General features: G+C 70.5%; 62 protein-coding genes and 1 tRNA gene (1 of these 63 cut by a window edge). 43 read left to right on the top strand and 20 right to left on the bottom strand.

Annotation, left to right across the window (positions count from 1 at the left end; genetic code table 11):
* Together ACLBXP_RS19145 and ACLBXP_RS19140 are read right to left on the bottom strand one after the other, a co-directional pair.
* Window positions 1-33, bottom strand: partial view of a BrnA antitoxin family protein gene (locus tag ACLBXP_RS19145; RefSeq protein WP_447669349.1) — the 5' portion only. 297 nt of this gene lie to the left of the window's left edge; 33 of the gene's 330 nt are visible here — the first part of the coding sequence; the start codon lies at window positions 31-33; its stop codon lies off the left edge, out of view.
* Window positions 20-295 carry a BrnT family toxin gene (locus tag ACLBXP_RS19140; protein WP_447669348.1) on the bottom strand — a complete coding sequence of 92 codons (276 nt, stop codon included), beginning with the start codon at window positions 293-295 and terminating at the stop codon, window positions 20-22. Before ACLBXP_RS19140 ends, ACLBXP_RS19145 begins: the two co-directional genes overlap by 14 nt.
* Before the next feature lie 70 nt (window positions 296-365).
* Between ACLBXP_RS19140 and ACLBXP_RS19135 the strand changes: the two genes are divergently transcribed.
* The 15 genes from ACLBXP_RS19135 (at window position 366) to ACLBXP_RS19065 (ending at window position 13,426) form a co-directional block, all read left to right on the top strand.
* Window positions 366-842 (top strand): DNA circularization N-terminal domain-containing protein, encoded by a 477-nt coding sequence (locus tag ACLBXP_RS19135; RefSeq protein ID WP_447669347.1) that lies wholly within the window; start codon window positions 366-368, stop codon window positions 840-842.
* A gap of 9 nt (window positions 843-851) precedes the next feature.
* The gene (locus ACLBXP_RS19130) at window positions 852-1,595 is read left to right on the top strand and encodes a hypothetical protein (RefSeq protein WP_447669345.1); all 744 of its coding nucleotides are present in this window, start codon (window positions 852-854) and stop codon (window positions 1,593-1,595) included.
* Window positions 1,595-2,698 (top strand): phage baseplate assembly protein, encoded by a 1,104-nt coding sequence (locus ACLBXP_RS19125; RefSeq protein WP_447669343.1) that lies wholly within the window; start codon window positions 1,595-1,597, stop codon window positions 2,696-2,698. The genes ACLBXP_RS19130 and ACLBXP_RS19125 overlap by 1 nt, the downstream gene beginning before the upstream one ends.
* On the top strand, window positions 2,695-3,201 hold the full coding sequence (locus ACLBXP_RS19120) for a phage baseplate assembly protein domain-containing protein (RefSeq protein WP_447669342.1): 507 nt from the start codon (window positions 2,695-2,697) through the stop codon (window positions 3,199-3,201). Before ACLBXP_RS19125 ends, ACLBXP_RS19120 begins: the two co-directional genes overlap by 4 nt.
* Before the next feature lie 34 nt (window positions 3,202-3,235).
* The gene (locus tag ACLBXP_RS19115) at window positions 3,236-3,772 is read left to right on the top strand and encodes a phage GP46 family protein (protein WP_447669341.1); all 537 of its coding nucleotides are present in this window, start codon (window positions 3,236-3,238) and stop codon (window positions 3,770-3,772) included.
* Window positions 3,759-4,847: a baseplate J/gp47 family protein gene (locus tag ACLBXP_RS19110; protein ID WP_447669340.1), complete on the top strand. Its 1,089-nt coding sequence runs from the start codon at window positions 3,759-3,761 to the stop codon at window positions 4,845-4,847. Before ACLBXP_RS19115 ends, ACLBXP_RS19110 begins: the two co-directional genes overlap by 14 nt.
* Before the next feature lie 11 nt (window positions 4,848-4,858).
* Entirely contained in the window at window positions 4,859-5,929 is a 1,071-nt protein-coding gene (locus ACLBXP_RS19105) for a hypothetical protein (protein ID WP_447669339.1), read from the top strand.
* Complete coding sequence (locus ACLBXP_RS19100) at window positions 5,929-6,966, top strand: discoidin domain-containing protein (RefSeq protein ID WP_447669338.1); 1,038 nt, start codon at window positions 5,929-5,931, stop codon at window positions 6,964-6,966. The genes ACLBXP_RS19105 and ACLBXP_RS19100 overlap by 1 nt, the downstream gene beginning before the upstream one ends.
* Window positions 6,967-7,040: 74 nt before the next feature.
* The gene (locus ACLBXP_RS19095; protein WP_447669337.1) at window positions 7,041-8,069 is read left to right on the top strand and encodes a putative phage tail protein; all 1,029 of its coding nucleotides are present in this window, start codon (window positions 7,041-7,043) and stop codon (window positions 8,067-8,069) included.
* 108 nt (window positions 8,070-8,177) lie between these two features.
* Window positions 8,178-9,437, top strand: a complete 1,260-nt coding sequence (locus ACLBXP_RS19090) for a hypothetical protein (protein ID WP_447669335.1) — start codon at window positions 8,178-8,180, stop codon at window positions 9,435-9,437.
* Window positions 9,430-10,068: a hypothetical protein gene (locus tag ACLBXP_RS19085; RefSeq protein ID WP_447669334.1), complete on the top strand. Its 639-nt coding sequence runs from the start codon at window positions 9,430-9,432 to the stop codon at window positions 10,066-10,068. Before ACLBXP_RS19090 ends, ACLBXP_RS19085 begins: the two co-directional genes overlap by 8 nt.
* 68 nt (window positions 10,069-10,136) lie before the next feature.
* Window positions 10,137-12,149, top strand: coding sequence for a hypothetical protein (locus ACLBXP_RS19080; protein ID WP_447669333.1), 2,013 nt, complete (start codon window positions 10,137-10,139; stop codon window positions 12,147-12,149).
* 11 nt (window positions 12,150-12,160) lie between these two features.
* Window positions 12,161-12,721, top strand: a complete 561-nt coding sequence (locus tag ACLBXP_RS19075; RefSeq protein ID WP_447669332.1) for a hypothetical protein — start codon at window positions 12,161-12,163, stop codon at window positions 12,719-12,721.
* 59 nt (window positions 12,722-12,780) lie between these two features.
* Window positions 12,781-13,047 (top strand): hypothetical protein, encoded by a 267-nt coding sequence (locus ACLBXP_RS19070; RefSeq protein WP_447669331.1) that lies wholly within the window; start codon window positions 12,781-12,783, stop codon window positions 13,045-13,047.
* 4 nt (window positions 13,048-13,051) lie between these two features.
* Window positions 13,052-13,426 carry a hypothetical protein gene (locus tag ACLBXP_RS19065; protein WP_447669330.1) on the top strand — a complete coding sequence of 125 codons (375 nt, stop codon included), beginning with the start codon at window positions 13,052-13,054 and terminating at the stop codon, window positions 13,424-13,426.
* Between the two features lie 222 nt (window positions 13,427-13,648).
* Here ACLBXP_RS19065 and ACLBXP_RS19060 read toward each other — a convergent pair whose 3' ends face one another.
* Window positions 13,649-13,825, bottom strand: a complete 177-nt coding sequence (locus ACLBXP_RS19060; RefSeq protein ID WP_447669329.1) for a hypothetical protein — start codon at window positions 13,823-13,825, stop codon at window positions 13,649-13,651.
* A 91-nt stretch (window positions 13,826-13,916) separates the two neighbouring features.
* Between ACLBXP_RS19060 and ACLBXP_RS19055 the strand changes: the two genes are divergently transcribed.
* The 8 genes from ACLBXP_RS19055 (at window position 13,917) to ACLBXP_RS19020 (ending at window position 18,098) form a co-directional block, all read left to right on the top strand.
* On the top strand, window positions 13,917-14,327 hold the full coding sequence (locus ACLBXP_RS19055) for a septal ring lytic transglycosylase RlpA family protein (RefSeq protein ID WP_447669328.1): 411 nt from the start codon (window positions 13,917-13,919) through the stop codon (window positions 14,325-14,327).
* A gap of 5 nt (window positions 14,328-14,332) precedes the next feature.
* The gene (locus tag ACLBXP_RS19050) at window positions 14,333-14,575 is read left to right on the top strand and encodes a hypothetical protein (RefSeq protein ID WP_447669327.1); all 243 of its coding nucleotides are present in this window, start codon (window positions 14,333-14,335) and stop codon (window positions 14,573-14,575) included.
* Between the two features lie 27 nt (window positions 14,576-14,602).
* Complete coding sequence (locus tag ACLBXP_RS19045) at window positions 14,603-15,664, top strand: peptidoglycan-binding protein (protein WP_447669326.1); 1,062 nt, start codon at window positions 14,603-14,605, stop codon at window positions 15,662-15,664.
* Window positions 15,664-16,137: a hypothetical protein gene (locus ACLBXP_RS19040; protein ID WP_447669325.1), complete on the top strand. Its 474-nt coding sequence runs from the start codon at window positions 15,664-15,666 to the stop codon at window positions 16,135-16,137. Before ACLBXP_RS19045 ends, ACLBXP_RS19040 begins: the two co-directional genes overlap by 1 nt.
* Complete coding sequence (locus tag ACLBXP_RS19035) at window positions 16,112-16,366, top strand: hypothetical protein (RefSeq protein ID WP_447669324.1); 255 nt, start codon at window positions 16,112-16,114, stop codon at window positions 16,364-16,366. The genes ACLBXP_RS19040 and ACLBXP_RS19035 overlap by 26 nt, the downstream gene beginning before the upstream one ends.
* A gap of 90 nt (window positions 16,367-16,456) precedes the next feature.
* Window positions 16,457-16,870: a hypothetical protein gene (locus ACLBXP_RS19030; protein WP_447669323.1), complete on the top strand. Its 414-nt coding sequence runs from the start codon at window positions 16,457-16,459 to the stop codon at window positions 16,868-16,870.
* A 7-nt stretch (window positions 16,871-16,877) separates the two neighbouring features.
* Window positions 16,878-17,102: a hypothetical protein gene (locus tag ACLBXP_RS19025; protein ID WP_447669322.1), complete on the top strand. Its 225-nt coding sequence runs from the start codon at window positions 16,878-16,880 to the stop codon at window positions 17,100-17,102.
* A 747-nt stretch (window positions 17,103-17,849) separates the two neighbouring features.
* On the top strand, window positions 17,850-18,098 hold the full coding sequence (locus ACLBXP_RS19020) for a DUF6894 family protein (RefSeq protein WP_447669321.1): 249 nt from the start codon (window positions 17,850-17,852) through the stop codon (window positions 18,096-18,098).
* A 245-nt stretch (window positions 18,099-18,343) separates the two neighbouring features.
* Here the strand turns inward: ACLBXP_RS19020 and ACLBXP_RS19015 are convergent, their stop codons facing one another.
* Window positions 18,344-18,892, bottom strand: a complete 549-nt coding sequence (locus tag ACLBXP_RS19015) for a PAS domain-containing protein (protein ID WP_447669320.1) — start codon at window positions 18,890-18,892, stop codon at window positions 18,344-18,346.
* A 132-nt stretch (window positions 18,893-19,024) separates the two neighbouring features.
* Here ACLBXP_RS19015 and ACLBXP_RS19010 point away from each other — a divergent pair, with 132 nt between their 5' ends.
* Together ACLBXP_RS19010 and ACLBXP_RS19005 are read left to right on the top strand one after the other, a co-directional pair.
* Window positions 19,025-19,234, top strand: a complete 210-nt coding sequence (locus ACLBXP_RS19010) for a hypothetical protein (protein WP_447669319.1) — start codon at window positions 19,025-19,027, stop codon at window positions 19,232-19,234.
* Between the two features lie 509 nt (window positions 19,235-19,743).
* Window positions 19,744-20,076 (top strand): HigA family addiction module antitoxin, encoded by a 333-nt coding sequence (locus ACLBXP_RS19005; protein ID WP_447669318.1) that lies wholly within the window; start codon window positions 19,744-19,746, stop codon window positions 20,074-20,076.
* Window positions 20,077-20,136: 60 nt separating this feature from the next.
* Here ACLBXP_RS19005 and ACLBXP_RS19000 read toward each other — a convergent pair whose 3' ends face one another.
* The 3 genes from ACLBXP_RS19000 to ACLBXP_RS18990 all read right to left on the bottom strand — a co-directional run bounded on the left by ACLBXP_RS19000 (window position 20,137) and on the right by ACLBXP_RS18990 (window position 21,305).
* Window positions 20,137-20,448: a hypothetical protein gene (locus ACLBXP_RS19000; protein WP_447669317.1), complete on the bottom strand. Its 312-nt coding sequence runs from the start codon at window positions 20,446-20,448 to the stop codon at window positions 20,137-20,139.
* Window positions 20,449-20,788: 340 nt separating this feature from the next.
* Window positions 20,789-21,043: a hypothetical protein gene (locus ACLBXP_RS18995; RefSeq protein ID WP_447669316.1), complete on the bottom strand. Its 255-nt coding sequence runs from the start codon at window positions 21,041-21,043 to the stop codon at window positions 20,789-20,791.
* Between the two features lie 13 nt (window positions 21,044-21,056).
* Entirely contained in the window at window positions 21,057-21,305 is a 249-nt protein-coding gene (locus ACLBXP_RS18990) for a DUF6894 family protein (RefSeq protein WP_447669315.1), read from the bottom strand.
* 119 nt (window positions 21,306-21,424) lie between these two features.
* On the opposite strand from ACLBXP_RS18990, the gene ACLBXP_RS18985 reads away from it, so the two are divergent.
* Window positions 21,425-21,880 carry a LexA family protein gene (locus tag ACLBXP_RS18985; RefSeq protein WP_447669314.1) on the top strand — a complete coding sequence of 152 codons (456 nt, stop codon included), beginning with the start codon at window positions 21,425-21,427 and terminating at the stop codon, window positions 21,878-21,880.
* Window positions 21,877-23,166: a Y-family DNA polymerase gene (locus ACLBXP_RS18980; RefSeq protein ID WP_447669313.1), complete on the top strand. Its 1,290-nt coding sequence runs from the start codon at window positions 21,877-21,879 to the stop codon at window positions 23,164-23,166. Before ACLBXP_RS18985 ends, ACLBXP_RS18980 begins: the two co-directional genes overlap by 4 nt.
* An 88-nt stretch (window positions 23,167-23,254) precedes the next feature.
* On the opposite strand, the gene ACLBXP_RS18975 is transcribed toward ACLBXP_RS18980, so the two are convergent.
* Complete coding sequence (locus ACLBXP_RS18975; RefSeq protein ID WP_447669312.1) at window positions 23,255-23,449, bottom strand: hypothetical protein; 195 nt, start codon at window positions 23,447-23,449, stop codon at window positions 23,255-23,257.
* A gap of 177 nt (window positions 23,450-23,626) precedes the next feature.
* Window positions 23,627-23,702 (bottom strand) — tRNA-Thr (locus ACLBXP_RS18970).
* 432 nt (window positions 23,703-24,134) lie between these two features.
* On the opposite strand from ACLBXP_RS18970, the gene ACLBXP_RS18965 reads away from it, so the two are divergent.
* The 4 genes from ACLBXP_RS18965 (at window position 24,135) to ACLBXP_RS18950 (ending at window position 27,211) form a co-directional block, all read left to right on the top strand.
* A complete protein-coding gene (locus ACLBXP_RS18965; protein ID WP_447669311.1) occupies window positions 24,135-24,302 on the top strand; it encodes a NepR family anti-sigma factor in 168 nt (55 codons plus the stop codon).
* Window positions 24,299-24,871 (top strand): sigma-70 family RNA polymerase sigma factor, encoded by a 573-nt coding sequence (locus tag ACLBXP_RS18960; protein WP_447669310.1) that lies wholly within the window; start codon window positions 24,299-24,301, stop codon window positions 24,869-24,871. Before ACLBXP_RS18965 ends, ACLBXP_RS18960 begins: the two co-directional genes overlap by 4 nt.
* A gap of 71 nt (window positions 24,872-24,942) precedes the next feature.
* Entirely contained in the window at window positions 24,943-25,977 is a 1,035-nt protein-coding gene (locus ACLBXP_RS18955) for a cytochrome-c peroxidase (protein ID WP_447669309.1), read from the top strand.
* Window positions 25,978-26,158: 181 nt separating this feature from the next.
* A complete protein-coding gene (locus ACLBXP_RS18950; protein WP_447669308.1) occupies window positions 26,159-27,211 on the top strand; it encodes a hypothetical protein in 1,053 nt (350 codons plus the stop codon).
* 159 nt (window positions 27,212-27,370) lie between these two features.
* Here the strand turns inward: ACLBXP_RS18950 and ACLBXP_RS18945 are convergent, their stop codons facing one another.
* The 5 genes from ACLBXP_RS18945 to ACLBXP_RS18925 all read right to left on the bottom strand — a co-directional run bounded on the left by ACLBXP_RS18945 (window position 27,371) and on the right by ACLBXP_RS18925 (window position 31,438).
* Complete coding sequence (locus ACLBXP_RS18945; protein ID WP_447669307.1) at window positions 27,371-27,805, bottom strand: hypothetical protein; 435 nt, start codon at window positions 27,803-27,805, stop codon at window positions 27,371-27,373.
* A gap of 149 nt (window positions 27,806-27,954) precedes the next feature.
* Window positions 27,955-28,341, bottom strand: coding sequence for a hypothetical protein (locus ACLBXP_RS18940; RefSeq protein ID WP_447669306.1), 387 nt, complete (start codon window positions 28,339-28,341; stop codon window positions 27,955-27,957).
* Window positions 28,342-28,463: 122 nt separating this feature from the next.
* A complete protein-coding gene (locus ACLBXP_RS18935) occupies window positions 28,464-29,267 on the bottom strand; it encodes an ABC transporter ATP-binding protein (protein ID WP_447669305.1) in 804 nt (267 codons plus the stop codon).
* A gap of 11 nt (window positions 29,268-29,278) precedes the next feature.
* A complete protein-coding gene (gene ntrB, locus ACLBXP_RS18930; RefSeq protein WP_447669304.1) occupies window positions 29,279-30,148 on the bottom strand; it encodes a nitrate ABC transporter permease in 870 nt (289 codons plus the stop codon).
* The gene (locus ACLBXP_RS18925) at window positions 30,149-31,438 is read right to left on the bottom strand and encodes a CmpA/NrtA family ABC transporter substrate-binding protein (RefSeq protein ID WP_447669303.1); all 1,290 of its coding nucleotides are present in this window, start codon (window positions 31,436-31,438) and stop codon (window positions 30,149-30,151) included.
* Window positions 31,439-31,871: 433 nt separating this feature from the next.
* Between ACLBXP_RS18925 and ACLBXP_RS18920 the strand changes: the two genes are divergently transcribed.
* Window positions 31,872-33,158 (top strand): MFS transporter, encoded by a 1,287-nt coding sequence (locus ACLBXP_RS18920; RefSeq protein WP_447669302.1) that lies wholly within the window; start codon window positions 31,872-31,874, stop codon window positions 33,156-33,158.
* A gap of 18 nt (window positions 33,159-33,176) precedes the next feature.
* On the opposite strand, the gene ACLBXP_RS18915 is transcribed toward ACLBXP_RS18920, so the two are convergent.
* From ACLBXP_RS18915 to ACLBXP_RS18900, 4 genes are all read right to left on the bottom strand, one after another.
* Window positions 33,177-34,658, bottom strand: coding sequence for a glycosyltransferase family 2 protein (locus tag ACLBXP_RS18915; protein WP_447669301.1), 1,482 nt, complete (start codon window positions 34,656-34,658; stop codon window positions 33,177-33,179).
* Between the two features lie 79 nt (window positions 34,659-34,737).
* On the bottom strand, window positions 34,738-37,794 hold the full coding sequence (locus ACLBXP_RS18910) for a rhamnan synthesis F family protein (RefSeq protein ID WP_447669300.1): 3,057 nt from the start codon (window positions 37,792-37,794) through the stop codon (window positions 34,738-34,740).
* An 85-nt stretch (window positions 37,795-37,879) separates the two neighbouring features.
* Window positions 37,880-38,812 carry a class I SAM-dependent methyltransferase gene (locus tag ACLBXP_RS18905; protein ID WP_447669299.1) on the bottom strand — a complete coding sequence of 311 codons (933 nt, stop codon included), beginning with the start codon at window positions 38,810-38,812 and terminating at the stop codon, window positions 37,880-37,882.
* A 110-nt stretch (window positions 38,813-38,922) separates the two neighbouring features.
* Window positions 38,923-40,431: a hypothetical protein gene (locus ACLBXP_RS18900; protein ID WP_447669298.1), complete on the bottom strand. Its 1,509-nt coding sequence runs from the start codon at window positions 40,429-40,431 to the stop codon at window positions 38,923-38,925.
* 226 nt (window positions 40,432-40,657) lie between these two features.
* Between ACLBXP_RS18900 and flgB the strand changes: the two genes are divergently transcribed.
* The 8 genes from flgB (at window position 40,658) to recA (ending at window position 48,103) form a co-directional block, all read left to right on the top strand.
* A complete protein-coding gene (flgB, locus tag ACLBXP_RS18895) occupies window positions 40,658-41,062 on the top strand; it encodes a flagellar basal body rod protein FlgB (RefSeq protein WP_447669297.1) in 405 nt (134 codons plus the stop codon).
* Between the two features lie 28 nt (window positions 41,063-41,090).
* Window positions 41,091-41,498 (top strand): flagellar basal body rod protein FlgC, encoded by a 408-nt coding sequence (gene flgC, locus ACLBXP_RS18890; protein WP_447669296.1) that lies wholly within the window; start codon window positions 41,091-41,093, stop codon window positions 41,496-41,498.
* 11 nt (window positions 41,499-41,509) lie between these two features.
* Window positions 41,510-41,824, top strand: a complete 315-nt coding sequence (gene fliE / locus ACLBXP_RS18885; RefSeq protein WP_447669295.1) for a flagellar hook-basal body complex protein FliE — start codon at window positions 41,510-41,512, stop codon at window positions 41,822-41,824.
* 67 nt (window positions 41,825-41,891) lie between these two features.
* Window positions 41,892-42,158: a flagellar biosynthesis protein FliQ gene (gene fliQ, locus ACLBXP_RS18880; protein WP_447669294.1), complete on the top strand. Its 267-nt coding sequence runs from the start codon at window positions 41,892-41,894 to the stop codon at window positions 42,156-42,158.
* A gap of 32 nt (window positions 42,159-42,190) precedes the next feature.
* Window positions 42,191-42,955, top strand: a complete 765-nt coding sequence (fliR, locus tag ACLBXP_RS18875; protein WP_447669293.1) for a flagellar biosynthetic protein FliR — start codon at window positions 42,191-42,193, stop codon at window positions 42,953-42,955.
* 21 nt (window positions 42,956-42,976) lie between these two features.
* The gene (gene flhB / locus ACLBXP_RS18870; protein ID WP_447669292.1) at window positions 42,977-44,044 is read left to right on the top strand and encodes a flagellar biosynthesis protein FlhB; all 1,068 of its coding nucleotides are present in this window, start codon (window positions 42,977-42,979) and stop codon (window positions 44,042-44,044) included.
* Window positions 44,045-44,175: 131 nt separating this feature from the next.
* Entirely contained in the window at window positions 44,176-46,893 is a 2,718-nt protein-coding gene (gene cckA / locus ACLBXP_RS18865; protein WP_447669291.1) for a cell cycle histidine kinase CckA, read from the top strand.
* Between the two features lie 157 nt (window positions 46,894-47,050).
* Entirely contained in the window at window positions 47,051-48,103 is a 1,053-nt protein-coding gene (gene recA / locus ACLBXP_RS18860) for a recombinase RecA (RefSeq protein WP_447669494.1), read from the top strand.
* Between the two features lie 90 nt (window positions 48,104-48,193).
* On the opposite strand, the gene ACLBXP_RS18855 is transcribed toward recA, so the two are convergent.
* Both ACLBXP_RS18855 and ACLBXP_RS18850 read right to left on the bottom strand, forming a co-directional pair.
* Window positions 48,194-48,868 (bottom strand): MarC family protein, encoded by a 675-nt coding sequence (locus ACLBXP_RS18855; protein WP_447669290.1) that lies wholly within the window; start codon window positions 48,866-48,868, stop codon window positions 48,194-48,196.
* 5 nt (window positions 48,869-48,873) lie between these two features.
* A complete protein-coding gene (locus ACLBXP_RS18850; RefSeq protein ID WP_447669289.1) occupies window positions 48,874-49,608 on the bottom strand; it encodes a methyltransferase domain-containing protein in 735 nt (244 codons plus the stop codon).
* A gap of 186 nt (window positions 49,609-49,794) precedes the next feature.
* Here ACLBXP_RS18850 and gloB point away from each other — a divergent pair, with 186 nt between their 5' ends.
* The 3 genes from gloB (at window position 49,795) to mdh (ending at window position 52,860) form a co-directional block, all read left to right on the top strand.
* A complete protein-coding gene (gene gloB, locus ACLBXP_RS18845; RefSeq protein ID WP_447669288.1) occupies window positions 49,795-50,574 on the top strand; it encodes a hydroxyacylglutathione hydrolase in 780 nt (259 codons plus the stop codon).
* 347 nt (window positions 50,575-50,921) lie between these two features.
* Complete coding sequence (locus tag ACLBXP_RS18840; RefSeq protein ID WP_447669287.1) at window positions 50,922-51,509, top strand: TetR family transcriptional regulator; 588 nt, start codon at window positions 50,922-50,924, stop codon at window positions 51,507-51,509.
* 388 nt (window positions 51,510-51,897) lie between these two features.
* Complete coding sequence (gene mdh / locus ACLBXP_RS18835; RefSeq protein ID WP_447669286.1) at window positions 51,898-52,860, top strand: malate dehydrogenase; 963 nt, start codon at window positions 51,898-51,900, stop codon at window positions 52,858-52,860.
* Window positions 52,861-53,053 lie beyond the last annotated feature (193 nt).

Here is a 53,053-nt window from a genome sequence, read left to right as displayed (position 1 = left end):
GACGTACCCGGGGGCATGCTCAGGCTTCGTCATAGCGGGCGATCTCCCTTGCGTTGGCGCGCCGCACACTCACGACGTCGACGGCTTCGGTCCCCAGCGGCGAGACGATCGCGACAACCACCACCGTGCCGCGCCAGGTGCCGATGAGCTTGAAGCGCTCGCGCCCGGTTCGGCTGGGCTGGGCCGGGATGGTGAGGAAGCGACCGAAATCGAAGGCGGCCTCGAACTCGGCGAGATCGAAGCCGTGCTTGGCGATGTTCGCTTGCCGCTTCGGCTCGCCGTAGGTGAACTTCATGATTTGAGTATATACAGGAATTGTCCGCTGGCAAGAGATTTCTGTATATACCAGCCGTAGGGCGGGACCGATGCGCAACTGGCCGAAGACGCTCCGGCCCGCCTCGTTCCGGGGCGTGCCCTTCCACGTCGAGGAGGAGGCGCTCCCGAAGACCGGCCGCCGGATCGCCCGACACGAGTACGTCAAGGCGGAGGTCCACGCGACCGAGGACATGGGGCGGCTGCCCCGCGAATTCCGGATCCGCGCCTACATCGCCAACGACGGGGCGGATGCGCAGGCCAGGGCGCTGATCGAGGCTTGCTCGACCCGCGGCGCCGCGACCCTGGTGCTGCCGCTGTTCGGCAGCCACCAGGTGCGCTGCGAGGGCTGCGGCCCCTCCCACAAGAAGGATGCGCTGGGCTTCGTCGCGTTCGAGCTCGACTTCATCGAGGCCGGGCAGGACGGCGCCGGCTTCCCGGCGATCCCGCTCGGCGACCGCATTGCGGCCGGCGCCCTCGACGGCCTCGCCGACCTCGTCTCCGACGCGCTCGACGCCCTGCCATTCTGAGGACGCCCGATGGCTGACATCCCGAGCGGCTCCCTCGCCGGCGCCGCTGTGTCGGCGGCCGCGCTCGCCGGCATCGTCGCAGATCTCGCCGCGACCCTCCCGGCTGCGGCGGCGGTCGCGACGAGCGTGGCGACCTCCTGCCAGCGCATCGTCCGGTTCGGGGCACCGCGGCTGCGCACGCGCGCCGACCTCGCGAGCCTCGGCGCCGAGCTCGTCTCCGACGTCCAGGCGCTCGCCCGCGCCGTTGAGCCGGGCGATGCCAGCGCCGGCCTCTACGCCGCGGCGGCGCGTGCCACCGGCGCCTTCCCGCGCTCCGCCTCGCCGGCGCTGACCCGGCAGTACGGGCTCGCCCGGGCGCTTGCCGCCAGCGTCGAGGTCGCCTGCCTCGGCGAGGCCTTCCTGGCTGAGGCCCGGACCGCCTTCACGGACCGCCGCGCGGCCTCCGAGGCGCGGGCCCGCATCGCGGCCGCTTACGACGCCGCGGGGGACCGCATCGCCGCGACGCTCGGCCAGGCGGTCCTCGGCGTGCTCGGCACCGCGGCCCGCGAGTGCTCCGCCTACCTCGTGCAACGCGCCACCACCCTGCAGCCGGTCGTTCAGGTCTCGGCCAACCGCGCATTCCCGTCGACGCTGATCGCCTGGGACCTCTACGGCGACCCGGGCCGCGCCGACGAGCTCGTGCTGCGCAACCGCTGCGGCACGCCCCTGTTCATGCCGGCCACGATCGAGGCCGTCGCGCCGGACGCCACCTGATGCCCTTCGTCGAGGAGATCGTCAGCATCCTGGTCGACGGCTACGCGCTGATCGGCTGGCAGGAGGTGTCCGTCGACCTCTCGATGGAGTCGGCGGAGATCTCGTTCGACCTCACCGCCACGAACCCGTCCTGGGGGCCGGAGGCGATGCGCCTGCGCCAGGGCAAGGCGATCGAGCTGCGCACCACGCCCGCCGCCGGCGGCGCAAAGCCAGGCGGCGGCGACCTGCTCTGCCAGGGCTACGTCACGAAGTACAACGCCAAGTACGGGCCCGGGAACAAGAAGGTCGTCAGCCTTTCGGGCAAGTCGAAGGCCGCCGACGCCGTCGACTGCCACCCGGTCAAGCACAAGACCGGCCGCATCGAGAACAAGACCCTGCTGGAGGCCGCGCGCGAGCTCGACGAGGTCCGGTGCGGCTTCGTCTCGGATCAGAAGCTCGCGAAGATCGATAAGATCCAGCGCCAGCCCGGCGATACGATCTTCCAGACGATCGAGCGGGAGGCCCGCCGGGTCGGGATGATGCTGCAGGGCCTGCCCGACGGCTCGATCAACATCACCCGGGCCGGCACCAAGCGCCATGCCGGCGCGCTGGTGCTGGGGCAGTCGCCCGTCGAGGAGATGGATGTCGCGATCAACTGCGACCAGAAGTTCAGCCCCATCGTCGGGCGCGGCCAGCGCGCCGGCGGCGTGGGCAAGGATGCCCTGCGCCTCGAGGCGCGCGAGACGGACGAGAGCGTGGGCCGCAACCGTCCGCTCCTGGTCCTGCCCGAGGGCGACTGGTCGAAGAAGGAGCTGAAGAAGCGCCTGCGCTGGGAGCGCCTGCGCCGGGCGGGCTTCGGCACCACGATCAAGCCGAAGGTCTCCACCTGGCGCGACGAGGCCGGGAAGCTCTGGCTGCCCGGGCTGCTGATGGCGCTCGTGTGCGATCCCGAGATGATCGACGCGGACTACACGCTCTCCACGGCGAACCTCCGCCAGGGGGACGAGGGCACGCTCGCCTACCTCACCTTCGTCGACCCGAAGGCGCAGGGCGGCAAGGCCGGGATGGGCAAGTCCGACGCGGTGTTCGATCCCGGCTCCGACGTCGACGAGGACGAGGAATGAGCCGCACGCACCTCTTCCGGGCCGAGCTGAAGGAAACGAACGACGACGGCGATCTGCAGACCGGCAGCGGCTACGGCTATGCCGGCGAAGAGCTCGACAAGGTCCACGTCGTCCGCCAGCACGGCCTCGCGAGCCACGCGCCGAAGGGCTCGCACGGGATCGGCCTCGCCGGATCGGGCGAGCGCAGCCTCGTCGCCTTCCTGGGGCTGGAGCACCAGGACAAGCGGCCGAAGAAGCTGAAGGAGGGCCAGACGGTCCTCTACGACGCGGCCGGCAACGCGACGCGGATGCTCGGCGAGGACGGGGTCTGGCACGATGCGGCCGATCGCCCGCAGAAGATGACCGGCAAGACGATCGCGATCACCGGCCAGGACAAGGTCACCATCACGGTGGGCGGCACCACCGTCACCGTCCGGGCCGGCCGGGTCGATCTCGGCGGCGAGGGCGGCTCGGCCGTCATGACGCAGGCCGGCCCCTCCTCGGTCGTCTTCGCGAAGGTCTGAACCGGCGGCGCCCGCCGCCCGGGAGCCGAACCCCATGCAGCTCACCCTCACGCCGCTCGCCGATGCCGGCGTGGCGGTGCTGCCGCCCGACGTCCTGTTCGACGGGACCGTCGGCGACTTCGCGATCTCCGAGCGCCCCGAGGACGGCGGCGTCGGCGGCCTCGTGGCCGCGAACCCGCTGCGCACCGCCGCGATCCTGCTGCTGTTCACCGACGCCCGCGCCGAGACCTGGGAGCTGCGCTTCGAGCACCGCGGCGACCGCCGGGGCTGGCCGGGCGATGGCTTCGACGTCGACACGGCCGGCGGCGAGGCGCCGCTCGGCTCGAAGCTCTGGATCTACCGCCGGCACGAGCTGACGGACGAGACCGGCCGCGAGATGGCGGCGGAGGCCGAGCGCGCCCTGCAGCCGCTGATCGGCCAGGGCGCGGTGGTGCGCATCACCACCGCAGCCACCGTCGATAAGGCCCGCGGCCGCGTCCTGCTGCAGGTCGCCCTCTACGGCCGCGACGGCCGCGCAGTCTACGCGCCGCAATTCGACCTGCTCTGGAGACGCGCCGATGGCCGGCTATAGCATCCGCCCGCTGGCCGAGCTCGGCCGCGAGGCGCGCGCCTTCTTCACGCAAAGCATCCCCGGCGCGGTGGCGAGCGTCTGGGCCAACAGCTTCGTCGTCATCGGCAAGGTGCTGGCGCTCCTCAACTTTGAGCACGAGCTGCGCCGGCGCTGGCTGTACCAGCAGATGTTCGCCTCGACGGCGGCGCGGGAGTGGCTGATCCGGCACGGCTTCGAGGTCGGGCTCACGATCGATCCGCCCGCACGGGCGATGGGCACGATCACCTTGGCCGCCGCGCAGTACACGGTGGTGCCGTCCGGCCTGCAGTTCACCCGGGCCGACGGCGTCACCTACACGACGATCGCGGGCGCGACCGCCACCACGAACAGCGTCAGCCTGCCCGTCCAGGCCGATGCGGCCGGGCTGATCGGCAACTGCGAGGCCGGCGAGGATCTCAGCCTCGTCGACGAACCGATCGAGGGCCTCGACACCCTGGCGAGCGTCGATCCCGGCGGCCTCGCCGGCGGCGCCGACGAGGAGGACCTGGAGGTGTTCCGGGCCCGCGTGCTCGCCCGCCGGCGGCGCGCGGCGCAGGGCGGCTCCTCGCCCGACTACGAGACCTGGGCCCGCGAAGCCCTGGCGCAGGTCGACCGGGTCTGGGTCGACAGCTTCGCCAACGACCAGCGCTCGGTCTGGGTCGCCTTCACGGTGACCGACCGGCCGAACGGCATTCCGACGGAAGGCCAGCGCGCGCTCGTGCAGGCTTACATCTCCGATCCGGTCCGGCGCCCCGTGACGGCCCGAGCCTACGCGGTGGTCCCGACCCCGCTCGCCGTGCCTGTGCTGATCCAGGGGCTGACCCCCGACACGATCGACATCCGCACCTCGGTCGAGACGGAGCTCGCCGCGACCTTCGCCGATCGCGCCGAACCCGGCCGTCCCGACGGCTCGGGCCTGTTCTCGCGCTCCTGGCTCGACGAGGCGATCGCCCGGGCCACCGGCGAGGAGCGCCACGTCATCGTCGCGCCCGCCGCCGACATCCCCGTCGAGCCCGGCCAGATGCCGGTGCTCGGCGCCGTCACCTACACCGATTGAGGGCGCCCCCGATGTCCGCCGATCCGATCGACCTCGAAGTCGTCAACACCGGCACCTACGACGACGACGGCACCGGCGATAACCTGCGCGGCGCCTTCGACAAGGGCAACACCAACGCGCTCACCCTGCAGAACCACGCCAACGACCGCGACAACCCGCACGGGGTCACGGCCCATCAGACCGGGGCCTACACGCAAGGCGAGGTCGACGCCCTGATCGCCGACCTCGGCACGATCTCGGACCTGCTCTCGCTGCTCGGCCAGATCAATGCCATCGCGACTCCGATCCAGGCGGCGGCGACGGCCATCGACAGCGCGCTGGCGACGGTGCAGGCCGCCGTGACCGCGACGGGGGGCGATGCCGCAGCGGCCCACACCGACCGCCTCGCGGCCGATGCCACGATCACCACGACGCAGGGGTATCGCGACCAGGCGCAGGGGTATCGCGACCAGGCTCAGGGCTACGCGCAGGCCGCGGCCGGCTCGGCCTCGACGGTCGACGGCACCGCCTTCATGAAGCGCGACGGCTCTCAGGCCGCGACCGGCGAGCAGATCCTGGCGGCCTCGGCCGCCGGGCGGGCCTCGCTCCGGATCCCCTCCGGTGTGGATCCCACCACCCCGGTCGAGGGCGCGCTCTGGAACGCGGCCGGCGTATTCAAGGCCTTCATGGGGGGCGTCGCCCGCAGGATCCTCGACGACACCTGGTTCGGAACGGCCGCGCAGGTGCTCGCCAACGCGGCCAACAAGGTGCTCTCGGTCGCCGCGCTCTGGGCGGCCCAGGTTCCGGTGACGCTGACCTGGGCGGCGACGATCACGCCCGACGCCTCGACCTTCCTGAACGCGAGCGTCACGCTGGCCGGCAACACCACGCTCGCCAACCCGACGAACCTCAAGGCCGGACAGTCGGGGCTGATCCGCCTCGTGCAGGACGCCACCGGCTCGCGCACGCTGACCTTCGGCTCGCTCTGGAAGTTTCCCGGCGACAAGCCGATCGCCTCGACCGCGGCCGGGGCGGTCGATGCCCTCGCCTACTACTACGACGGCACGAACCTGCTCTGCTCCTACCAGAAGGCGTACGCGTAATGCTCGGCGGGCTCCACGCGATGATGCTGGGCGGTGCGGCCGCCCTCTCGGCAGCCTTCGCGCCCGCCCTCGGTGCCGGCGCAGTCTACTCGAACGGCAACCGCACCGTCGGCTACGACAACGCGAGCGGCGCGCCCTACGCGCGCTCGCAGGCCGCCCGGTCGAGCGGGTCCGGCAAGTACTCGTTCCGGTTCGTCACGACGGGCGCATTCATTGTCGGACTGTCAGGCTACGCCGCGAACGCTGCCAATGTCTGGACCGACACCGTTCCGGGGCAGTCGACGGGAGGGGGTGGGCTGTCGGTCTCAAGCGGCGGCGGCGTCAACGTCAACGCTGTTGCGGCCACCAGCATCCCGGCGACCAGCGGCGCGGCGGTCGTGGACATCCTCCTCGACACCGACAACCGTCGGGCCTGGATCGTCGTCAACGGCACCCTCTACCCGTCGGGCTCGAACCCCGCGACGCCGGCGACCGGCTACAACCTCGGGGTCAACGGCGACAATTACTGGGCGCCCGGCTGCAACCCCGCCTACAACGGCGTGACGGTCACCCTCGACACGTCGGTCTCCCGCTATGCCGGCTTCGCGGCCTGGGGGCTCGGCGACCACGAGTTCATCCAGTCTCTGCCCTTCATGACGAGCAACACTGCGCCGTCCGGCTACACGGCGCTGGCCAAGTCCGAGTACGACTCCCGCTACATCGCTGCGAACGCCTTCGATGGGGGTTCGGCGGACTGGGCCAACGCCGGCAACGTCACGACCTGGTGCCAACGCGGGTTCCCCGCGCCCGTGAAGATCGGCGCGCTGATCATCAACCACCGCGAGGCGGCCGGGGCGACCCTCCGGTTCCTGGGATCGAACGACGGGACCAGCTTCACCGATCTCGGGACCGGTGTGGCGACCCAGCAGGGCTACCCGACGAAGTACCTGATCGCGGCCGCCAAGCGCGCGAAATATTCCTACTTCCGCGTGCAGATCGAGAACGCTGGTGGGCCCAACCCCGGCATGATCGAGTGCACGATGCTGCAATCCCCCTGAGGCCCTCGTCGCTGCAAGGGCCATGACCTCGGCTGGGCCGGGACCGACGCGGCCGCAGGCGGAGCATCACACTGATGGCCTTGGCATCGAGCACCACGCTCACGGCGGACAGCGCCCGGATCCGCCTCGGCGGCCCTGACGCGCTCGCGGCGGGATGGCCCTGCGCCATTCTCTCGGCGACGCCGCCCTCGATCGCCGATCGCCAGTCGAACCCGACCGGCGACGACCTGCTCCCGGCGGTGCTCGCGCTCACCCCGCGCGGGCCGGCCTGGGGCACCGACGAGGCCGGCGACGGACGCGGCGCCTCGCCGGTGATGCGCTTCTTCTGGACGGCGGTCGCGAAGTGGGCGGCCGACCTCAACGCCCGCGACTTCGCGCTGGCCTCGCAGGTCTTCCCGAGCGCCATCACCACGGCGCTGCCGGACTGGGAGCAGGAGCTCGGCCTGCCCGACGCCTGCCTGCCCTCGCGCAGCGCGATCGCCAACCGCATCAACGCTGTGCGGGTGCGCTTCGGGGCGATCGGCGGCTCGAGCCCCGAGTACATGCGCTGCCTCGCGGCGAGCGTCGGCTACGACGTGCTCGTCGAGGAGCCGACTCAGGCGATGTGCGACCAGAGCGAATGCATCGCACCGGGGCTCGTCGAGGGCTTCTTCTACGCCGACGAGAGCGAGTGCGACGGCGGCGGCCTCGTCGAGATCTATGCGCTCGCCGACGACTGCGAGTGCGACTGGACCCCGGTCGAGGACAGCCGGCAGCTCGTCGAGCGCGAGGGTACCCGGGTCGAGAGCTACGCGAACGGCGCGGCGCTCGCCTTCGGCGACGAGGTCGCGGGCGAGACCCTAGAGGCCTGGGGCTTGTGCGATGACGCGGCCTGCGACGACACCCCGGTCGAGGCCTACGACTTCGACCCGAACGGCACGATCTGGAAGTTCTGGGTCGCCACCGTGACGAGCCTCGGCTCGACCACCTTCCGGGTCGACGAGGCCGAGTGCGCCTTCGACCCGATCGAGGGCTTCCTCTCCGCTAACGACCTCGAGTGCGTGCTGAGGCGCGCCTGCCCGCCGTCGACGCAGCTGATCTTCCGCTACCTGCCGACCGCCTGAGCGGCCGGCCCGCTTCCTCACCCGCTTCCCGACCCTGCCCGACCCGTCACGGCGAGCCCGAGCGCTCCGCCGGCCGACGGCACGTGCCTGCCGCCTCCGGAGACCCCGATGCTCTACAATGCGCCCACCGGCTCGCTCGACCCGAACGCGGCCTTCGTCGGCAAGAACCTGGCTGCCGGGCAGCAGGGCTCGCGCATCCCCCCGAAGGCGGTGGAGATGCCCCAGCGCGAGATCGTCAACGCGATCATCGAGGCCGGCATCAGCCCGACGAACGACGACCATAAGCAGCTCCTGAAGGCGATCCGCTCGGGCCAGTTCTCGACCTTCCTGACGAGCGGCACGGCCAACGACCTCGTCATCACGCCGATCACGCCGCACACCAGCGTGTATCGGGGTCTCGGTTTCCGCGTCTTCCCGACGCTCCTGAACACCGGCCCCTGCACGATCACCACGAACAACATCACCAAGCCGTTCGTGCGCCGAGACGGCACGCCGCTCGCGGCCGGCGACCTCGTCCCGAACATTCCCCTCGACGTGTGCTTCGACGGCACGGCCTACCGGCTGATGGGCTTTGCCATCTCGGAGGTCTCGAAGAACGTCGCGGCCGGCTTCACCACCGTCTGGGTGCGGCCCGACGGCGACGACACCAACGACGGCTCGGCCAACCTTCAGACCAAGGCCTTCAAGACGATCACGGCGGCCTACCAGAAGGCGATCCTCGCCTTCGGCATCGCGCAGCCCCTCATCCTGCAGCTCGGCATCCCGGGCACCTACCCGGGCATGGCCAAGGGCTACCGTACGGCCGGCGATCTCACGATCCTTGGCGACGAGACCAACAAGGCCTCCTACATCATCTCGGACCAGGGCAACGCCAGCCAGGCACACGCCGCCGGCGGCTCCGGCCAGATCACCTTCCGGGGCCTGACCTTCCAGTCGAGTGGGGCTGGCAAGACCACCTTCGCGGTGGGCTCGAACGCCTACGTGCTCCTCTACAACGTGGCCTTCGTGTCGCTCGCCACCGGCGGCGGCTTCCACATCGTGGCCAACGACGGCGCGATCATCGGCGTCGGCGACGGCTGCTTCTTTTCCGGCAACATGGGCGGCCTCGTCCAGGCGAACGGCGGCATCGTCTCGCTCGGCGGCCCCGGCTTCACCTTGTCCGGCTCGCCGGCCTGGAGCGTGGCGGCGGCCTACGCGAAGTCGGCGGGCAAGATCTACGTCGCGCCGGGCATCAGCTTCAACGGTGCGTCGAGCGGCAACCGCTACCTCTGCGCCAGCAACGGCCTGATCGATACCAACGGTCAGGGCAGCACCATCCTGCCCGGCTCCGGCACGGGCTCTGTCTCGACGGGAGGCCAGATTGTTTAAGTCCATCGACCCAGTTGACCATTACTGGCAGCGCGACAACGGCGACCTGTTCGGCTCTGCGCGCGCGACGATCGTCCGCGATACGGATCCGGACTTCCTCGCCTGGCAGGAACGCGACGAGGTGACCGGGGGCACCGGTCGTCCGAGCATCTGGCCGCGCGACCCGATCACCGCTGCGCAGACCATGGCAGGCTTGCAGGCGGTGCTCGCGCCCTTCGGGCTCTTCGCCTCGCTCGAGACTCGCAAGGCCGCGCTGAAGGCCGAGATCGACGCCAGCGCCGAGGCCTTGCGTGAGCGCCTGATGACGCCCGGCGCCGGTCAGGCGATGGAGTACCAGGAAGCGCAGACGCAGGCCCTCGCCGCGCTGGCCGCTCCGGCGACCGCAACCGCCGAGCTGTACCCGATGCTCGCGGCCTCGGTCGGCCTCGACCGCGATCCGGATACCGGTGCGCTGGCCACCGACGTGCTCGGCGTCGCCCGTTCGATCAAGGCGGCCTACGACGCCTGGCTCGTCGCCGGCTCCGCGATCCGCCGGGCGCGCCTCCAGGGCAAGGCGGCGGTCGATGCCTCGACCACCGTCGACGGCGCCATCGTGGCGGCCGCTTCGATCGCCTGGCCGAGCCTCGGCTGAGGCCCGCCGCCCATCCGGCCTGACGGGGCCGCCCCACGGGGCGGCGCTTCGCGTTCGAGGAGGCCTGCATGGCGACGACGTGGAGCCCGGCCGACAAGGCGGCTGGACTGACGCTCTCGAACGGTAACCTCTCCGCGAACTGCGGCGGCAACCAGTACGGTGTGCGGGCAACGAAGTCCTATCCCGCCGGCTCGAGGCTCTACTTCGAGTACACCGAAGGAGACACAACCTTTCTCGGCAGCTGCGCCGGGATCATGACGCCGAACTTCAACCTGACCGCACTCAACACGGGATACACCTACTATCCGTATAACGGACAGAACACGGGACCGATAAGTCTCGGCTCGACGCTCCCCGACGGTAGCTACCCGGACTACCTCGACCATTCCAGCCCGCCGGCTGCACCGCGCATCATGGGTATCGCCTTCGATGAGGCGGCCCGGATGCTGTACTGCTCCTGCAACGGGGTCTGGCTGTTCGGCGGAAACCCCGCGGCCGGCACGGGCGGCTTTCAGGTCCCGGCAGGCCAGACGTGGTTCCCGAGTGCGATGCCATTCGACGGCGATACCGTCACGGCCAACTTTTCCGGCTCGCCTGCCTACGCTCCACCAACCGGCTACGCCACCTTCGCCAGCCTCGATGCGCCGGCAGCAGGCACGGCCTATGAGGCGAGCATCAGCGTCGGCCTCCGGGGCGGCGCCGGCTTCCAAGCGCAAGCTGCCGTGGCAGGTAGTGCAGCGCTCGGGTCTCGATCCGGTGTCAGCGGCGGCGCCATCATCCTGTTTCAGGGACCGGTGGGGCTCGGGGTCCGGCCGGGCATCGTCGGTCTGGCGGCGGCGCAGCTTGCGGGCAGCGTGACCGTCGGCGCGGCCCTGGGTGCCCCGAAGACGGCTGCTGCCGCCGGGGTTGTTCAGGGCGGTGCGGGCCTGGGAGTCGCCGCCTCAGCGGCCGCCTCCAGTGCCCTGACGGCCTCAACGGCCGTGAACCTGGGCGCCGGGCTCGGGCTCCAGCCCATGGCCGCCCTGACAGTCTACGCCGCGCTCGCGCTGGCGGTGGCCCAGGGGCAGGCTGCGAGCGGGCGCCTGACGATGGAACAAGCCCTCCCCCTGGCGCTCGCGGCAGGGTTCGGGGCCAGCTCCAGCATCACGGCCACGCAGGCAGCGGTGCTGGCGGTCGCGCTCTCCGCGGTCGCGGACAGCGGCACCGACCCGCGCACCTACGAGGCCGCCGTGACGATCGCCGCTGCGACGCTCGCGACGGTGGCGGCGCAGGCCCGCGGGGACGCCAGCCTCGCGGTGGGCCTCCAGGCCAGACAGTCCAGCACGGCGGCCGCCCAGGTGGTCGCAGCTTTGAACCTCGGGGCGGTCATCGGCCAGACGGCCGGCGCCGCCCAGCGGATGGAGGTTGCGGTCAACCTGCCGGCGGCGCTCGCCGAGCACCTGGCATCGGCCCTCGTGACGGGGGCCGGCACGGTTCTCGGGGCAGGCTTCGGGCAGGCGACCGCTCCGGCGGTGGCGGCCCGAACCTTCGAAACGTCCGTCCAGCTCGCGGCCTCCGTCCTGATGGCCGCGAGCGCTACGGGGCGGGCGGAGCCCACGATCCGCCTCGGGGTGGCTCAGGGTACGGGCGCGGCCTCCACCGCCTCCCTGGAGGCGGTCGCCGCGCTCGGGGCGCTCGCCCGGGAAGCCGCAGCGTCCGCGCTCACCATCACGGCGGGCGTGACGATCGTGGCGCAGGCCAGCCTCACCTCCGGGTCCACCCTGACGGTGGAGGGCTCCATCAGCCTCCCGGCAGCCTCCGGGCTGGCGACGGGCGCGCTCGCGGCGCTCGGGGACGTGGTGGCCTTCCGGGCCACCTTCGACCCGGCGGCTGCCTCGACCCTGACCACGGACGCGGCGGTCCAGCTCGCGGCGCGCGCCGCCCTGGGCCTCGCGGCCGGAGCCACAGACCCGCTCATCGTGCAAACGACCCTCCGGGGCGAGCGCACCGTGAGCATCACCCTCGCCGGCCTGCGGGATGGGACGCGCACCCTCGCCGGCACGATGCAGCTCGAAATCCGGCTGCAAGGCACCACGCGCTAAGGGCACCACCGATGCAGACGAACGATGTTCTGGGCGCCGGCGTCGCTGCCGGGGCCGCTCTATTCATGTCCGCGGCCCTGGAGGCCAGCCTCATCCCGGTCACCGTCCACCACTTCGAGTGCTTCGATGCGGACGGGCGGCTCAAGTGGGAGGAGACCGTCACCAACCTCACCACGAACGCCGGCCTCAACGACATGCTGAGCCGGTACTGGAAGGGCAACGCCTACACGGCGGCCTTCTACGTGGGTCTGAAGGGCGGCGGCACCATCGCGGCCTCCGACACGCAGGCCTCGCACGCAGGCTGGGCCGAGGTGGGCGCCTACTCGAACGGCGCGCGTCAGGCCCTCGTGCTCGGCGCGGTCGCAGCGCAGTCCGTCGACAACTCGGCCTCCAAGGCGAGCTTCAACATCAACGCCACCGCCACGGTCACGGGCGCCTTCGTCACCACGGACGCGACGCTGAACGGCACCGCCGGGACGCTGGTCGGCGCATCCGACTTCGCGGCGAGCCGCACCGTGCAGAGCGGCGACGTCCTCAACGTCACGGTCACCGCCACCGCTGCAACGGCCTGACAGGCGGCCGCCCGCGGGCGGCTGCCGCCCCCTTCCCCTCGCACCCCTGAGAGCGCCCCATGAAGATCATCCGCATGACGGAGACGGTGGAGCACCGCTTCGTGTTCGATCCGGCCACGCCGCCGGTCCCCGTCAACGACCTCGCCCGGCTCCGCGCCTACGAGGTGGCCCGGGCCGAGATCTCCGAGACGGACCTCGTGGGCGCCGTCTGGAAGGTGCCGGCCGGCGCCGAGATCCGCGTGCCCGACCGCTGCGCCGACAAGATCGTGACACTCGGCTACGCGACCCTCATCGAGGTCGACGCCGCGCTGGCGGCCGAGGCCTGAGCCCATGCCGGCCCTCGATCAGACGCTTGCGCTCTGGGCTGGCGACACCCGGCGGGTCACGATCCCGGTGCGCGACGCCGACAAGAGCGCACCGAACCTCTCGGACGCGACCGCGGCCTGGTGGATGGGGGACGCGCCGACCTCGGCCGCCGAGCCGAAGCGCGTGCTCATCCGCAAGGCCACCGGCGCCGAGCTCACCATCGTGCAGGTCGACGGCGTCTGGTCGCTTCGCTTCACGATCGAGACCGAGGACACGCTCAACCTGCCGCCTGGCGCCTACTACCACGAAGCCGAAGTCACCGACGCCGACGGAAACCGCTCGACCGTGACGGTCGGCCGCTTCGTGATCCAGCCGACGATCATCCGCCCGGCCGGCTGACACCGCACTCCTCTCAGCCGGAGACCGATCGTGCTCCTGCAGCGCCTCGCGCTGCGGGTCTCCGCGCCCAATCGACCGGGCGATCTCGGCTCAATCCGCGGCGAGCCTTACTCGCGCGGATCCTTCGGCTTGAGCGCCGCACCGAGGCCGAGCATCAGACCGCTACCGCCGAACGCCAAGAGGGCCAGGATCACCAGGTCTTCGCCCATCGCCTATTGCTCCTCAGTTGTTGAGCCGCTCGACGATCACCCCGCTGGGCCAGAGTCGCGCCGGCAGATCAGGGTGGCCGTAATAGCCAGCCTCGCGCGCCATGGCGTCGAGCGCACTCAGCTCGTCCCGGGCGGGACCCCGCCAGAGGACCTCGCCGGTGGCGCATACGCGGATCTGAAAAATCGGCATCGCGGCCTCCACGGGCGCTGAGCGCGGAGTCGACGCATAACCCGGTCCAGCCGCTCCGCGGCGGATCGTCCATTCAACTCGGAGACCGACCATGCTCCTGCAGCGCTTCGCGCTGCGGGCCGCCCTCGCTTGCTTCACGCTCGCGAGCGCGCCCGCCTGCGCCGCTTCCTTCAGCGGCACCGTCTCGCACTACGGCTACGAGAGCGGCAAGCTCACGGCCAACGGCGAGGACTTCGACCCCCAGGGCCCGACCTGTGCGCACTGGACCCTGCCGTTCAATACGGTGCTGCGCGTCACCGACCGGGCGACCGGGCGTTCGGTGGAGTGTCGGGTCAATGACCGCGGGCCCCACCCACGTCTGCACCGCACGCTCGACCTCACCGACGGCAAGGCGCGCGAGCTCGGCATGGGCCGGCGCGGGCTGATCCGGGCTGAAATCACGGTGGTGAAGCTCGGCGACGGCGCCACGCATCACCGCCGCCACCGACACCGTCGGGGCTGACCGCGATGCGCCTCGCCCTCGCCGGCGCGCTTCTGGCCGCCACCCTGACGGCGCCGGCGCTCGCCGCCCCGCGCACCTTGCCCCGCCTGCCGAAGCGGATGGCCCCCGCCGAGGCGATGCTCTCGGCCGGCCCGATTCCGCCCGGCGGCACGCTCATCGTCTCGGGTGCCGCCGCCGGGTCGCATCTGCGCACGCTCGAGCTCGACGACCTGGCACCCGCACGGATCCGCCTGACGATCCCGTTCTGAGCCGCCCTCCTCATCCTGGTGATCTTCATGACCGACTGGAAGCGGATCCTCCGCGCCATCGCGCCCGCCGCGCGCGCCGACATCATCGCGGCACTCGTCGCGGCCGACGACCGGCTCATGGAGGCCGAGATCACCACGCCGCTCCGGATCGCGCACTTCCTCGCCCAGGTGGCGGCGGAGACCGGCGGCTTCCGGCTGCTCGAGGAGAACCTCTCCTACTCGGCTGAGCGGCTGTGCGCGGTCTGGCCGAAGCGGTTCCCGAGCCTCACGGCCGCCAAGCCCTTCGCCCGGAACCCCAAGGCGCTCGCCGAGAAGGTCTACGGCAACCGCCCGAACCTCGGGAACGTGCGCCCAGGCGACGGCTGGCGCTACCGCGGCGGCGGCATGCTGCAGACCACGGGCCGGGCGAATTACCGGGCCGCCGGCTTCGAGGATGATCCGGACCGTCTGCGGCAGCCCACCAGCGCGCTTGCCGCGGCGCTGACCTACTGGACGGACCACGACTGCAACGCGCTCGCCGACGCCGATGACCTGGAGGCGCTGCGCCGCCGGGTGAACGGCGGCGTGAACGGGCTCGCCGACGCTCGGGCCTACCTCGCGAAGGTGAAGGCTGCCGTCCGCACGATCCCGGCCCAGGCGAAGCTCAAGGCGCTGCGGTACCCGGTCGGTGCCGTCGACGGGGACCACGGCGACCGCACCACGGCGGCCGTGCAGCTGCTGCAGCGCAAGGCCGGCCTGCCCGTCACGGGCGAGCTCGACGACGGCACGCTCGCCGCGCTCGACACCGCCGAGCCGCTCGCGGTCGCGAGCAAGAATGCCAACCTGGCGCGCAGCCGCACCGTCCAGGGTGCGGGCGTCGCGGGCACCTTCGGCTTCGCGGAAGTCGCCCAGAGCGTCGGCGAGCTGAAAGACCAGGCCGAGAGCGCCCACCAGCAGATCTCGGCCGGCACTGTGTTCGGTCTCGTCATGGGCGCCCTGATCGTCGCCGGCGCCCTCTACGCCCTCTACGCGCGCTGGGACGACGCCGGCCGGCCCGTGCCGGGCTTCCTCGCGCGCCGCTTCCCCCGTCTCGCTGGAGCGCCCGCCTGATGCCCGACTTCTCGCCCCTCTCGATACAGTTCGCCTTCCTGAAGGCGCTCCTCATCACCCTGTTGCCGGTCTCGATCGGCGCCTTCCTCGCCGGCGTCGCGATCCTCGTGGTGGTCGGCCTCGGCCTCTACGCGCTGCCGCCCCGCTGGAAATTCCCTGTCCTCGTGCTCGGCACCGTGCTCGCCGCGGCCGGCCCGCTCTGGCAGGCCGCCGAGGCCGAGGGCGGTCGGAAGGTCCTGATCCGCGATCACGCCCGGGCGCTAGCCGCCGAGACCGAGCGCGCCGACCTCTCCGATGCAGCCGCCCGGGACATCGGCGCCCAGGCCGTACGCGACGCCGAAGATCACGAAGCCGCCCTCCAAGCTCTGAAGGACCTGAACCATGCCGCGGACGCCCATCCGGACCGTGATCACATCGCTGTGCCTCGCGACCTCGCTCGGGGCCTGCGTGCATTCCGGGGCAGCTCCCGTTGACCCGAGCCTCGGCGCGGCCGTCGCCTACCGGGTGACGCTGCCGCCGCCGCCGGCTGACGTCGAGGCCTGCCTGCGCAAGGCCTTCCCGGAGATCCCGGACCGGGATCTGACCACGCGCGACACCGTGCGCATCCTCGGCAGGGCCATCGTCCAGGACAAGGCGAAGACCGCCTGCGGGCTGCGGGCGGTGGCCTGGATCAACCGCGTGCGGGCGGATTTCGCCCGCTGACCCACCCAAGGCTCGCGAAACCTTCGCGGGCCTTGTCACCCTCGGCGCGACCGGAACACCGGCGCGCCTTTCCGGCCTTGGGGGCCAACCATGATCTCCGTCCTGATCGAACACGCCAAGACCGGGGCCGCTGCGCTCGGGGTCGGCGGCAGCTTCCTCGCGGCCTATACCGCGCTCGGCTTGCCGCTGCCGGCGAGCCAAGCCTTCGTCGAGGGCAAGGTCGCCACCGTCGTCTCCCGGATCGAGGCGTCCGACCTCGCCACCGGCAAGAAGATCGACGGCCTCGCCGCCACCACCCTGGAGCTGCAGCGCAAGGCGATCACCCAGCAGAAGGCGCGCCTGCGCTTCGAGCTCGGGGCGAACACCGCGCTGGCGCCCAAGGCCGAGCCGGCGCGCCGCGTCACGCTCGAGCGTCGCGCGGCAGAGATCCAGGACGAGCTCGCCGATCTCGACCGAGACGACGAGGGCCTGCGGGGCCGCATCGAGCGGCTGCGCCAGCCCTGAGGATCGGATGTCCTGGTTCATCCTGCTGACGCTGGCCCATGCCCTGGCCGTGCAGGGCCCGTCCGCTCCGGTCTACGTGAACCGGGGGGCGATCATCACAGCACGGTCGCCGGAGCCCCCGGATCCGCTGCGGCCGAGCGCCCGGACGCTCCTGCGGCTGTCCGGGCCGGCCGTGCTGTTCATCGCCGAGACGCCGGCCGAAGTAGTGCGGGCGCCGTGCATCGACCGTTAACATTCGTCAACACCCTCGCGCGTCGCGGTTGAGCCCCGGCCGATCATCGTAAGACCGATCTCACTCGCTTGATGCGTGTGCCCCCGTGGTGCTGGAGCCCTCCGCTCCGGTACCGCGGGGGCTTTTCTGCGTTTTAGGGCCGAGCTGACGCACATCACCAACTGCCAGCTGCGGCGCCTGTCGCTGCTCCTCCTAAGCATCTGGATCGTGTTGACCGCTACGGTGTGGAACTGGCGGGACCGGCCGACGCCGGGATGAAAGCTGGCCGCCCGGTCGTCTACTCACTGACCCATCCCAGGGTGATCTACCTTCCGCCCCGTCAGCCTCGCGCTGGCGGGGCTTTTTCGTGCTTGCGTTCGCGGCGGCTCCCGAGGAGATAGGCGCGCCGGCATGCCGTCGCCGGTCGTCTGCGCCAGCCGAGGTCTGCCCCCGCAATCACCTCGGCTGGTGCGGAATGACCGAGGGCGCTGGCCGCCATAATCCCGACGCGCGCAGCCAGCACGATCCCGCTCCCACCTGAGACCCCTTCAGCCCGCCCGGCTCCGGCCGCGGCGGGCTCCTTATTGAGTGCCCGGATCGCGCCCGCCTGGATCGCACAGATCGACGCAGGCTCGAGCGGCATAACCTGGGTGAAAGCGGCGCCGCCGAACTCCCCTTAAGCCTCGCTGCAATCGGGCGCCCTAACCTTGGCACGCGCACGAGTGAGAGCACGCTCGCTCCCGCCCCTTTATGGCGGAGGAACGCGGGTTGCGCTTCTACTTCAACGTCTGCGACGGCACGAGCCTGCCCGATTGTGAGGGCGCAGACTTCACGGACCACGCCGATGCGATGGCCCGCGCGATCCGTCTATCGATCGAGTACCTGAAGCGCATCTCCGACCAGCATCCTCGTCAGGAAAACTGGGAGATGGAGGTCACCGACGAGCGCGGGCTTACCCTTTTTCGCCTGGACTTCCAGAACATGGAGGCGCTCGTCGAATATGAGCGCCGGTCATGACGCCGAGGCTGCTGCCCGGGGCCTGGGCAATCTTCCTAGCTCTCGTGCTTCTGCAGTTCGGCCTGGCTCTCGCGATGGCCTTCGTCGACTGACTTCTGCGCAATAGCGAATGAGGAAGCAGTGGCGGTATGGCACGCTCGATGCAACAATTTGCCGTCGGCCTCCTCCCGACAGCCGCGTCCGCTCTGGCTTTCTCTTCTTTGCGCCCGGTGCGGACGCGGCACCCAATCGTAGCCTGCACCGACTCAGTTCAGCGGCTTGATCCGCTCAGCCGTCCGTGCAGCCAGCGCTCGCCCGATCTCGAACAATGCGACGCGCAAGCTAGGCAGCGCTGCCTTGCCACCGTCCTGCTCGATCAGGGAATGGGCGAGGAGCAGGCAATCGGCGGTTTGATCAAGCATGCAACTGGGCGCGGTGCCAGCATGGGTAGGTGGCGGGACGAAGCGACCGACGTTGCCATAGGCTCCGATCGCATCAGTTGCACCGTCGGCCAGCTCAGTCAGCGATCCAAGATAACCAATGAAGGAGCTATCCGGCGGCCCAAACGATGGAACACCGCCGGCGATGACCCAGCGGAAGCTGTTGTCGGGCTTAAGCAGGCGATACCGGATGCTGAATTCTGCGGCTTCTTTCAGTGCAGTGTCGAGTGTATGGTTCGCGACATCACGATCGTCTGCGTGCACTCTGGCGAGCCATCCTCGGCCCAACGAGGCCCCTACCTCTTGTCCGGTGAGCTGCTCCCACTCCTGACTCGCGTGAGTGCGCTGTCCAGTTACATCAGTCACAAAAATCATTCTGGCCCCCCGACCTGAACCAAACGCTGGGGCATAGGTTCGCCCAAGAACGAGCGACGGATTTCTGCGGGAAGCAATAACCTATGTTTATAGCATGGTTCTTAAGTAACAGCGCCGATCGCGAGCTGCGTCATGGCCGATGATCAAGAGTTTCTCGAGGACAGGCTCCGGCAAATAGCCGACAGTCTCGGCATTCCGCTCGAACAGTTCTACGGTGATGTGCCGCCGTCCCATCTTGCAGATACGAATGAATTACTCAATCTATGGTATCGCCTCAAAACTGACGCCGAGCGCAACAGAGCCCTCGACGCTCTCCGTAGCATTTTGGACGAGAAAGCGTAAATTCTAACAGCGCTGATGTAGCGCGAATGATACAGTAATCGACCGGAAGAATGATAAGTTTCCACATCCTCGCTGGTGAGGGTGTGCCTTGATCACTTCCCGTCTCGGATCTCCGAGGCGGGTTTTTTCTCGTTTGGGTTCACCTATGTGAAACCCGTTGACGCCGCGACATGCCATGGCTGTTCCGTCGGTGGGCATGCGTTCTCGCCGGCATGGGTCCTGTCGGCACGTATCCGCCCCCAAGCGGTGCTGGCGGGACCCTTCAGCCGCTCTGCCTTAGCCCGCCCGGCTCGCGCCGCGGCGGGCTTTTTCGTGCGTTGGTGGTCAGCCCCACCTCTCTGGCCGCGGCGCCTGCCACCTCACCTCATTCACTCGGTAGTTCGTCTTGCTCGGCCAGTGCCGCCAAGTCTCGACCCGGGGGCGTCCTAGGCCTCAATTTCGCATTGTAGCAAGCGTCGGGATTTCGATGCCTGCGGCAGGTGTGCTGGGTCGGCTTGAGGAGGCGCGTGATGGCAAGGAAGGCGGCGGTCCGGCGACTAACCCCTGCACCTACCCACCCAGGGCGCATTCTTCGCGAGGAGGTCCTGGCCGCTCTTGAGATGTCGATCCCCGATGCGGCTGCCTACCTCGGCATCTCACGGCAGGCGCTCCACCGCTTCGTGATGGAGCGATCAGGCGTGACGCCGAACATGGCACTTCGGCTTGGTAAGTTCTGCGGCAATGGACCAGAGGCGTGGCTCAACCTTCAGAGCCTTTACGACCTATGGCGCCTCAGGCCCGAGATCGCACAAGAGTTGGAGAGGATTCCGACGATGCATCCATCGGGGAGGGCATGTCGTTGACCGTCGCGGCATTGAGCTATCAGGATTGGTGGCCGGTGAGACGATACAGCGTGACCAGCCCTATTCCGCTCCGCGCTTGGGCAACACGTACCCCGCCCGCCAGACGCCAATCTCCGACAGCGTGGAGCCACCGGCAAAGCCCACGAGCCCTTCGTCTACGAGCACCCGCAGGACAGCGCCGATCTCCTCGATGCTGATCAGCTTGCCCGTCCGCTCCAGGATCCAGATCTCGATCTCCACCCCTGTGGCGTAGGGCGCCAGAGCCTCGACGGCTTCAAAGATCAGGGCTCTGACGCGGGCGGCACGCGTGCGTCGAGCCGAGGCGAGCATAACGGCCGTCAGCGTGATCGTGAGGCTGAAGAGTAGGATCAAGGCCCATTCTACCATGCCCCGTCGGTCGCCCCTCTTCGGGATCGCCGTGCCCGACCCAGTGCGGCCAGGGCTCGATCTTCCGCGTCGTCACAGCATGATCATGTTAGCCTGACCGCGGCGTCGGGTACGTACTTCTTTGGTCTAGCTGGTCGAAGGAGATCGGCGCCACGTGCTCACGCCTGCGCCCGCATCTTCTGCAGGAAGTCCCCAGTTAGCGTCGCTACCATCTAGGTTATCATGATGTGATCAGATTCGCGGGGGCGGGCTCGCAGTGTCATTAGAGACCCGCCAGTAGCAACACGCGACCGGGGGCTCATGTATCCACCCGCCCCTAGCGGCTCTACCCACCCTGCAGCATCTCAGCGAAATCCTCCGGCACTTCGCCGAACTGCCCGAGGATCGCCGCACTCTCTAACTCTCCGGTCTCATCGTCGGCCACGATCCGGATCGCAGCCGTACCCGGCAGCCGGCCGGCCATGGCCTCGGCCCGCTTCAGCGCCCCGTTCTCCGTCGGCGCGATCTGCCGCTCGCCCGGACCGAGGCGCTTCCGCTTCAGCACGAAGGTCTGCACGAGGTAGCTCATCTTCATCGCCATCGTCGGTCTCCTCTCAGGCTGCCTGCCGCTCGGACCGCACATCGCGGAAGTCGAGCGTAAGGACGCGCCGCCCCGCGGCATCGTGCACGTCGACGATCCAGCCCGACCAGTCGAGCCGGCCGCCGCAGCCCGCCATCATCTCGCGCGCCATGCTCTCAGCCTGGGCGTAGGCCATCTCGGCGTTCTTCAGCCGCTTGCCGATCCGATCGAACACGGCATCGCGACCGTCCGTGCAGTGAAAGCGGTAACGCTCCGCACCCATTGCGTTTCTCCTGAACCATCCACAGGCGTGCACAGGCACGAACCGGCCCTTCGCCCAATCCGATTGAACTCGGACAGCGCCTGCTGTTTGTTCTGCTTTCGTTCTTGCGGGAGTGGGTCTTGGACGTCTACCGTGTCGGTGCATTAGCCGCAGGCGATCGCGGTCTCGTCCACATCCCGATCCTGGGTCCTTATCTCTGCGCCGGCTTTCCCTCGCCCGCCGACGACTTCCTGGAGGGCGCTCTCGAACTGCCGCGCTGGCTCGCTCCGAACCCGCCAGCCACCTTTGCCTGGAACATCGCGGGCGACTCCATGCGCGGCGCCGGCATCTTCGACCGTGACCTTGCCGTGGTCGATCGCAGCCTCAACCCCGGCCACGGCAGCGTCGTGGTGGCCGCGATCGGCGGCGAGATGTCGATCAAGCGCATGCTGATCGAGGGCAACGTCGCGCGCCTCGCCTTCGACAACCCCGACATGCCCGCCTTCGCGGTGGAGGACCTCGCCGAGGGTGAGATCTGGGGCGTGGTGCGCTTTTCGATCCGCTGGCATGTCGCGCGAGCCGGGCTCGTGCGATGAGCCGCGCCATCGCGCTGATCGACGGCAACTCGTTCTACTGCTCCTGCGAGCGGGTGTTCGACCCCAAGCTCGCCGGCGTGCCCGTCATCGTGCTCTCGAACAACGACGGCTGCGCCATCGCTCGCACGGCTGAGGCCAAGGCGCTCGGCATCCGCATGGGCGAGCCCTACTTTAAGATCCGCGAGTTGTGCCGCCAGAAGGGCGTGCGGGTGTTCTCCTCGAACTACACCCTCTACGGCGACATGTCGGCGCGCACCAACGCAGTCTACCGCGACTTCGCGCAGGCCGTGGAGATCTACTCGATCGACGAGAGCTTCCTCGACCTCTCGGACGTGCGAGAGGGTCAGCGCCTGGAGCTCGCCCGCGACCTGCGCGCCACGGTGCGGGCCTGGACTGGCATCCCGACCTGCGTCGGCATCGGCCCCACAAAGACGCTCGCCAAGCTCGCCAACCACATCGCCAAGAGCATCCCAGAGCTCGGCGGCGTGTGCGACCTCTGCGACGAGGACGAGCGCGCGGCTTGGCTCTGCCGAGTGCATGTCGGCGAGGTCTGGGGGATCGGGCGGGCCTCTCTCGCCAAGCTCGAGGCGATGGGCGTCGACAGCGTGGCGGACCTGCGCGACCTCGACCCGCGACCGGTGCGCAAGGCGATGACGGTGGTGGGCGAGCGCATCATCCACGAACTGCGCGGGCTCGCCTGCCTGCCGCTCGAGCTGATGCCGGCGCAGCGCAAGGGCTGCGCGGTGACGCGCTCGTTCTCAAGCCGCATCACCGACCGGGCGACGCTGGAGGAGGCGGTGGCGGCGCACGCGGCGCGGCTCGGCGAGAAGCTGCGGCGCGGCGGGCTCGGCACCAACCACGTCAGCGTCTTCTACCATACGAGCGAGCACGACCGCGGCGAGCCGATGCGCTCGGTCTCGACGACGGTGACGCTGCCGGAGGCGACGAACGACACGCTGGTGCTGATTCGCGCGGCTTGCCACGGGGTAGCTAAGACCTGGCGGGAGCCTGCCGAGCGGGCATGGCGCTACTCGAAGGCCGGGGTGATCACTACGGACCTGATGCGGCTGGCGGACAGCCCGCGGGCGCTGATTGGGCGGATGGATCGCGAGCGCTCCGGCGCGCTGATGGCTGCGATGGACACCTGCAATGCGCGCTTCGGTCGCGGCAGCGTGGTGCCTGCGCGCGCTGGGCTCGAGCCCAAGCGGGCGTGGAACACCAAGTTCGAGATGCGCACGCCGCGCTACACCACTCAGGTGAGCGAGCTGCCCACGGCGCATGCGTGAGCCCTCGCGACCAGAGGCGTCGGGTCAAGGGGTCGGTGAGCCAGGATCAGCGTCGTTCGCATCCTGGCCGTCGGAACGCGTCGTCTGCCTACGAGGCGGTGATCGCCTTCGTTGCAGGCTCGTGCACGCGGATCGCACCAGAGAAGTCGAGCCCATCGCCCGCTCCGAGCAGAAACAGGCTCGTGGTCAGGTCCACGCGGCAGGCGTCTACCGCGGCGCGGACCTCGACTTCGGTGTTCGCCTTGGCCTTGTGGAGCTCGCCGAGGGTGGATGATTCGGCCATGTCGCTCTCAGACCGAGCCGGCAGGAACGTCCGAGCAACCAGTTCGGGACTTTTTTCGGGACTTCCTGTCTCGAAGCGCCGCAAATGCCCCCTTCTGTTCTCGCTCGGTTCGCATCTATTTCGACGGCGCAACCCCTGGAGAAATACAGAAAGCCCTGACTCTCCAAGGGGATAAGGTGGTGCCGGTTGCGGGACTTGAACTCGCGACCTACCGCTTACAAGGCGGTTGCTCTACCAGCTGAGCTAAACCGGCTCGGCTGCCTGCGCTACCAGCGCGGGTGGCACGGTGCAAGTCCGAAGCGGTGTCCGAACCGCAGCCGGGGGTCCGGCGCCCGCCCGTTCAGCGCCGGTTCAAGCTCGACAGTTCATCTGAATAACAAGGCCACGCTTTCGACGTCTAGCAGCAGCCTTTATTTCTGATTGTTTCAGAAAACAGCCGGGCATCGAAAGATTAAGCCCAGATGAATGCTGCTTTCAGAACCCGTTAAATCCGCCATCGCTAGCACGACGCCGATACGGCGATGCACCGGCCGCGGCCTCCGGATGACGGGGCATGCCGCCGGGCGGTGCGGAATCGTCGAGCCTCACCCGAAGGGCGACGATGACGGGCGGACACGGTGCGGATCGGAACGGCAAGGCTCCCTGGGAAGCCCCTTCTGAGGCCTCTTCGGAGATCCCTTGCCGCGTGGGCTCGACCCCGCGCGGCCGTCTCGATCCCGCGGCGCGTCGCCGGATCGGGCAGGGCCTGCGCGCCCTCTACGCGGATGTCCTGTCCGCGCCCGTCCCCGTCCGCTTCGAGGTGCTGCTCGCGACTCTCGCCGCCCGGCCCGCACCCGAGGAGTCCGCGCGATGATGCAGACCGTTCCCGTCGGCACGCCCCCGGGCGCCGATGCCGAGATGCGCGATCTCCTCCTCGGCGCGATCCCGGCGCTACGCGCCTTCGCCTTCTCGCTGACCTACGACCTCGACCGCAGCGACGACCTCGTGCAGGACACCCTCGTGCGGGCCTGGACCAAAGCTGACAGCTTCCGGCGCGGCACGAACCTGACCGCGTGGCTGTTTACCATCCTGCGCAACCTGTTCTACTCCGAGCAGCGCAAGCGCAAGCGCGAGGTGGAGGACGCCGACGGCGCCATGGCGGCCCGCCTCACCAGCCTGCCCGAGCAGGACGTGCGGGTGGAGATGCGCGAGTTCCAGACGGCCCTCGACCGGCTGCCCTTCGCCCAGCGGGAGGCCCTGGTCCTCGTCGGCGCGCAGAGCTTCACCTACGAGGAGGCGGCCGAGATCTGCGGCGTCGCGGTCGGCACCATCAAGAGCCGCGTCAGCCGCGCCCGCGTCCGCCTGATCGAGGACCTCGGCATGCAGGGCACCGACGACATCGGCACCGATGCCCTGACCCGCGCGGCCCTCGCCCAGACCTGAGGCGCGACGCCGGCAGCGTTCACAGATCCTCAACGCCGCGGGGCCTATCAGGGAGGCGTGCGAGGTCGGTCATGATGTGGAAGGTCGGCGCAGCGCTCGCCGCGCTCGTCATGCTGCTGGGCGCCACGGGTCTCGAGGCTCCGGACCCGCGCGCGGCCTGGCGCCGGGACTACCGGGCGCCCGCCGCGATTCCGTTCCCGGAGGACAAGCCCTACGCGCAGGCGAAGGCCGAGCTCGGCCGCCGGCTGTTCTTCGATCCGATCCTGTCCGGCGACGGGTCGCGCGCCTGCGTGAGCTGCCACGTGCCCGATCTCGGCTGGAGCGACGGGCGCGCGCGGGCGCAGAGCCGCCACGACCGTGCGATGGACCTGCGCACGCCGACCCTCGTCAACCTCGCCTGGCAGGAGGGCCGCCTCGGCTGGGACGGCAAGTTCCGGGACCTCGAATCGGTCGCCTTCATGCCGATCACGGCGCCCGGCAACATGAACCTGCCGGAGGACGAGCTCCTGCGCCGGCTCGCCGCGGACGCGGGCTACGCCGCGGCCTTCGCGGGCGCCTTCCCGGACGCTGCCATCACCCGCCCGCGGGTCGAGGAGGCCTTGGGCACCTTCCAGCGGCTGATCGTCTCCGCGCCCGCGCCCTTCGACCGCTGGATCGCCGGGGACGAGGCCGCAATCGGGCCCGCCGCGAAGCGCGGCTTCGACCTGTTCAACGGCAAGGCCCATTGTGCCGCCTGCCACAGCGGCTGGTCGTTCAGCGACGGGTCGTTCCACGACATCGGCGTCGCCCGCGACGGCGACCTCGGCCGCGGCCGCTTCTTTCCGACCTCGCTCGCCCTCCAGCACGCCTTCAAGACGCCGAGCCTGCGCGAGATCGAGCGCCGCGCGCCCTACATGCACGACGGCTCGCTGGCGACGCTCGAAGCGGTGATCGAGCTCTACGACCGCGGCGGCATCGCCCGCCCGAGCCGCTCGCCCGAGATCAGGCCCCTGAACCTGACGGCGGGCGAGAAGGCCGACCTCGTCGCCTTCCTGCGCACCCTGAGCGGGGACGCGAACGCCGTGCCGGCGCTCGCGGCGCTCACCGGCGTACCGCCGCGGCCCTGATCAGACCGGCCTTTTTCGAGCACCATCGACCCCCGTCGACCCACGGTTCCGGCGTGCCTTTCGCCCACAACCCACAGCGTTAACCTTTGAGTAAGGTCTCTTAACAAACCGTTGGCGCGAACGGTCGAACGCTTGCACAGTGAAGTCCTCTCCGGTTGTTCAGCGTATTGCCGAGGCTTCGATGTGGCGCTCTAGGACGCGTTGCGGTCCGCTCTGCTCAGCGGTCCTGCTGTCCCTGCCCCTCGGTCTCGCGGGCACCGGACAGGCCGCGGCCCACGTCAAGTGGTTCTGCGCCTACGACGTCGCCGGGCAGCCCCGCGGCCTCGACCAGGTCCTGTGCGCGAACTTCGAGTGGCTGGTCGGCCTCGCGCTCGCCTCCCTGATGCTCGGCTGCCTCGCCGAGGGCACGCCGTTCGGCACGGCGCTCCTCAACGCCCTCGACCGGGTGACCGCCCGCCTGCGGGCGGATACCGGCCTGCTGGTGCGCGCGGTGCTCGGCTTCTTCTTCGTGTCGCTCTGGACGCTCGGGGGCATCATCCTGACGCCCGAGCTGCGGACGGACGCCGCCTGGGTGCCGCTTCTCCAGCTCGCCATCGCCGCCTGCCTGATCTGGGACCGGACGCTGCCGCTGGCCGGTCTCGGCATCGTGATCCTGTTCGGCTTCGCGACCTGGACCTACGGCGCCTTCCACCTCGCCGATTACCCGATCTTCCTCGGCATCGCCGCCTACCTGATCCTGACCGGGCTCGGGCGCACCGCCTTCGGCGTCCGGCCCCTCGACGTGGTGCGCTACGCGGCCGCCGTCACGCTGATGTGGGCCTCCGTCGAGAAGTGGGCCTATCCGCACTGGACCGACCCGCTCATCGCGGCCAAGCCCACCATGACCATGGGCTTCTCCAGCACCCTGTTCATGGATGCGGCCGGCGTCATCGAGTTCACCCTAGCCTTCGCGCTGGTCTGGACGCCGCTGGTGCGCAGGCTCTCCGCGATCATCCTCGCCGGGGTCTTCGTCGCCGCGATCGCCGAGTTCGGCCAGGTCGACGCCATCGGCCACTCGGGCATCATCGTCGTGCTGGTCGCCATCGCGGCCGACGACCGGCGCATCCCCGCGACCCGGCGGGACGCGATCCTGGCGCCGGCCTACTACGCGGCGGCGCTGGCGGCCTTCCTGACCCTCTACTACGCGGGCCACGCGGCGCTCTACGAGGGCTTCGCCGGCTTGCCGACGATCTGAAGCCAGGAGGCTGTCCGGCCGCGGCCATCTCAGGGGCCGGGAACGACGAAGGAGCCCGGAACGACGAAGGGGCCGCCGGCATGGCCGGGCGGCCCCTTCGTCGTTCGTGATCGTCCGATCGGGGGACTGCGGCGTCCGCTGCGATCGGGCGTGCGGTGACTACTCGGCGGGCGCGTCCCCGGCCGGGGTCTTGTCGGCCGGCGGCTCGGCGCTCGCGACCGACTTCCGCTCGAGCATCGGCTGAAGGCGCTCGGCCAGCTCGCGGTCGAGGTGGTGGGCGTAGGCGCCCTTGAAGTAGCGGGCGCCCGCGCCGTTGCCGAAGAGCCGGTCGTGGGCGCGGACCATCGCGTCGACCTCGGGCCGGCACAGGAAGCCGATCACCCCGGCCGCCTGGTACCAGTTGCCGGCGCGGGCATGGCGCATCGCGGCCGGGTTCGCCATCACGGTGTCGGCGAAGCAATCCGTCGCGGCCTTGCGCAGCGGGTCGAGCTGCGCGGCGGCGTCCTCGCGCGCCGGACGGTGTTGACCGGAACGGGCCTCCGCACCGGCCGCGAGGGCGACGAGCGCGAGGGTGCCGAGCAGCAATGCCTTCATGTGGGAAGCCTCGAACGCGGTCCGAACCTGCGAACGAGTATTCCCCGAGGATTGCGACCGGAACAGGGCTTTCCGGCGTCGGTTCGCGCGCGGCGCGCGAAGGATCGTGCCCTGTCGCCGGCCGATCACACTCCGCCCGAGGGGAAGGGTCAGCCCCGCCGCTCGGCGTTCCAGCGGCCGCTGCACTGGATGCCGCCGTCGGTCGCCCAGGTGCCGCTGCCGGTGCCGCTGCGCTGCAGCCGGCCCACCACGTTCGCGCTGCTCAGGCCCCGGGAGATCACTGCCCGCACGATCCCGTTCGGCGCGACCCGTCCGTTGATGGAGAAGTCGCCCCCGGGGTAGCGCGCCTCGCCGCGGTCGATGCGCACGCCGTAGCGGTAGGCCCGGTCGCAGGGCCCGTCCTGGGTAATGACCTGGATGCTCCATTGTCCGTCGAACCGGTCGGGGACGCTGACCTTCCGGCGGGCCGCGTCGGCCGTGCCGATGCCGGCCGCCACGAGCGTGAGGGCGGCGGCAGCGAGGATCGGAAGCTTCATGATGTCCTGTTCGCAGTTACGCTTGTGCTCAGCCGAGAACTCGCGAGCCGCGGATCGGTTGCGGGACGGGGGGACGCGCCCCCGCCGCGGGCGGGCCGGATCCGGGGATCCGGCCCTGTCGGTCAGGCTGCGAGGGCGGGCCGGGCGTGGCGGGCGTAGAGGAACTCCAGCACCTCCGCGCGGCAATGCACGTAGGTCGCGTCCTCGACGAGTTCGAGCCGGCAGCGCGGCCGCGACAGCGGCACGGGCAGGATCTCGCCGATGGTGGCGGACGGCCCGTTCGTCATCATCACGATGCGGTCGGAGAGGAGCACCGCCTCGTCCACGTCGTGGGTGATCATGACGACGGTGTTCCTCAGCCGCACCTGGATCTCCATGAGCTGGTCCTGGAGATGGGCCCGCGTGAGGGCGTCGAGCGCCCCGAAGGGCTCGTCCATCAGGAGCACGGTCGGCTCCATGGCGAGCGCCCGGGCGATCCCGACGCGCTGCTTCATGCCGCCCGAGATCTCGCTCGGGCGCTTGTCGGCGGCGTGCATCATGTTGACGAGGGCGAGGTTGTGCTCGACCCACGCCGCGCGCTCGGCGCGGGACTTCTTCTTCGCCAGCACCTTGTCGACGGCGAGCGAGACGTTCTCGCGCACCGTCAGCCAGGGCAGGAGCGAGTGGTTCTGGAACACCACGGCCCGCTCGGGCCCGGGCGAGGAGACCTCCTTGCCGTCGAGAAGCACGACGCCCGTCGAGGCCTTGAGGAGCCCGGCGACGATGTTGAGCACCGTCGACTTGCCGCAGCCCGAATGCCCGATGATCGAGACGAACTCGCCCTTGGCGAGCTTGAGGTTCACGTCGCGCAGGACCTCCGTGGTCTTGCCGGCGCGGGTGAAGCTGATGCCGACCTGCGAGAGATCGAGATGGGCAAGTGTGGACATGCGGCCCTCCCTCAGGCTGCGCTGGTGCCGCGGGTGACGAGGCTGCCGAGCGCCGCCACCAGCCGGTCGAGGACGAAGCCGATCACGCCGACGTAGACGAGGGCGACGATGATCTCGGAGATGTGCGACGAGTTCCAGGCATCCCAGATGAAGAAGCCGATGCCCACCCCGCCGATCAGCATCTCGGCCGCCACGATGGCGAGCCAGGACAGGCCGACGCCGATCCGGAGCCCCGTGAAGATGTAGGGGGCGGCCGAGGGCAGCATCACCTTCACGAAGAACTCGACCGGGTTCAGCCGGATCACCGCGGCGACGTTGCGGTAGTCCTGCGGGATATTCCGGATGCCGACCGCGGTGTTGATGATGATCGGCCAGATCGAGGTGATGAAGATCACGAAGATCGCCGAGGGCTGGCCGTCCCGGAACGCGGCGAGCGAGAGCGGCAGCCAGGCGAGCGGCGGGATCGTGCGAAGCACCTGGAAGATCGGGTCGAGCCCGCGCATCGCCCACTCGGACTGGCCGACCAGCGTGCCGAGGAGGATGCCGGCCACCGCGGCCAGCGCGAAGCCGAGGGCCACGCGCTGGAGACTGGCCGTGATGTGCCAGAACAATCCCTTGTCGGTGCCGCCGTTGTCGAAGAACGGGTCCGAGATGATCGGCCAGGCCTCGCTCAGCACCCGCGAGGGCGGCGGCAGGCCGGCGGTGGGCCGCGCGCAGGCGATCTCCCAGAACAGCAGGAAAGCCGCCAGCACGATGAGCGGGGGGATGAGCCGCGCGGCGAGCGCCTTGAGCGTGCGGCCGCTGAGGGCGGGCAGGCGGCGCGCCTTGCCCGCGGCGGCGTCGCGCGCCGCGGTGCCGAGGGTTGCGGTACCGGAGGCCATTCAGGCGATCCTCTTGATGCCGAGGCTGGCGAGGTAGGCGGCGGGGTTCTCGGGGTCGAAGACCTTGCCGTCGAACAGCGTCTCCTTGCCCCGGGAGGTGCCGGCGGGAACGCTCGCGACGCCGAGGGTCTTGGCGGCCTCGCGCCAGAGGTCCTCGCGGTTCACCTTGCCGATGAGAGCCTTGGTGTCGGTCGCCGGATCGAACTTGCCCCAGCGAATGTCCTCGGTGAGGAACCAGAGGTCGTGGCTCCGGTAGGGGTAGGAGGCGTTGTCGGCCCAGTACTTCATGGTGTGGGGGCTGTTCTCGACCTTGCGGCCGTCGCCATAGTCGAAATTGCCCTTCATGCGATCGAGGACGTCTGCCACCGGGACGTTGATCCACTGGCGCTTGGCGACGATGCCGGCGAGCTCCTCACGGTTCTCGGGTCTGTCGCACCATTGTTGCGCCTCCATCACGGCCATCAGCAGGGCCTTGGCGGCGTTAGGGTTCTTGTCCACCCAGCTCGCCCGCATCGCGAAGGCCTTCTCGGGGTGGTCCTTCCACAATTCGCCGGTGGTCAGGGCGGTGTAGCCGATGCCCTGGTGGATGAGCTGCTCGTTCCACGGCTCGCAGACGCAGAAGCAGTCCATCGTGCCGACCTTCATGTTCGCCACCATCTGGGGCGGCGGCACCACGATGGTCTCGATGTCCTTGTCGGGGTCGATGCCGCCTGCGGCGAGCCAGTAGCGGATCCAGAGGTCGTGGGTGCCGCCCGGGAAGGTCATGGCGGCCTTGACCGACTTGCCGGAGGCCTTCTTCTTCTCGAGCGCCACCTTGAAGGGCTTCGCGTCCAGGGCGACCTTGTCGGCGAGGTACTCCTTGCCGACGGAGATGCACTGCCCGTTCAGGTTGAGCCGGGCCAGGATGTACATCGGCACCGGCACGTTGTTCTGCGTCACGCGCCCCGCCGAGATCAGGTAGGGCATCGGCGTCAGGATGTGGGCACCGTCGATGCCGTTGCCCTCGGAGCCGAGCACGAGATTGTCGCGGGTGGTGCCCCAGCTCGCCTGCTTGGCCACCTCGACGTCCGGCATCCCGTACTTGGCGAAGATGCCCTTCTCCTTGGCGACGAACAGGGGCGCGGCGTCGGTCAGGGCGATGAAGCCGAGCTTGGCGCCCTTCACCTCGGGGCCGGCCCCCTGGGCGAAGGCGCCGCCGGGCAGCGCGAGGCGGGCAGCGGCCGCGACCGAGAGGGCCGCGGCGGCACCCTTGAGCACGCTCCGGCGGGTCTTCACGTCCTGGTTCTGCATCGACGCCTGATCCTGAATCTCGAAAGTTCGGGCCGTCCGGCAGGGCCGCGCGGGAACGCGCCCCCGTTCGCGGCCGGGCCGCGGTCAGGGGCAGGTTCAGCGGCATCGCTGGCGGAGGCTGCCCGTCGCCATTGACGGACACCAGTTAGTCAGCAGGTTCCGTGCCAGACGGCCCGGGCGGCGAGGCCTCAGCACTCCGCCGCGCGGGGTGCTGGTCGACCGAGGAGGCCGGGCCTCAATTACGTCCGAGCGCAGTCGCTAATCCCCCGGACGGCGCACCGCAGCGCACAAATTGCGTGCAATCCTGTCGCGAAGTTGCCCGCGATGCGACCGGCGCCCCTGGGCAAACGGCTCCGCCTGCTCTACCGAGGCGCGCCCGCCCCCGACGAGCCCTGCCACAGCTGGGTCCTCCCGAGCCGAGTTCTGCCAAGCGATGACCGATCCCGTGCCGAGCGGGCCCAGTGCCCGGCGAATCCTGATGGCGAGCTTCGTGGGGACGGCCATCGAGTTCTACGACTTCTACATCTACGCCACTGCCGCGGCGCTGGTGATCGGGCCGATCTTCTTCCCGCCCGGCGAGCCGGCGGTGCAGCTCCTCAGCGCCTTCGCGACCTTCGCGATCGCCTTCTTCGCGCGGCCCGTGGGCGCCGCCCTGTTCGGGCATTTCGGCGACCGGGTCGGCCGCAAGGCCACGCTCGTCGCCTCCCTGATGATCATGGGCCTGTCGACGGTGCTGATCGGCTGCCTGCCCTCCTACCAGACGGCCGGCTGGCTCGCGCCCGCTGCCCTCTGCCTGCTGCGGTTCGGGCAGGGGCTCGGCTTCGGCGGCGAGTGGGGCGGCGCCGCGCTCCTCGCCGTCGAGAACGCGCCCCCCGGGCGGCGGGCCTGGTACGGGATCTTCCCGCAGCTCGGGGCGCCGGTGGGCTTCATCTCGGCCAATCTCGGCTTCCTGGCCCTCAGCCTCGGGCTCAGCCCCGAGAGCTTCCAGGCCTGGGGCTGGCGCCTGCCGTTCCTGGCCTCGGCCGCCCTCGTGGGCGTGGGGCTCTACGTCCGCCTGAAGCTCACCGAGACGCCGGCCTTCCGTGCCGCGGTCGCCCGGGAGGCGCCCGAGCGCGTGCCCTTCGCCACCATGATCACGCAGCACGGGCGGGCGACGCTGCTCGGCACCTTCGCGATGGTCGCCTGCTACGCGGTGTTCTACCTCTCGACGGTGTTCGCGCTGGGCTACGGCACGGGGACGCTCGGCTTCACGCGGCCGGCCTTCCTGTTGTTCGAGTGCGTCGCCGTCTGCTTCATGGCGCTCGGCATCCCCCTGTCCGGCGCCGCCGCGGACCGCTTCGGCCGGCGCCCGGTGGTGCTCTCGGGCGCCGTGTTCACGATGCTGCTCGGGCTGCTCCTCGGGCCGATGCTCGGCAGCGGGCAGGGCCCCCTCGTCCTCGGTTTCCTCTGCCTCGGCCTGTTCGCCATGGGCTGGCTGTTCGGACCGATGGGGGCTCTGCTGCCGGAGCTGTTCCCGACCCGCGTGCGCTACACGGGTGCGTCCGTGACCTACAACCTCGCCGGGATCATCGGCGCGTCCTTCGCGCCCTACCTCGCGCAGCGCCTGGTCGAGCTCGGCGGCGTCGGCTGGGTCGGTGCCTACCTCGCCCTCGCGGCGGTGATCTCGTTCGTGGCCGTCCTCCTGATGCCGGAGACGGGCCGCGGCGCCGTCCAGGCCTGAAGCGGGGCCGGACGGACCTCAGGCGTCCGTCATCCAGCCCATCACGACGCCGCGGGGCGCCACCACGTCGGTGTCGGTGCGCAATTGCGGGCTGTACATCGGGTCCTCGGTCAGCACGTCGTCCCAGCGCCGCAGGTAGCGCGCGACCTGAGAGCCGGGGGCGACGTGGGCGTGGCGCGAGGCCTTCTCGTGGTGGATCATCTCGGCATACGGCGTGTAGACGATGCGGTAGCCCAGCATCCGCAGCCGGAAGCACAGGTCCACGTCGTTGAAGTCCAGGCTGAAGCCCTCGTCGAAGCCGTTGGCCGCCTCCAAGACCGACCGGCGCGTGGCGAACACCGCCCCCGTCACCGCCGAGCAGTCGCGCTGCTTCAGGGCCCAGTCGTCGTAGGTCGGCGCGTCGGCCGCCTGCAGGTACCAGGGGTGGGCGCAGACGCCGTAGATGCCCCCGAACATGCCCGCGTGCTGGATGCGCCCGTCCGGGTAGAGCAGGCGGGCCCCGACCCCGCCGACCTCCGGGTCCGTCGCGAAGGTGAGCAGGGCCTCGATCCAGCCAGGCGCCCGCACGACGATGTCGTCGTTCATCAGGATCAGGTGCTCGGTCTCGGCGAGGCGCCAGAGGCGGTTCATCTTGGCGGCGTAGTTGAACCGCTCGCCGGGCGGCAGGGGGGTGTGGACGCGGGCCAGCGCGAAGGGGTCGCGCCGGCCCGCGTAGGCGGCGTCGTCGGCCAGGTCGTCGCCGACGAGGACGCGGATGCGCCCGGGCGGGTAGGTGCTGGAGGCCAGGCTGTCGAGGAGCCGGACGATGTGGGGAGGCTCGCCGGCGGCCGGCGCGCTCTGGCGCGTCGGGATCACCAGCGTCACCGGCGGCGGATCGGCCAGCGGGCGGTAGAGCTCGAGGCTCTCCGCCGTCAGGCCCGGGCGCACCCGGTAGGGCGCGCCGGTCTCGCCGAACCAGCCCGCGAGCACCTGGGCGCGCTGCGTCGCCCCCACCGTGGGGGGCTTCCCGGGATGCACGATCAGGGTGTGGGGGATGCGGTCGATCCCGACCCCTGCCGACAGCGCGGCGAGGCAGAGGCCGAACCACGCGGCCTCGGGCGCCCCCGCACCCGGCGGGGATTCGAGCTTCGGCAGGACGGAGGCGCGGATCAGCAGCGGGAACCCGACGTAGCCGCCCGCGAAGAGCAGGGCGGGGCTGAAGCTCGGCTTGCAGTGGAACGCGACGCCGTCCGGTCCGAGGCTCGCCTCGTCGCCGTAGAAGATGCCGACATCCGGCCGCGCATCGAGGTACGGCTGCACGAGCCGGAGAAGGTCGGGGCAGATCCGGACACCGGCCGGCGCGACGAACAGGACGTCCCACGGGTTCGACGCGAGGCTCCCGAGCTCCGCGCCCCCGAGGATGCGCAGCCGCTCGTCGAGCCGGACCGGCACGATTCCCGGCGGCCAGAGGAAGGTATCGCCGTCTCCGGCCCCCCCGGCGCGCGTGCCCGAATCCGTCATCGCCATGCGTTCCCGCCGTGGGTTCCCGTGGTTGCGCGGCCCGGCATCCCGAGCCGGGCGACGCCTTCGGCGCGGCCGCTCAAGGATGGTCCGCCAGCAGCCGGTCGAGGCTCTGCTGCATCGCCCCGGCGACGGCCGCGGCCGAGAGGCGCTCGGTGATGCGCAGGCGGGCGGCGCGGCCGAGCGCGCTCGATCGCCCGTCCACGACGCTGTCCGCGGCCCGCCGCAGGGCGAGGGTCAGATCGTCCTCGTCGACCCGGCCCCAGTGCGAGCCCTTGAGGTAGGGTCCGTGCGAGGCCTCGAGCGCCACGATGTCGGCGCGCACCGGGAAGCCGCAGGTGGGATCGAGGAAGTCGCGGCTGCCGCCGTAATCGGTGGCGACCACGACCTTGCCGGCCGCCATCGCCTCCGCGATCGTCAGCCCGAACCCCTCGGAGGCGTGGGAGGAGGCGTAGATCGCGCAGAGCCGGAACAGCAGGTCGAACTCCGACGCCTTCATGGGGCGGTCGACGAGCACCACGTCGCCGTGCTGTCCGACGAGGCCGAGAAGGGCCTCGCCGTCCTGGCGCGCGTCGAACAGGTGCTTGGTCTTGAGCGCGAGCTGCCAACCCTCGGCGTGGAGGCCGGATGCCCGGAACGCCCGGATCAGCGCGTGAGGGTTCTTGCGGGCGAGGAAGCTCGAACCGTCGAAGGCGTAGAGGATGAGGCGCCGCCCGGCATCGAGGCCGAGGCTGCCGCACAGGTCGCGTGCCGCCGCGGCGTCGATCTCAGCCGAGGGCGCCGTGTCGACGACGTGCGGGATCACGTCGACGGGGACGTTCGTGACCTCGCGGAAGATGTCGGCGCAGAAGGTGCTCGGGGTCCAGATCGCGTCGAGCTCGTTGATGACAGCCAGCCAGTTCGGCGGCACGAAGGAGGTCTCCCAGACCAGGATCCCGATGCGCCGTCGGGCGGCGGCGATCACCCGCCGCTGGGCGTCGTCGAGGAGCGGCTCCCAGCTCTCAGGGTTCAGGTGGACGATCGCCACGTCCGGCGGCCCCGCGAAGGCGGGCGCCTGCCAGGCCGGCGCCGTCCGGGCGTGGACGTGGAAGGGGCGCTCGATCGGGTAGAGGCTCGCGGCCCAGCCCGTGCGCTGGAGAGCCCTCACGTAGCCGCGCGCCGCAGCGCCGAGGCCGTTGGCAAAGTTCATCGGCGCCACGAAGGCGACCCGCCGGGGACGGTGCGCCTCGTCCGGCCGGTCGAGGTCGGCCCAGGCCCGCGGGCCCGGGTACGTGTAAGTGCTCGCGAGAAGCCGGGTGTCGAAGCCGAGCTCCGCGAGGGCGTCCTCGACGCCCTGTCCCCCGCGGGCCTGGTGCTCGCCGTACAGGAGCGAGCCCTTCACGAAGGGGAAGCCCTCGGCGAGCAGCGCACGCCACTGGAAGATCGTCCGGTTCCCCGGGAAGCGTCCGAGGTTCGGCATCGGAAACAGCGCGCCGACCTTCAGCCCCGCGTTGCGCATCGCCATGCCGAAGGTCACCTCGTACTCGCCGATGACGTCGTTCTTGTCGGCGATGTTCACGACGGCCCGCAGGAAGGTGTGCAGCGCGTAGGCCGAGAGGCAGCGTCGCTTCAGGGCGATGAAGAAGCTCTGCAGATGCCACTCGCCGAAGTGATTGTCGGTGAGCCCGACCATGTCGTCGCCGGAGCGGTCGATCGCGTCGAGGGCGGCTGTGAAGGCCGCCGCGTCGAGCGGCCCCACGATGCTGTCGTTGGTGAGATACAGCGTGTCGGCATCGAACAGGTCGTCGTCGACCTGCAGGACATGCGCCCAGGCCGCGAAGTCGAAGCCCTTGTTCTCGCGGACGTAGACGCCCGTGCAGGCCTCGAGGATCGAGAGCGGCACGGCCGTGCGCCGCTGGTCGGCGGCGACGATCAGCACGACGTCCGTGCCGTTCGCCCGCAGGGCCTCGACGTAGTGGCCCACATGCCCCTTGATCTTGCCGGCCGGCGCGTGTGTGACGACGAGCGCCGTGCGGCTGCGCGTGCGCGGGACCCGCTTCAGGCGGACGAGGCGCGCCTCGCAGGCCGCGAAGGCGGAGCCGGCCGCGCCCGCGACGAGGCGCCGGCTCCGGCCCTCGCTGCGCCCGCCCGTCACGTAGTGGACCAGGGGGTTGATGTTGCTCGCAGCCACGTCCGGATAGGCCCGGTAGTACCAGAGGGCATCGAAGGCTGGCGAAGGACTCGTGGCATGACCGCCATGGACCAGGAAATGGGCCAGCGGCGTCAGGCCGGCCTGCCGGTGCTCCGGGTAGGTCGCCGCGTACCAAGCCGTCGCGAACAGTGGATGCGGGTTCAGACCGGCCCCGGCCCCGGTGCGGATGTAGTGGAGCAGGGGACCGCCCGGTTCCTGCGCGGCGCTGGGGCATTGGCGGAGATAGTGGTCGACGATGAAGAGCGGGTGAGGCTGCCGGCCCTCCCGGATGCCGTGCTCCACGTAGTGCGCGAGCGGGTCGATGCCGACCCGGGCGAGATCGGGGTGCAGCGCGAGGTAGTGGCTGCCGTCGAACAGCCCGGAGGCACGCAGGGCGACGAGATCGGCCTGCGGCCCGCCCTCCGCGCGGGGCGAGACGGCGTTGTCCCGCTGCACGCCGAAAGTGAAGTAGTGGGAGAGGGGGTCCGTCGCCTCCGCCAGGGCCTCGGGGTAGCGGGCGAGGTAGCGCCGTGCGTCGAAGCCGGGTCCCGGATCGTGCTCCGGGTGACGCAGGAAGTGCTGGAGCGGGCTCAACCCGCTGCCGGCCCCGCCCATGTAGGTGCGGGCGTACCACGTGCCGTCGAAGAGCGGGTTCGGGTTGCGCCCCTCTCGCCAGCCGTGGTCCAGGTAGTGGAGGAGAGGGTTCAGGCCGCCGCGGCCCACGTCGGCGTTGCGCGCGAGATAAAAGTCCCCATGGAACAGCGGATGCGGCCAGCGCCCTTCCGCGGCCCCGTGCAGGACGTAGTGGCGGACCGGTTCGATCTGCTCCCGCTGCACGTCGGGATAGCGGCCGACGTACCAGGCGGCATCGAACACGCCGGATTCCGCGACGGCGCGGCAGCGGGCGGCTGTTCGGGCGGCGGCACGCCGGTCGGCACCGAACCGCAGGAGGGAACGCGGTCTCAAGGCTCGCACGTCGCTCGAAGGGACGATGGCACCGCAGAGGGGTGCGCACGATCTGGCGCTTCACGGTCCATGATCGAATGCCCGCTCACTGCGGCCTCACGGCCCACCAGGGTGGCCGCGGTGCCGGTGTCGGGGCCGGCGCGCGCTGACCCGCCTCATGGAGCGGGCTTCCGGGGATCTGGCGGGACTGCTCGGCTAGCTCGACGACGATCCGGTCCATGAGGACGTGACGACGGGCCTGCATCGCGTCCGGCGTCAGGGGCTCGCGGCCCTTGCGCAGCCAGGCATAGAATTCCGTGACGACCGCCTCCTCCACGGCTTCCACCCGCAGGTCGAGGTAGCCGAGGCCGGCGAGTTCGAGCACGAGGAGCTCGAAGCTCGCGGGCACGAAGACCCAGTTGTGGGCATCGACGTAGCCGGGCTGCTCCGCGACCCGCAGCCAGCCTTGCGCATGATCGAAGGGTACGGCGAGGACCGCCGCGCGGGAATCGTCGATGGCCCACCCTGCCGAGCCGGCGCGGTTCGCCATCCGCAGCCCGTACTCGAACTGCGTCCGACGGTCGTGGCGGCTGCGCTTCTCGTCGAAGGCTGTGATCGCGTCGATGGTGGTGGAGGGGTGACGGTAGAAATCGAAGCACTTCCGCTTGTCGGGCAGCGCCAGGATGATCACGCCGTCCGGCTTCACGAGCGTCTCGGCGGCCTGCAGGAAGGTGACGACGTCGGTGGTGTGCTCGATGACGTGGCTCGCGATGAAGGCATCGAAGCTGCCGTGCTGCTCGGGCGGCACCGCTTCGGCGAGAGATCCGCCGCTCCACACGAAATCGACCTCCTCGATGCGCGCGGTGTCGACACTCGGATCGCTGGCATATTTCGCCACCAGACCCTCGCGCGAGGCATGATCCACCGTGAAGGCGTTCCAGCCGTCGCGCTTGGCCGCGAGGGGGTTGTAGCTCGGACCGATCTCGATGACCCGGCCGTCGCGAGGCAGGCCTCGGAGGAGCGTCGCCTCTCGGGTCATCACGGATCTCCCTGCGGTGCGGCCGCGTGATATCCGAATCCGGCAGCGCGCTGCAATGCAAGGCTGTGACCGGGCGCGGACCGGAAACCCGTCGCCCGGGGCCTTGGCGCCTATCGCTTGTCGAGCGGACGCCCGAGGAGGCGCGCGAACTCCGCCTCGATCTCTTCGACCGAGAAGGGGTTCTGCGGCTTCGCCGCTGCGGGCTGCGCAGGTGCGGGCGGGTTGGGCCGCGCCGGCGCGGGCGGCGGGGGTGGTGGCGCTGCCGAGGCAGCGTTTGGCGCGGCCGGGGCGGGTGGGCTGGCCGGCTTCGGCAGAGGATCGCGTGTCGCCGCCGGGCGGTCGACGGGGGCGGGACCGGGCGGACGCGTGGCGGCTGCTGCCGCGTTCGGCGTGGAAGGCGCCGGAGTGGGCGGCGGCGGGGGGCTCGGCGTCGCAGGCGGAGGCGGGGAAGGCAGGAACGGCTTCGGCGCGGCGGCTGCCGGGCCGCCCGGTGCAGGCTTCGGAGGCGGAGCCGGCACGGTGGCCATGGCGGCGGCCATCGGATCCGTGCCCGCGGCGCCGGTGCCGCCCGTGACCTGAGCGGTCGGGACTGCGACCGGGCGCGGCGGCTCGGGTGGGGCCGGCGGCCGGCCGGGCGGCGAGGGGACGGGCGCGGCAGCCGTGCTCATCGCCGCAGCGACGGACGCGCCCGCTGCGGCGTCCCGCGGCGGCCCCTCGGGCGGCGGCGTGACCGCCGAGGAGGGGCGCGCGAGCGCGATCTCGAGCTGGCGCGCCATGTCCGAGAGGATCTTGGGATCGACCGGGCGCGCGGTGGGCGGCGCGCTCACCGGTGGCGGGAGCGGCGGAGACGCGCGCCCAGGCTCCTCCGGTTGCGGGCGCACGGCTTCCGCGGGCGCCTCCGTTGGGCGCTCCGGCGGCGCCTCGGTGGGCGTCGCGGAGGCCCGCAGGGCCGTCGTGTCGAGGGTCGCCGTCGTGGCGGTGGCCGGTCGCCCGCGCTCGGACGCCACGTCGGGGCGGGAGTTGATCAGGGGCGGCGTCGTCCGCCGAAGCGGGCGCTTCGGGGGCTCCGCGCGGCGAACCGGCGGGTCGAGCTCTTCGGTCAGCGCCGTCTCCCCCTCGGGGGCCACCGCCGCGGCGTCGAGGGGGTGCGTCACGGGCGGCGGCGCGTTCGAGCCCGGCACGGCCGGCGGCACCACCATCGGCATCTCGAAGCTCGGCTCGAAGAGCCCCGGATCGGGACGGCGCGCCTCGATCTCCGGGGACGGCTCGACGCCGGCCTCAGGGCGCAGCACCGGGTCCATCGCCGCGCGCTGGCCGCGCTGGATGTTGCGCTCGATCACGACGTCGTTCGGGCCGCCGACGAGCAGCAGGTGCTCGACGTTGTCGCGCCGCAGGAGGATGAGCTGGCGAGCCCGGTCGAGCTCGTAGATGTCGACGATGCCGAGCCGCGGCTGGCGGCCGCGCTGCGTGCCGCGCCCCGACACCGCGAGACCCTGGCCGGAGAGGCGGCGCACGACGAGCACGATCACGGTCAGGATCGCGAATATGATGGCGAAGATGCTGACGTATTGCAGGAAGGGAGAGCCCCCCGAGCCGAAATTGCTGAGCAGCCAATCCACGGCGAAACTCTCTCCCGTCCCCGGGGCCGTGCCCGCCCCACGCAACGTTCCGCTCCCGACTTAACATGGCCGCGGGGCCGCCGCCCAATCAAGCTTAAGACTTCGTTAACGACATCCCCAGGCAACGCCGCGGCGCGACCGGCTTAACCGGGCGTTAACCATGGACCCGGCAGATTTTGCCGAGCCTGCGGACCCTGCCGCCGGCTCCGCCAGAGGGGCGCAGGCCGTGGCCGTCACCGATCTTCCGATCCTCGGCATGTTGCGCACCAAGATGCAATGGCATCAGGCGCGCCAGCGCCTTCTCGCCGAGAACGTCGCCAACGCCGACATGCCGGGTTTCCGCCCGCGCGACCTCGCCGCTCCGCGCTTCGACCCTGAGACCGGCGAGGCGACGGGCAGCGGCCTCGCGCTCGCCGCGACGAGCACGAGCCACATGGCGACCGCCGGTGCCGAGGGGCCTGCCGCGGATGCGCGGCGCGCCAGGAGCTTCGAGGTCCGCCCGAGCGGCAACGCGGTGAACCTCGAGGAGGAGATGCTGAAGGCCGGCGACAACCAGTCGGACTATCAGCTCGCCGCCTCGCTCTACCAGAAGAGCCTCGACGCGCTGAAGATCGCCGTCGGCAAGCGCTGACCCCGCACCCTGAGAGGGAGACCGCGCCGTGGACTTCATGAAATCGCTGACCATCGCGGCCTCGGGCCTCAAGGCGCAGTCCGGGCGCATGCGGATCATCGCCGAGAACATCGCCAACGCCGATTCGGCGCCCCAGACGGCGGGCGGCGAGCCCTATCGGCGCAAGATCGCAAGCTTCGCCCAGCACTTCGACCGGGAGGCCGGCGCGAATCTCGTGGAGGTCGGGCGCGTCCGCCGCGACACCTCCGCCTTCCGGACGAAGCTCGACCCCGGCAACCCCGCGGCCAACGCCAAGGGCGAGGTGCAGATGCCGAACGTGAACGCGCTGGTCGAGAACATGGACATGCGCGAGGCCCAGCGCTCCTACGAGGCGAACCTCAACATGGTCACGGCGACCCGCAAGATGATCTCCCGCACCCTCGAGATCCTGAAGTAGGAGGCTGAGCCGTGGCCACCAGCAACTTCGCCGCCGGCGCCTACGCGGCCGCCCAGAACGTCGGCAGCCTCAAGGCGGTCCCGAAACTGCAGCCGGCGCAAGGGGCCGGCGGCAACTTCACGCAGCTCCTCGGCACGGCGCTCGACGGCGTCGCGGATGCGGGCCGCCGGGCCGACACCCAGGCCCTCTCGGTGGCGGGCGGCAAGGCCAACGTCGTCGACGTCGTCACCGCCGTGGCCGAGAGCGAGACCGCCCTCCAGACCCTCGTCGCGGTGCGCGACCGCATGATCTCGGCCTACGAGGAGATCATGCGGATGCAGATCTGACGGAGGCGTCCCGCGCCGGCATCCCGTGACCGGAAACCCATGCCCGACATCCCGTGACCGGACATCCATGACAGGCCTCGCCATCCTCGACGTCGCCCGCGACGGCATCTTCGTCTTCCTCAAGGTCGCCGGGCCGCTGATGATCGTCGCCCTGGTGGTCGGCCTCGTCGTCTCCCTCGTGCAGGCGCTGACGCAGATCCAGGAGCAGACGCTCATCTACGTGCCGAAGATCGTCGCGGTGTTCGCGACGCTTCTCCTCATGCTGCCCTTCATGAGCGACGCGCTCGCGGGCTACATGACCCGCATCGCCGCCCGCATCGCGGCGGGGGGATGAGACGGCTCGGGGCGCGGCTGCTATGACGGCGCATGAACCTGCTCCTGCCCGGGACCGCGGCGGCCTTCCTGCTCACCTTCGCGCGGGTCGGAACGCTGATGATGCTGATGCCGGGCATCGGCGAGCAGATGGTCTCGCCGCGCCTGCGCCTCGCCTTCGCGTTCCTCGTCACGGTGGTGCTCTACCCGATGGTGCGCCCGCTCCTGCCCCTTCAGGACGGCGCCATCGCGAGCCCGAACCTCATCGCCATCCTGTTCGGCGAGACCCTGATCGGCCTGATGCTCGGGTTGACGGTCCGGATGGTCCTGGCGGCCCTCCAGACGGCCGGGGTCATCGTCTCGCAGAACCTCGGCCTGTCCTACGCGATGACGGTCGACCCGACGATGGGCGGCCAGCAGGTGGCGGTCGGCAACTTCCTGTCGCTCCTCGGGATCACGCTGATCCTCGCCACGGACCTGCATCATCTCGCGATCGAGGGCATCGCCCGCAGCTACGCGCTGCTGCCCCCGGACGGCGTTCCGGGGATGGGCGAGGCCGCAATGCTGGCGCTCAAGGCGCTCGCCCGCGGCTTCACCCTCGCCGTGCAGATCTCGGCGCCCTTCATCGCCTTCGGAATCCTGTTCAACCTCGGCCTCGGCCTGCTCTCGCGGATGATGCCGCAGCTGCAGGTCTTCTTCCTCGCGATGCCGGGCTCCGTGCTGATCGGCATGCTGATCCTCGCCGGAGCCCTCGGCGTGATGATGGGCGTCTTCCTGGACGATATCGGGCGCTACCTCGCCGAGCTCTCCGGTCGCTGACGCTGCGGCGAGGGCGCGGGCATGGCTGACGATTCCGATCCGGAAGACAAGACCGAGGAGCCGACCCAGCGGCGCATCGATCAGGCGATCGAGCGCGGCGAGGTCGCCAACAGCATCGAGATCAACACCTTCCTGATCCTCGGCACCTTCACGCTGGTGCTGCTCCTCGCCGGCGGGCCGATCGTGCGGCGCCTCACGGGGCAGATGCGCGGGTTTCTGGAGAACGCCCATCAGGTCCCCTCGGACGCGCACGCCTACGCGGGCATCGCGACGCGGGGCCTGATGATCTGGCTCGAGGCGCTGGCGATTCCCGCGGGCGTCGCGATCGCGGCGGCCCTCGCCGCCGGGCTCCTGCAGCACCCCCTCGTCTTCACCGCCGAGACGCTCGGCCCGAAGTTCGAGCGGATCTCGCCGCTCGCGGGCGTGAAGCGCATCTTCGGCGTGGAGGCGCTCGTCCAGTTCGGCAAGGGGCTGGCCAAGATGGCTCTCGTCGGCGTCGTGGTCTGCACCATCCTTTGGAACGACCGCGACCGGATCGAGGTCTTCGCGCGCCTCGATCCCGCGGCCTGCCTGCCCGCGATCCTCGGCCTCGCCCTGAAGATGCTGGCCGGGATGCTGGCCATCTACGCGGCGATCGCCCTCGCCGACGCCCTCTACCAGCGCTACCGCTGGCGCCAGCGCCTGCGGATGTCGAAGGAGGAGCTGAAGCAGGAGATGAAGGAGCAGGACGGCAACCCGGAGGTGAAGGGCCGCATGAAGCAGCTCCGCGCCGCCCGGGTGAAGAAGCGCATGATGAGCGCCGTCCCCACCGCCACGGTCGTCGTCACGAACCCGACCCATTACGCCGTGGCGCTCCGCTACGAGAGCGGGATGCAGGCCCCGATCTGCGTCGCCAAGGGCGTGGACTCGCTGGCCTTCCGCATCCGCGCGGTGGCCGCCGAGAACGACGTCCCGGTGCTGGAGAACCCGCCGCTCGCCAGGGCCCTCCACGCGACGGTCGAGGTCGACCAGGAGATTCCCGCCGAGCACTACCGGGCCGTGGCCGAGGTGATCGGCTTCGTGATGCGCCTGCGACGCCGGGCCGCCTGAGGCCGGCGGCGTTGCGTCCACGCTTCATCCATCATTTCTTGCCAATGCTCGCCGGGGCTCTCGGTCAGCGTAGCCCTTGCTGCGGCGGGCACGCAGGGCGTAACCGGTCCGAAGGTGTGGATTGAGGCCCGATGGCTGAGCAGAGTGGACCCCCGGCGCCCGTGACGGGCTCGATCGACCGCTCCGAGCGGCCGGGTCGCGTCGGACTGCTCCTCGTGCTGGCCGGCCTCCTGGTCGGCGCGGCAATCGGGCTGTCTTTCGTGGCCAACGAGCAGGCCCAGTCGCTGATCATCTGGCTGCTGGCCCTGCTGGCCATGGCGGGCGTGTTCTTCCTGTTCGCGCTGGCCATCGGCGCGATCCAGCTCAGCGGCCAGGGCGCGCGGGACGATATCACCAAGGCGATCGTCGACGCCTCGCCCGAGGCGACCGTGGTGGTCGAGGACGGCGGGCGGCTGATCTACGCCAACGAGGCCTACCTTCACGTCGCGGGGGGCGACAACTTCTCGAACCTGCGCTCGGTGGAGCGGATCTTCGTCGGCTCCCCGGAGGTGTCCGAGGCGGTCTACCGCCTCGCCCAGGGCGCCCGCGATGGGCGCGCCCACGCCGAGGAGGTCCGGATGGCGCCGCCGCCCGGCGGGCGCGGCGACCGCGACTTCGCCTGGTACCGGATCTCGGTGCGGCCGCTGCCGCGGCCCCGCCGGGCCGCGACCCTCTGGACGGTGACGGACATCACCCACGAGCGCGAGCGCCAGGAGAACGTCTTCCAGGAGCTTCAGCACGCGATCGACTATCTCGACCACGCGCCCGCGGGCTTCCTGTCCATCGATCCGGCCGGCGCCATCGTCTACATGAACGCGACGCTCGCCTCCTGGCTGGGATACGACCTCGCCACGATCGGGCCGGGCGGGCCGAGCCTGCAGGAGATCGCGCCGGGGGCCGAGGTACTCACCCGCGCGGCCGGCATGCCGGGCGAGGTCCGGACCGATCGCTTCGACCTCGACCTGCGCTGTCGCAACGGACGGCCGCTGCCGGCCCGCCTCTACCACCGCGTGGCCTTCGGCAAGGACGCGAAGCCGGGCTCCTCGCGCACCTTCGTGATCAACCGCTCGGCTGGAGCCGAGTTCGACGAGCCGCAGCGCGCCGCCGAGGTGCGCCTCGCCCGCTTCCTCAACAACTCGCCCATCGCCATCGCGACGCTCGATCGCGCGGGTCGCATCGCGCGGGCGAACAGCTCCTTCACCCGCCTGTTCGGGGCGATGCCGCGTCCCGCCTCGGAAGGCGGCGCGGACGAGGCCGCGGCGAGCGACGTGGCGCTGGAGCCGATCATGGGGGATTCCCTGATCGAGCGCGACCGGCCCGCCCTCGACGGCGCCCTCGGCAAGGCGGCGAGCGGCTTCGGCGGCGTCGAGCCGATCGAGGTCGGCCTCAAGGGCGCCGGCGCCCGCTCGGCGCGGGTCTGGCTGAGCTCGGCAGGCTCGGACGCGGGCGACCGCGCCCCCGGCGAGGCGGACCGCGAGTCGGTGATCCTCTACGCCCTGGACACCACCGCGCAGCGCCAGCTCGAACAGCAGGTGGCGCAGACGCAGAAGATGGACACGGTGGGCCAGCTCGCCGGGGGCATCGCGCACGACTTCAACAACGTCCTCCAGGCGATCATCGGCTACTCGGACTTGCTGCTGGCGAGCCACAAGCCGACCGACCCCGCCTTCCAGGACATCATGCAGATCAAGCAGAACGCGAACCGGGCGGCGGGCCTCGTCCGCCAGCTCCTCGCGTTCTCCCGCCGCCAGACGCTGCGGCCCGAGGTGATGAACGTCGGCGAGGCCCTCTCCGAGCTGACGCTGCTGCTCAAGCGCCTCCTCGGCGAGCGCGTCGACCTGGAGCTGAAGCACGGCCGCGACATCTGGGCCGTGAAGGCCGACGTGAACCAGTTCGAGCAGGTGATCGTGAACCTCGCGGTCAATGCCCGGGACGCCATGCCCGACGGCGGCCGCCTATTGATCCGCACCGCCAACGTGGACGATCCCGGCGAGGCGGCGGTGAAGGACGGTCGCGGCGGGGCCCCCGCCGGGGATCACGTGCTGATCGAGGTGCTCGACACCGGCGAGGGCATCCCGCCCGAGCTGATGGAGAAGATCTTCGAGCCGTTCTTCACCACGAAGGAGATCGGCAAGGGCACCGGCCTCGGCCTCTCGACGGTGTTCGGCATCGTCAAGCAGTCCGGCGGCACCATCGACGTGCAGTCGACGGTGGGCGAGGGCACCGCCTTCCGCATCTACCTGCCCCGCCACGAGCCGAGCGCCGAGGCGGAGCCCGCGCCGCGGCTCGAGGCGCCCCTCGCCCGCGAGGCACGGGCCGAGGCGGTCCCGCTGGCCGGGGCGGGCGCGACGCCGCCTGCGAAGGACGATCCGGCGTCCAGGCCCGCCGCAGAGCCGGCCGCGCCGCAGAAGGCCGCACCCCGCAAGCCCGCCGCCGATCATACCGGCCAGGGCACGATCCTGCTCGTGGAGGACGAGGACCCGGTGCGCGCGGTCAACAGCCGGGCGCTCTCGGCCCGCGGCTACACGGTGCTGGAGGCGGCCTCGGGCCTCGAGGCCCTGCGCATCGTGGGTGAGGGCCAGCCCATAGACCTCGTGGTCTCGGACGTCGTGATGCCCGAGATGGACGGCCCGACCCTGCTGCGTGAGATCCGCAAGCACCAGCCGACCCTCAAGGTGATCTTCGTCTCGGGCTATGCCGAGGACGCCTTCCGCAAGAACCTGCCCGAGGGCGAGACCTTCAATTTCCTGCCCAAACCCTTCAGCCTCAAGCAGCTCGTCGAGACCGTTAAGGAGACCATGTCGGCCTGAGCGTCCGCGCATTCCTCAGGGTCCGCGCCCTTGCGTCGTGAGAACAAAACAGGTACATAAAAGGCAGTCCGCGGCGCATTGAGAACGGCGCCTTTCCCCTCCATAAGGATGCCGACGCATGGCTCAGCCAGCTCTGAAAGTGGTGGATACGCCCAGCATGGACAAGGACAAGTCTAAGGCGATCGACGCCGCCCTGTCCCAGATCGAGCGCGCCTTCGGCAAGGGCTCGATCATGCGCCTCGGCAAGACCGACAAGGTGCAGGAGGTCGAGACCATCTCCACCGGCTCTCTGGGGCTCGACATCGCCCTCGGCGTCGGCGGCCTGCCCCGCGGGCGGGTCATCGAGATCTACGGTCCCGAATCGTCGGGCAAGACCACCCTCGCCCTGCACACCATCGCGGAGGCCCAGAAGAAGGGCGGCGTCTGCGCCTTCGTGGACGCGGAGCACGCCCTCGACCCGGTCTACGCGCGCAAGCTCGGCGTCAACCTCGACGACCTCCTGATCTCGCAGCCCGACACCGGCGAGCAGGCCCTCGAGATCACCGACACCCTGGTCCGTTCCGGCGCCATCGACGTGCTCGTGGTCGATTCGGTGGCGGCGCTGACCCCGCGCGCCGAGATCGAGGGCGAGATGGGGGACCAGCAGCCCGGCCTTCAGGCCCGCCTGATGAGCCAGGCGCTGCGCAAGCTCACGGGCTCGATCTCGCGCTCGAAGTGCATGGTGATCTTCATCAACCAGATCCGGATGAAGATCGGCGTCATGTACGGCAGCCCCGAGACGACCACGGGCGGCAACGCGCTGAAGTTCTACGCCTCCGTGCGCCTGGACATCCGCCGCATCTCGACCCTGAAGGACCGCGACGAGGCGATCGGCAACCAGGTCCGCGTAAAGATCGTCAAGAACAAGGTCGCGCCGCCCTTCAAGCAGGTCGAGTTCGACATCATGTTCGGCGAGGGCGTGTCGAAGGTCGGCGAGCTGATCGACCTCGGCGTCAAGGCCGGCATCGTAGAGAAGTCCGGCGCCTGGTTCTCCCATGCCAGCCAGCGTCTCGGGCAGGGCCGCGAGAACTCCAAGGGCTTCCTGCGGGACAACCCCGACATCGCGAACAAGATCGAGGCGGCGATCCGCCAAAACTCAGGCCTCGTGGCCGAGCGCATCCTCGAGAACGCGACTCCCACCGCCGACGACCTCGACGAGGGCGACGCTTAAGTCTCACTCCCGTATGCGAAAGAAGGCCCGCCGCACGAGACCGTGCGGCGGGCCTTCGCGCACCCGGCCTCATGCTACTGTCGCCGTCCCCTATCGGGTCGCGAGGAGGGGGCCGAGCACGTCGAGGACGCCGTTCAGGGTGATCTGGGTCCCGACGCAGAGGAGCAGGAAGGCGGAGAGCCGGCCGAGCACCCGTGCGCCCACCGGGCCGATCAGGCTCACCACCCTGTCCGCGGACCCGTAGGAGAGGCGCACCAGCGCCGCGATGGCGAGCGCTGCGAGCGACACCCCGAGGTAGAAGCCGAGGCGGTCCGGAAAGGGAGCGGGCCGGTTCGAGCCGAGCGCGATCGCCACCGCGATGGTGCCAGGCCCGGTCGTGAAAGGCAGCGTGAGGGGGAAGAAGGCGATCTCCGCGAGGTCGCGCGCGCTCGCCTCGCCCGCGGCCTCCGCGCGCTTGCGGGCCTCGCGGGCCTCGGGGGCGTTGAGGAGGACCCAGGCCGATGCCGCAACGACGAGGCCGCCCGCGATGCGCAGGGCGGCGAGCGAGACGCCGAAGAAGCTGAGGATCGGCGCCCCGGCCCAGAGGGCGGCCAGCATGATGAGCGCCGCGTAGACGCCGATGCGGCGGGCGAGCTCCACGCGCTCGGCGTGGCTGTTGCCGCTCGTCACCTGCGCGAAGATGAGGGCCGAGCCGATCGGGTTCACGATCGAGAACAGGCCCGAGAACGCGAGCAGGAAGCTCTGGAGTGCCGCTTCGAGGTTCATCCGGATCAGCCCGGCGAGGGGGCCGGCACCAGCACCCGCGCCGGGGCGAGGCTGCGGGCCCGGCGGACCTGCCGCACCGCGACGGGACGGTAGAGCTGCTTCGTCGCGTCGACGACGTGGAGCCCGGCGAAGGGCAGGGCGAGGCCGGTGCCGAAGCGCTCCCAGGCGCCTGCCATCTGCAGCATCAGCCGCGAGCGCACGGGGGGCATATAGAGGCTCTCGGCCCAGCCCTCCGGCGAGAACAGAGTGTCGCGCATCAGCCGGCCGAGCTGCGAGCGGCTGTAGGGCTGGCCGTGGCCGAAGGGGGTCGCCTCGCGCCGGGCCCAGACGCCCACGCGGTTGGGCACCACCAGCACCATGCGGCCGCCCGGCGTGAGGATGCGCCAGACTTCCTGCAGGAGCTCCGTCGGGCTCTCCACGGATTCGAGGGCGTGCACCAGGATCACCCGGTCCACCGCCGCCTCGGGGAGCGGCATCATGGTGGGGTCGGCGAGTGCCGAGCAGGAGCGACCCGCCCCCGGCCAGTTCACCACGCCCTGCGTCGCCGGCATGAAGGCCAGGGTCCGCTCGGCGATGCAGTGGACCGGACCGAGATAGGGGGTGGCGTAGCCGAGCCCGAGCACGCGCAGGCCCGACACCGAGCCGAGGAAGCCGTGGATCGCGCGGCCGACGATGCGGTGCGTCACGCCGCCGAGGGGGCTGGCGTAGAAGGCCCGCAGATCGGTAACGTCGAGGCGCATGAGGGCGGCGGTGCGGAAACCGAGGGCAGGCGGCGTCGGCTGGGGCGCGGCTCGCACCGCTCCGCCGACAGGATCTGCCTTGAATGGGGTCCGGACGCCGCCGCGGCAAGCCGCGAGGCCCGGAACTCGCGGGGGCGCCCCCCGTTTTCCGCCGGAACCGTAACCGCCGCGTGGAGAGGAAGCGTCATGTCCGCAGCGACCCCGGAGATCCGCACCTTCCTGTGCCGCAGCGACAACATCGGCGTGCTCCTGCGCGATCCGGCGACCGGCGCCTGCGCGGCGATCGACGTGCCGGAAGCAGCGCCCGTGCTGAAGGCGCTGCAGGAGACGGGCTGGCGGCTCACCGACATCCTCGTCACGCACCGCCATGCCGACCACGTCGAGGGCATCCCGGAGGTGAAGCGGGCCACCGGCGCCCGCGTCACCGCCCCCGCCAAGGCCGGAGCGGCGGTGCCGGAGGTTGACGCCACCGTCCGCGAGGGCGACGTCGTCCGGGTCGGGGACCTTGCGGCCGAGGTCTGGGAGACGCCCGGGCACTGCGCCGATCACGTCACCTACTGGTTCGGCGAGGCCGGGTTGGTCTTCGCGGGCGACACCCTGTTCACCCTCGGCTGCGGACGGGTGATGGAGAGCCCGCCCGAGACGCTGTGGCACTCGCTCGCCCGCTTTCAGGCTCTGCCCGACGCAGCCCAGGTCTTCAGCGGGCACGACTACGTGCTGGCCAACGCTCGCTTCGCCCTCGCCGCCGACCCGGACAACGCAGCCCTGCGGGACCGCGCGGCCGAGGCGGAGCGGGCGAAGGCGGAGGGCCGCTTCCTGATTCCGTCGACATTGGGTACCGAACGGGCCACCAACCCGTTCCTGCGCAGCGGCGAGCCGGCGCTCGCCCGTTCGGTAGACCTTGACCCCGGCACCGATCCTGAGAAGGTCTTCGTCGCTCTGCGCGCCTGGAAAAACCGATTCTAAAAGGCCACAGATCTCAAGAAAAATTTGTTGCCTTTTCAAAGAGAATTGACATAGGACCTTAGTAGGGGGCCTTGACCCCCGGCAACGCGCTCCCGGCGCGGAGATACGCAGTTCACCGAAGGGCCGTTGCGCTTCGGTCGGTCAGATGGGGGTCCGTCTCGCCTTACCACCTTTCCTCCTCGCGCCTCCCGCTGCCCTTCCTGCAATCCGAGAGCGAGCGTCCGGCCGAACCGCAGGACCGCGTCGCGAAGCCACGAGACGGCGCGGCTCCCGCCGATGCCGAGACCACCCCGGAGCGGCCGGCGGCGCGGGTCGCCGGGTCCGCTGTCCGGGCTCGGACGGCCACGGTGTCCGCCGATGTCCGGCTCCTGTCCATCGCGACGGAGCACCTCGCCCGCCTCGGACCGAAGCGCGTCACGGTGGTGGCGGTGGCGGCGGAAGCCGGTATGACGCACGCCAACGTCTACCGCTACTTCCCCTCGAAGGACGCGCTCCTCGACGCGGTGGCGGGGCGGTGGCTGCGGGAGGTCGAGACCAAGCTCGCGGGGATCGCGGATGCTCCGGACCCGGCCGACGACAAGATCGAGCGCCTGCTGACGGCGCTGGCGACGGTTCAGCGCGATGCGCTGGTCGACGAGCCGAACCTGTTCGCCGTTCACCTCGATGCCACGGTGGAGTCCCGGCCGATCGCCCGCCGGCACCGGGTGCGCCTGCGCAGCCTCGTCGAGCGCGTGGTGGAGGAGGGCATGGCCGCGGGCGCCTTCTCGGCGCGGGACCGTGAGCGGGCCATCGCCTACATCTTCGATGCGAGCTACCGCTTCACGCATCCGCTGGCGATCCAGCACGACGCGGACGTGCCGCGCGACCTCGTCGAGGCGCGCTTCAACGCCGTGATCCACGCGATCCAGCGGGTCCTGCGCGCCGGCATCCTCTGAGCGCCGGCGCCCGGCATGGCGGCCTCTGGCCGCCGGCAGTTCCCGCGCCGTGAGTCGATGAGCGTCGCAACCCGGCAGGGCATGGAGCCTCCAACCGCAACGTCCGGTCGAAATGACAGGGCCGAGGTTCTGTCACCTGAGCTTGGCCGGCGAAGCGACTCCGGGTCGTGATCGCCTAAGACACTCGTCCCAAACAGGTTTCGCGACCCGCACCGGAGCCGGCTCGCACGCGCGTCTGGCCCGAACCGTGCTTCGAGCGGCCGAGGTCGGGTTGAAGCAGCGAGGCTTTTCGGCCACAGAACCGCGCACGAATTCAGGACCGCGCGGCGCGCAGCACTTCAGGTCCCGGCCGCGGATCCATTCACCGGGCAGCGGAGATTCTCATCCCATGGCACGTAGCAAGATCGCGCTCATCGGCGCCGGGCAGATCGGCGGGACCCTCGCGCATCTGGCGGGCCTGAAGGAGTTGGGCGACGTCGTGCTGTTCGACATCGCCGACGGCATTCCGCAGGGCAAGGGCCTCGATATCGCCGAATCGGCGCCGGTCGACGGCTTCGATGCCAAGTATTCCGGCGCGAGCGACTACGCGGCCATCGCGGGGGCGGACGTGGTGATCGTCACGGCCGGCGTGCCCCGCAAGCCGGGCATGAGCCGCGACGACCTCATCGGCATCAACCTCAAGGTGATGGAGGCGGTGGGCGAGGGCATCCGGACCCACGCGCCCGACGCCTTCGTGATCTGCATCACCAACCCCCTCGACGCCATGGTGTGGGCGCTCCAGAAGTTCTCCGGCCTGCCGCCGCACAAGATCGTCGGCATGGCGGGCGTGCTCGACTCGGCCCGCTTCCGCCACTTCCTCGCGGAGGAGTTCGGCGTCTCGGTGGAGGACGTCACGGCCTTCGTGCTCGGCGGCCACGGCGACGACATGGTGCCGCTCGTGCGCTACTCCACGGTGGCGGGCGTGCCGCTCCCCGACCTGGTCAAGCTCGGCTGGACGACCCAGGAGAAGCTCGACGCGATGGTCGAGCGCACCCGCAAGGGCGGGGGCGAGATCGTCAACCTGCTCAAGACCGGCTCCGCCTTCTACGCGCCCGCCGCCTCGGCCATCGCCATGGCGGAGAGCTACCTGCGGGACAAGAAGCGGGTCCTGCCCTGCGCCGCCCACCTCTCGGGCCAGTACGGCATCGACGGCCTCTTCATCGGCGTGCCGATCGTGATCGGCGCGGGCGGTGTCGAGCGGGTGCTGGAGGTCGAGTTCAACGGCGACGAGAAGGCCATGTTCGACAAGTCGGTCAACTCGGTGAAGGGCCTGATCGAGGCCTGCAAGGGCGTCAACGACAAGCTCGCCTGACCCGGAGCGAGCGGGGAGCGGCGCTCGCGCCGGCCCTCCCGCTCGCAGCTCGCCATTCGCACATCTGACGAGGTCGCGATGAACATACACGAGTATCAGGCGAAGGCGGTCCTGCGGGAGTTCGGTGTCCCGGTCTCGCGCGGGGTGGCGATCTTCGACGCCGGCGAGGCCGAGGCGGCCGCGACCGAGCTCG

Source organism: Methylobacterium sp. A54F, from assembly GCF_053346035.1.
The sequence above is the reverse complement of the archived record's forward strand: the minus strand, read 5'-3'. Positions and strand labels throughout refer to the sequence as shown.

What these genes read in the sequence shown, in the direction of transcription:
- ACLBXP_RS19140 (WP_447669348.1), bottom strand. Translation starts at nt 295, where the DNA reads ATGAAGTTCACCTACGGCGAGCCGAAGCGGCAAGCGAACATCGCCAAG.
- ACLBXP_RS19135 (WP_447669347.1), top strand. Translation starts at nt 366, where the DNA reads ATGCGCAACTGGCCGAAGACGCTCCGGCCCGCCTCGTTCCGGGGCGTG.
- ACLBXP_RS19130 (WP_447669345.1), top strand. Translation starts at nt 852, where the DNA reads ATGGCTGACATCCCGAGCGGCTCCCTCGCCGGCGCCGCTGTGTCGGCG.
- ACLBXP_RS19125 (WP_447669343.1), top strand. Translation starts at nt 1,595, where the DNA reads ATGCCCTTCGTCGAGGAGATCGTCAGCATCCTGGTCGACGGCTACGCG.
- ACLBXP_RS19120 (WP_447669342.1), top strand. Translation starts at nt 2,695, where the DNA reads ATGAGCCGCACGCACCTCTTCCGGGCCGAGCTGAAGGAAACGAACGAC.
- ACLBXP_RS19115 (WP_447669341.1), top strand. Translation starts at nt 3,236, where the DNA reads ATGCAGCTCACCCTCACGCCGCTCGCCGATGCCGGCGTGGCGGTGCTG.
- ACLBXP_RS19110 (WP_447669340.1), top strand. Translation starts at nt 3,759, where the DNA reads ATGGCCGGCTATAGCATCCGCCCGCTGGCCGAGCTCGGCCGCGAGGCG.
- ACLBXP_RS19105 (WP_447669339.1), top strand. Translation starts at nt 4,859, where the DNA reads ATGTCCGCCGATCCGATCGACCTCGAAGTCGTCAACACCGGCACCTAC.
- ACLBXP_RS19100 (WP_447669338.1), top strand. Translation starts at nt 5,929, where the DNA reads ATGCTCGGCGGGCTCCACGCGATGATGCTGGGCGGTGCGGCCGCCCTC.
- ACLBXP_RS19095 (WP_447669337.1), top strand. Translation starts at nt 7,041, where the DNA reads ATGGCCTTGGCATCGAGCACCACGCTCACGGCGGACAGCGCCCGGATC.
- ACLBXP_RS19090 (WP_447669335.1), top strand. Translation starts at nt 8,178, where the DNA reads ATGCTCTACAATGCGCCCACCGGCTCGCTCGACCCGAACGCGGCCTTC.
- ACLBXP_RS19080 (WP_447669333.1), top strand. Translation starts at nt 10,137, where the DNA reads ATGGCGACGACGTGGAGCCCGGCCGACAAGGCGGCTGGACTGACGCTC.
- ACLBXP_RS19075 (WP_447669332.1), top strand. Translation starts at nt 12,161, where the DNA reads ATGCAGACGAACGATGTTCTGGGCGCCGGCGTCGCTGCCGGGGCCGCT.
- ACLBXP_RS19070 (WP_447669331.1), top strand. Translation starts at nt 12,781, where the DNA reads ATGAAGATCATCCGCATGACGGAGACGGTGGAGCACCGCTTCGTGTTC.
- ACLBXP_RS19065 (WP_447669330.1), top strand. Translation starts at nt 13,052, where the DNA reads ATGCCGGCCCTCGATCAGACGCTTGCGCTCTGGGCTGGCGACACCCGG.
- ACLBXP_RS19060 (WP_447669329.1), bottom strand. Translation starts at nt 13,825, where the DNA reads ATGCCGATTTTTCAGATCCGCGTATGCGCCACCGGCGAGGTCCTCTGG.
- ACLBXP_RS19055 (WP_447669328.1), top strand. Translation starts at nt 13,917, where the DNA reads ATGCTCCTGCAGCGCTTCGCGCTGCGGGCCGCCCTCGCTTGCTTCACG.
- ACLBXP_RS19050 (WP_447669327.1), top strand. Translation starts at nt 14,333, where the DNA reads ATGCGCCTCGCCCTCGCCGGCGCGCTTCTGGCCGCCACCCTGACGGCG.
- ACLBXP_RS19045 (WP_447669326.1), top strand. Translation starts at nt 14,603, where the DNA reads ATGACCGACTGGAAGCGGATCCTCCGCGCCATCGCGCCCGCCGCGCGC.
- ACLBXP_RS19040 (WP_447669325.1), top strand. Translation starts at nt 15,664, where the DNA reads ATGCCCGACTTCTCGCCCCTCTCGATACAGTTCGCCTTCCTGAAGGCG.
- ACLBXP_RS19030 (WP_447669323.1), top strand. Translation starts at nt 16,457, where the DNA reads ATGATCTCCGTCCTGATCGAACACGCCAAGACCGGGGCCGCTGCGCTC.
- ACLBXP_RS19025 (WP_447669322.1), top strand. Translation starts at nt 16,878, where the DNA reads ATGTCCTGGTTCATCCTGCTGACGCTGGCCCATGCCCTGGCCGTGCAG.
- ACLBXP_RS19015 (WP_447669320.1), bottom strand. Translation starts at nt 18,892, where the DNA reads ATGATTTTTGTGACTGATGTAACTGGACAGCGCACTCACGCGAGTCAG.
- ACLBXP_RS19010 (WP_447669319.1), top strand. Translation starts at nt 19,025, where the DNA reads ATGGCCGATGATCAAGAGTTTCTCGAGGACAGGCTCCGGCAAATAGCC.
- ACLBXP_RS19005 (WP_447669318.1), top strand. Translation starts at nt 19,744, where the DNA reads ATGGCAAGGAAGGCGGCGGTCCGGCGACTAACCCCTGCACCTACCCAC.
- ACLBXP_RS18995 (WP_447669316.1), bottom strand. Translation starts at nt 21,043, where the DNA reads ATGGCGATGAAGATGAGCTACCTCGTGCAGACCTTCGTGCTGAAGCGG.
- ACLBXP_RS18990 (WP_447669315.1), bottom strand. Translation starts at nt 21,305, where the DNA reads ATGGGTGCGGAGCGTTACCGCTTTCACTGCACGGACGGTCGCGATGCC.
- ACLBXP_RS18980 (WP_447669313.1), top strand. Translation starts at nt 21,877, where the DNA reads ATGAGCCGCGCCATCGCGCTGATCGACGGCAACTCGTTCTACTGCTCC.
- ACLBXP_RS18975 (WP_447669312.1), bottom strand. Translation starts at nt 23,449, where the DNA reads ATGGCCGAATCATCCACCCTCGGCGAGCTCCACAAGGCCAAGGCGAAC.
- ACLBXP_RS18960 (WP_447669310.1), top strand. Translation starts at nt 24,299, where the DNA reads ATGATGCAGACCGTTCCCGTCGGCACGCCCCCGGGCGCCGATGCCGAG.
- ACLBXP_RS18955 (WP_447669309.1), top strand. Translation starts at nt 24,943, where the DNA reads ATGATGTGGAAGGTCGGCGCAGCGCTCGCCGCGCTCGTCATGCTGCTG.
- ACLBXP_RS18950 (WP_447669308.1), top strand. Translation starts at nt 26,159, where the DNA reads ATGTGGCGCTCTAGGACGCGTTGCGGTCCGCTCTGCTCAGCGGTCCTG.
- ACLBXP_RS18945 (WP_447669307.1), bottom strand. Translation starts at nt 27,805, where the DNA reads ATGAAGGCATTGCTGCTCGGCACCCTCGCGCTCGTCGCCCTCGCGGCC.
- ACLBXP_RS18940 (WP_447669306.1), bottom strand. Translation starts at nt 28,341, where the DNA reads ATGAAGCTTCCGATCCTCGCTGCCGCCGCCCTCACGCTCGTGGCGGCC.
- ACLBXP_RS18935 (WP_447669305.1), bottom strand. Translation starts at nt 29,267, where the DNA reads ATGTCCACACTTGCCCATCTCGATCTCTCGCAGGTCGGCATCAGCTTC.
- ntrB (WP_447669304.1), bottom strand. Translation starts at nt 30,148, where the DNA reads ATGGCCTCCGGTACCGCAACCCTCGGCACCGCGGCGCGCGACGCCGCC.
- ACLBXP_RS18925 (WP_447669303.1), bottom strand. Translation starts at nt 31,438, where the DNA reads ATGCAGAACCAGGACGTGAAGACCCGCCGGAGCGTGCTCAAGGGTGCC.
- ACLBXP_RS18920 (WP_447669302.1), top strand. Translation starts at nt 31,872, where the DNA reads ATGACCGATCCCGTGCCGAGCGGGCCCAGTGCCCGGCGAATCCTGATG.
- ACLBXP_RS18915 (WP_447669301.1), bottom strand. Translation starts at nt 34,658, where the DNA reads ATGACGGATTCGGGCACGCGCGCCGGGGGGGCCGGAGACGGCGATACC.
- ACLBXP_RS18905 (WP_447669299.1), bottom strand. Translation starts at nt 38,812, where the DNA reads ATGACCCGAGAGGCGACGCTCCTCCGAGGCCTGCCTCGCGACGGCCGG.
- fliQ (WP_447669294.1), top strand. Translation starts at nt 41,892, where the DNA reads ATGACAGGCCTCGCCATCCTCGACGTCGCCCGCGACGGCATCTTCGTC.
- fliR (WP_447669293.1), top strand. Translation starts at nt 42,191, where the DNA reads ATGAACCTGCTCCTGCCCGGGACCGCGGCGGCCTTCCTGCTCACCTTC.
- flhB (WP_447669292.1), top strand. Translation starts at nt 42,977, where the DNA reads ATGGCTGACGATTCCGATCCGGAAGACAAGACCGAGGAGCCGACCCAG.
- cckA (WP_447669291.1), top strand. Translation starts at nt 44,176, where the DNA reads ATGGCTGAGCAGAGTGGACCCCCGGCGCCCGTGACGGGCTCGATCGAC.
- recA (WP_447669494.1), top strand. Translation starts at nt 47,051, where the DNA reads ATGGACAAGGACAAGTCTAAGGCGATCGACGCCGCCCTGTCCCAGATC.
- ACLBXP_RS18855 (WP_447669290.1), bottom strand. Translation starts at nt 48,868, where the DNA reads ATGAACCTCGAAGCGGCACTCCAGAGCTTCCTGCTCGCGTTCTCGGGC.
- ACLBXP_RS18850 (WP_447669289.1), bottom strand. Translation starts at nt 49,608, where the DNA reads ATGCGCCTCGACGTTACCGATCTGCGGGCCTTCTACGCCAGCCCCCTC.
- gloB (WP_447669288.1), top strand. Translation starts at nt 49,795, where the DNA reads ATGTCCGCAGCGACCCCGGAGATCCGCACCTTCCTGTGCCGCAGCGAC.
- mdh (WP_447669286.1), top strand. Translation starts at nt 51,898, where the DNA reads ATGGCACGTAGCAAGATCGCGCTCATCGGCGCCGGGCAGATCGGCGGG.